General features: G+C 57.5%; 55 protein-coding genes (2 of these 55 only partly in view). 12 read left to right on the forward strand and 43 right to left on the reverse strand.

What is annotated here, in order from left to right; all coding sequences use genetic code 11:
- The 6 genes from ACFPPD_RS03145 to leuC all read right to left on the reverse strand — a co-directional run.
- Window positions 1-814, reverse strand: the 5' portion of a protein-coding gene (locus tag ACFPPD_RS03145; protein WP_209743032.1) for a dynamin family protein. 2,891 nt of this gene lie to the left of the window's left edge; only the first 814 of its 3,705 coding nucleotides appear in the window; it begins with the start codon at window positions 812-814; its stop codon lies off the left edge, out of view.
- Window positions 811-1,479: an endonuclease III gene (gene nth, locus ACFPPD_RS03150; RefSeq protein WP_209743034.1), complete on the reverse strand. Its 669-nt coding sequence runs from the start codon at window positions 1,477-1,479 to the stop codon at window positions 811-813. Before nth ends, ACFPPD_RS03145 begins: the two co-directional genes overlap by 4 nt.
- Window positions 1,480-1,618: 139 nt before the next feature.
- Window positions 1,619-4,345, reverse strand: coding sequence for an S-layer homology domain-containing protein (locus ACFPPD_RS03155; RefSeq protein ID WP_209743037.1), 2,727 nt, complete (start codon window positions 4,343-4,345; stop codon window positions 1,619-1,621).
- A gap of 68 nt (window positions 4,346-4,413) precedes the next feature.
- Window positions 4,414-5,946 (reverse strand): N-acetylmuramoyl-L-alanine amidase, encoded by a 1,533-nt coding sequence (locus ACFPPD_RS03160; RefSeq protein WP_209743039.1) that lies wholly within the window; start codon window positions 5,944-5,946, stop codon window positions 4,414-4,416.
- Window positions 5,947-6,132: 186 nt separating this feature from the next.
- On the reverse strand, window positions 6,133-6,735 hold the full coding sequence (gene leuD / locus ACFPPD_RS03165; protein ID WP_209743041.1) for a 3-isopropylmalate dehydratase small subunit: 603 nt from the start codon (window positions 6,733-6,735) through the stop codon (window positions 6,133-6,135).
- 18 nt (window positions 6,736-6,753) lie between these two features.
- Complete coding sequence (gene leuC / locus ACFPPD_RS03170) at window positions 6,754-8,175, reverse strand: 3-isopropylmalate dehydratase large subunit (RefSeq protein WP_209743043.1); 1,422 nt, start codon at window positions 8,173-8,175, stop codon at window positions 6,754-6,756.
- 127 nt (window positions 8,176-8,302) lie between these two features.
- On the opposite strand from leuC, the gene ACFPPD_RS03175 reads away from it, so the two are divergent.
- The 4 genes from ACFPPD_RS03175 (at window position 8,303) to ACFPPD_RS03190 (ending at window position 12,941) form a co-directional block, all read left to right on the forward strand.
- Complete coding sequence (locus ACFPPD_RS03175; RefSeq protein WP_209743045.1) at window positions 8,303-9,205, forward strand: LysR family transcriptional regulator; 903 nt, start codon at window positions 8,303-8,305, stop codon at window positions 9,203-9,205.
- A 94-nt stretch (window positions 9,206-9,299) separates the two neighbouring features.
- Window positions 9,300-10,727, forward strand: a complete 1,428-nt coding sequence (locus ACFPPD_RS03180) for a spore germination protein (RefSeq protein ID WP_209743047.1) — start codon at window positions 9,300-9,302, stop codon at window positions 10,725-10,727.
- A gap of 4 nt (window positions 10,728-10,731) precedes the next feature.
- Entirely contained in the window at window positions 10,732-11,829 is a 1,098-nt protein-coding gene (locus ACFPPD_RS03185; protein WP_209743049.1) for a GerAB/ArcD/ProY family transporter, read from the forward strand.
- A complete protein-coding gene (locus tag ACFPPD_RS03190) occupies window positions 11,826-12,941 on the forward strand; it encodes a Ger(x)C family spore germination protein (protein ID WP_209743051.1) in 1,116 nt (371 codons plus the stop codon). The genes ACFPPD_RS03185 and ACFPPD_RS03190 overlap by 4 nt, the downstream gene beginning before the upstream one ends.
- Window positions 12,942-12,971: 30 nt before the next feature.
- Here ACFPPD_RS03190 and ACFPPD_RS03195 read toward each other — a convergent pair whose 3' ends face one another.
- Window positions 12,972-13,772 (reverse strand): carbon-nitrogen family hydrolase, encoded by an 801-nt coding sequence (locus tag ACFPPD_RS03195; RefSeq protein WP_209743053.1) that lies wholly within the window; start codon window positions 13,770-13,772, stop codon window positions 12,972-12,974.
- Window positions 13,773-13,982: 210 nt separating this feature from the next.
- On the opposite strand from ACFPPD_RS03195, the gene ACFPPD_RS03200 reads away from it, so the two are divergent.
- From ACFPPD_RS03200 to mtnB, 7 genes are all read left to right on the forward strand, one after another.
- Window positions 13,983-15,161 carry a pyridoxal phosphate-dependent aminotransferase gene (locus ACFPPD_RS03200; protein ID WP_209743055.1) on the forward strand — a complete coding sequence of 393 codons (1,179 nt, stop codon included), beginning with the start codon at window positions 13,983-13,985 and terminating at the stop codon, window positions 15,159-15,161.
- 788 nt (window positions 15,162-15,949) lie between these two features.
- A complete protein-coding gene (gene proB / locus ACFPPD_RS03205; RefSeq protein ID WP_209743057.1) occupies window positions 15,950-17,077 on the forward strand; it encodes a glutamate 5-kinase in 1,128 nt (375 codons plus the stop codon).
- Window positions 17,070-18,317 carry a glutamate-5-semialdehyde dehydrogenase gene (locus ACFPPD_RS03210; protein ID WP_209743059.1) on the forward strand — a complete coding sequence of 416 codons (1,248 nt, stop codon included), beginning with the start codon at window positions 17,070-17,072 and terminating at the stop codon, window positions 18,315-18,317. The genes proB and ACFPPD_RS03210 overlap by 8 nt, the downstream gene beginning before the upstream one ends.
- Before the next feature lie 13 nt (window positions 18,318-18,330).
- Window positions 18,331-19,200, forward strand: a complete 870-nt coding sequence (gene proC / locus ACFPPD_RS03215) for a pyrroline-5-carboxylate reductase (protein WP_209743061.1) — start codon at window positions 18,331-18,333, stop codon at window positions 19,198-19,200.
- 24 nt (window positions 19,201-19,224) lie between these two features.
- Complete coding sequence (locus ACFPPD_RS03220) at window positions 19,225-20,448, forward strand: 2,3-diketo-5-methylthiopentyl-1-phosphate enolase (RefSeq protein WP_209743063.1); 1,224 nt, start codon at window positions 19,225-19,227, stop codon at window positions 20,446-20,448.
- Complete coding sequence (locus tag ACFPPD_RS03225; RefSeq protein WP_378081226.1) at window positions 20,445-21,134, forward strand: 2-hydroxy-3-keto-5-methylthiopentenyl-1-phosphate phosphatase; 690 nt, start codon at window positions 20,445-20,447, stop codon at window positions 21,132-21,134. The genes ACFPPD_RS03220 and ACFPPD_RS03225 overlap by 4 nt, the downstream gene beginning before the upstream one ends.
- On the forward strand, window positions 21,131-21,781 hold the full coding sequence (gene mtnB, locus ACFPPD_RS03230) for a methylthioribulose 1-phosphate dehydratase (RefSeq protein ID WP_209743065.1): 651 nt from the start codon (window positions 21,131-21,133) through the stop codon (window positions 21,779-21,781). The genes ACFPPD_RS03225 and mtnB overlap by 4 nt, the downstream gene beginning before the upstream one ends.
- Before the next feature lie 133 nt (window positions 21,782-21,914).
- Here mtnB and ACFPPD_RS03235 read toward each other — a convergent pair whose 3' ends face one another.
- The 25 genes from ACFPPD_RS03235 to ACFPPD_RS03355 all read right to left on the reverse strand — a co-directional run bounded on the left by ACFPPD_RS03235 (window position 21,915) and on the right by ACFPPD_RS03355 (window position 48,363).
- Window positions 21,915-22,691, reverse strand: coding sequence for a DnaD domain protein (locus tag ACFPPD_RS03235; RefSeq protein WP_378081228.1), 777 nt, complete (start codon window positions 22,689-22,691; stop codon window positions 21,915-21,917).
- A 54-nt stretch (window positions 22,692-22,745) separates the two neighbouring features.
- Entirely contained in the window at window positions 22,746-24,038 is a 1,293-nt protein-coding gene (asnS, locus tag ACFPPD_RS03240; RefSeq protein WP_209743067.1) for an asparagine--tRNA ligase, read from the reverse strand.
- 37 nt (window positions 24,039-24,075) lie between these two features.
- Entirely contained in the window at window positions 24,076-25,290 is a 1,215-nt protein-coding gene (locus ACFPPD_RS03245) for an acetate kinase (protein WP_209743068.1), read from the reverse strand.
- Window positions 25,287-26,159 carry a 3-hydroxyacyl-CoA dehydrogenase family protein gene (locus ACFPPD_RS03250; protein ID WP_209743071.1) on the reverse strand — a complete coding sequence of 291 codons (873 nt, stop codon included), beginning with the start codon at window positions 26,157-26,159 and terminating at the stop codon, window positions 25,287-25,289. Before ACFPPD_RS03250 ends, ACFPPD_RS03245 begins: the two co-directional genes overlap by 4 nt.
- Window positions 26,160-26,241: 82 nt before the next feature.
- Complete coding sequence (locus ACFPPD_RS03255) at window positions 26,242-27,423, reverse strand: hypothetical protein (protein ID WP_209743073.1); 1,182 nt, start codon at window positions 27,421-27,423, stop codon at window positions 26,242-26,244.
- Window positions 27,413-27,979: an RNA polymerase sigma factor gene (locus ACFPPD_RS03260; RefSeq protein WP_378081231.1), complete on the reverse strand. Its 567-nt coding sequence runs from the start codon at window positions 27,977-27,979 to the stop codon at window positions 27,413-27,415. Before ACFPPD_RS03260 ends, ACFPPD_RS03255 begins: the two co-directional genes overlap by 11 nt.
- An 835-nt stretch (window positions 27,980-28,814) precedes the next feature.
- On the reverse strand, window positions 28,815-30,371 hold the full coding sequence (locus tag ACFPPD_RS03265) for an alkaline phosphatase family protein (RefSeq protein WP_378081232.1): 1,557 nt from the start codon (window positions 30,369-30,371) through the stop codon (window positions 28,815-28,817).
- Between the two features lie 188 nt (window positions 30,372-30,559).
- Window positions 30,560-32,056, reverse strand: coding sequence for an AAA family ATPase (locus ACFPPD_RS03270; protein ID WP_209743080.1), 1,497 nt, complete (start codon window positions 32,054-32,056; stop codon window positions 30,560-30,562).
- Window positions 32,049-32,585 (reverse strand): hypothetical protein, encoded by a 537-nt coding sequence (locus ACFPPD_RS03275; protein ID WP_209743082.1) that lies wholly within the window; start codon window positions 32,583-32,585, stop codon window positions 32,049-32,051. Before ACFPPD_RS03275 ends, ACFPPD_RS03270 begins: the two co-directional genes overlap by 8 nt.
- A 583-nt stretch (window positions 32,586-33,168) precedes the next feature.
- Entirely contained in the window at window positions 33,169-33,696 is a 528-nt protein-coding gene (locus tag ACFPPD_RS03280) for a cell wall elongation regulator TseB-like domain-containing protein (protein WP_209743084.1), read from the reverse strand.
- Window positions 33,693-34,997, reverse strand: coding sequence for an amidohydrolase (locus tag ACFPPD_RS03285; RefSeq protein WP_209743086.1), 1,305 nt, complete (start codon window positions 34,995-34,997; stop codon window positions 33,693-33,695). Before ACFPPD_RS03285 ends, ACFPPD_RS03280 begins: the two co-directional genes overlap by 4 nt.
- On the reverse strand, window positions 34,997-35,650 hold the full coding sequence (locus ACFPPD_RS03290; protein ID WP_209743088.1) for a redox-sensing transcriptional repressor Rex: 654 nt from the start codon (window positions 35,648-35,650) through the stop codon (window positions 34,997-34,999). Before ACFPPD_RS03290 ends, ACFPPD_RS03285 begins: the two co-directional genes overlap by 1 nt.
- Window positions 35,651-38,533: an ATP-dependent DNA helicase DinG gene (gene dinG, locus ACFPPD_RS03295; protein WP_209743090.1), complete on the reverse strand. Its 2,883-nt coding sequence runs from the start codon at window positions 38,531-38,533 to the stop codon at window positions 35,651-35,653. It lies immediately after the preceding gene.
- A 21-nt stretch (window positions 38,534-38,554) separates the two neighbouring features.
- Complete coding sequence (locus ACFPPD_RS03300) at window positions 38,555-39,193, reverse strand: hypothetical protein (protein WP_209743092.1); 639 nt, start codon at window positions 39,191-39,193, stop codon at window positions 38,555-38,557.
- A gap of 107 nt (window positions 39,194-39,300) precedes the next feature.
- Window positions 39,301-39,684 carry an aspartate 1-decarboxylase gene (gene panD / locus ACFPPD_RS03305; protein ID WP_209743094.1) on the reverse strand — a complete coding sequence of 128 codons (384 nt, stop codon included), beginning with the start codon at window positions 39,682-39,684 and terminating at the stop codon, window positions 39,301-39,303.
- Window positions 39,669-40,598, reverse strand: a complete 930-nt coding sequence (gene panC / locus ACFPPD_RS03310) for a pantoate--beta-alanine ligase (protein WP_209743096.1) — start codon at window positions 40,596-40,598, stop codon at window positions 39,669-39,671. The genes panD and panC overlap by 16 nt, the downstream gene beginning before the upstream one ends.
- Window positions 40,595-41,464 carry a 3-methyl-2-oxobutanoate hydroxymethyltransferase gene (gene panB / locus ACFPPD_RS03315; protein WP_209743098.1) on the reverse strand — a complete coding sequence of 290 codons (870 nt, stop codon included), beginning with the start codon at window positions 41,462-41,464 and terminating at the stop codon, window positions 40,595-40,597. Before panB ends, panC begins: the two co-directional genes overlap by 4 nt.
- Window positions 41,465-41,797: 333 nt before the next feature.
- Window positions 41,798-42,775 carry a biotin--[acetyl-CoA-carboxylase] ligase gene (locus ACFPPD_RS03320; protein ID WP_209743100.1) on the reverse strand — a complete coding sequence of 326 codons (978 nt, stop codon included), beginning with the start codon at window positions 42,773-42,775 and terminating at the stop codon, window positions 41,798-41,800.
- 11 nt (window positions 42,776-42,786) lie between these two features.
- A complete protein-coding gene (locus tag ACFPPD_RS03325) occupies window positions 42,787-44,142 on the reverse strand; it encodes a CCA tRNA nucleotidyltransferase (RefSeq protein ID WP_209743103.1) in 1,356 nt (451 codons plus the stop codon).
- 14 nt (window positions 44,143-44,156) lie between these two features.
- Window positions 44,157-45,326: an N-acetyl-alpha-D-glucosaminyl L-malate synthase BshA gene (gene bshA / locus ACFPPD_RS03330; protein ID WP_209743106.1), complete on the reverse strand. Its 1,170-nt coding sequence runs from the start codon at window positions 45,324-45,326 to the stop codon at window positions 44,157-44,159.
- 130 nt (window positions 45,327-45,456) lie between these two features.
- Entirely contained in the window at window positions 45,457-46,155 is a 699-nt protein-coding gene (gene bshB1, locus ACFPPD_RS03335; RefSeq protein ID WP_209743108.1) for a bacillithiol biosynthesis deacetylase BshB1, read from the reverse strand.
- Window positions 46,148-46,576 (reverse strand): methylglyoxal synthase, encoded by a 429-nt coding sequence (locus ACFPPD_RS03340; RefSeq protein ID WP_209743110.1) that lies wholly within the window; start codon window positions 46,574-46,576, stop codon window positions 46,148-46,150. Before ACFPPD_RS03340 ends, bshB1 begins: the two co-directional genes overlap by 8 nt.
- Window positions 46,577-46,594: 18 nt before the next feature.
- Window positions 46,595-47,398, reverse strand: coding sequence for a 4-hydroxy-tetrahydrodipicolinate reductase (gene dapB / locus ACFPPD_RS03345; protein ID WP_209743112.1), 804 nt, complete (start codon window positions 47,396-47,398; stop codon window positions 46,595-46,597).
- A gap of 2 nt (window positions 47,399-47,400) precedes the next feature.
- On the reverse strand, window positions 47,401-47,949 hold the full coding sequence (locus ACFPPD_RS03350) for a tetratricopeptide repeat protein (protein WP_209743114.1): 549 nt from the start codon (window positions 47,947-47,949) through the stop codon (window positions 47,401-47,403).
- 45 nt (window positions 47,950-47,994) lie between these two features.
- On the reverse strand, window positions 47,995-48,363 hold the full coding sequence (locus ACFPPD_RS03355) for a nucleotide pyrophosphohydrolase (protein ID WP_209743116.1): 369 nt from the start codon (window positions 48,361-48,363) through the stop codon (window positions 47,995-47,997).
- Between the two features lie 87 nt (window positions 48,364-48,450).
- On the opposite strand from ACFPPD_RS03355, the gene ACFPPD_RS03360 reads away from it, so the two are divergent.
- Window positions 48,451-49,320, forward strand: coding sequence for a YitT family protein (locus ACFPPD_RS03360; RefSeq protein WP_209743118.1), 870 nt, complete (start codon window positions 48,451-48,453; stop codon window positions 49,318-49,320).
- Window positions 49,321-49,333: 13 nt separating this feature from the next.
- Here the strand turns inward: ACFPPD_RS03360 and ACFPPD_RS03365 are convergent, their stop codons facing one another.
- From ACFPPD_RS03365 to ACFPPD_RS03415, 11 genes are all read right to left on the reverse strand, one after another.
- Window positions 49,334-50,278, reverse strand: coding sequence for a sporulation protein YpjB (locus ACFPPD_RS03365; RefSeq protein ID WP_209743120.1), 945 nt, complete (start codon window positions 50,276-50,278; stop codon window positions 49,334-49,336).
- 44 nt (window positions 50,279-50,322) lie between these two features.
- Window positions 50,323-50,994, reverse strand: coding sequence for a DUF1405 domain-containing protein (locus ACFPPD_RS03370; RefSeq protein WP_209743122.1), 672 nt, complete (start codon window positions 50,992-50,994; stop codon window positions 50,323-50,325).
- Between the two features lie 108 nt (window positions 50,995-51,102).
- Complete coding sequence (locus ACFPPD_RS03375; protein WP_209743124.1) at window positions 51,103-51,972, reverse strand: c-type cytochrome; 870 nt, start codon at window positions 51,970-51,972, stop codon at window positions 51,103-51,105.
- A gap of 20 nt (window positions 51,973-51,992) precedes the next feature.
- Complete coding sequence (gene qcrB, locus ACFPPD_RS03380) at window positions 51,993-52,664, reverse strand: menaquinol-cytochrome c reductase cytochrome b subunit (RefSeq protein ID WP_209743126.1); 672 nt, start codon at window positions 52,662-52,664, stop codon at window positions 51,993-51,995.
- A 20-nt stretch (window positions 52,665-52,684) separates the two neighbouring features.
- Entirely contained in the window at window positions 52,685-53,218 is a 534-nt protein-coding gene (locus tag ACFPPD_RS03385; protein WP_209743128.1) for a Rieske 2Fe-2S domain-containing protein, read from the reverse strand.
- A gap of 261 nt (window positions 53,219-53,479) precedes the next feature.
- Window positions 53,480-53,920, reverse strand: a complete 441-nt coding sequence (locus ACFPPD_RS03390; RefSeq protein ID WP_209743130.1) for a DUF2487 family protein — start codon at window positions 53,918-53,920, stop codon at window positions 53,480-53,482.
- A 175-nt stretch (window positions 53,921-54,095) separates the two neighbouring features.
- A complete protein-coding gene (locus ACFPPD_RS03395; protein WP_209743132.1) occupies window positions 54,096-54,278 on the reverse strand; it encodes an IDEAL domain-containing protein in 183 nt (60 codons plus the stop codon).
- Between the two features lie 98 nt (window positions 54,279-54,376).
- Entirely contained in the window at window positions 54,377-55,594 is a 1,218-nt protein-coding gene (locus ACFPPD_RS03400; RefSeq protein WP_209743134.1) for a hypothetical protein, read from the reverse strand.
- A 208-nt stretch (window positions 55,595-55,802) separates the two neighbouring features.
- Window positions 55,803-56,417 carry a histidine phosphatase family protein gene (locus ACFPPD_RS03405; RefSeq protein ID WP_209743136.1) on the reverse strand — a complete coding sequence of 205 codons (615 nt, stop codon included), beginning with the start codon at window positions 56,415-56,417 and terminating at the stop codon, window positions 55,803-55,805.
- A complete protein-coding gene (locus ACFPPD_RS03410; RefSeq protein ID WP_209743138.1) occupies window positions 56,414-57,016 on the reverse strand; it encodes an anti-sigma factor family protein in 603 nt (200 codons plus the stop codon). Before ACFPPD_RS03410 ends, ACFPPD_RS03405 begins: the two co-directional genes overlap by 4 nt.
- Window positions 57,013-57,462, reverse strand: the 3' portion of a protein-coding gene (locus ACFPPD_RS03415; RefSeq protein ID WP_209743671.1) for an RNA polymerase sigma factor. Its footprint extends 147 nt past the window's final position; only the last 450 of its 597 coding nucleotides appear in the window; the start codon falls outside the window, past its right edge — the gene reads right to left on this strand; the stop codon is at window positions 57,013-57,015. Before ACFPPD_RS03415 ends, ACFPPD_RS03410 begins: the two co-directional genes overlap by 4 nt.

A 57,462-nucleotide genomic window follows, 5' to 3' on the forward strand; every position in this document is an offset into this window, starting at 1 on the left:
GAAGATCCTTCATGAGGCGCAGTAACGAAGACCATTGGGACAGCGGATGATCCGGCTCCCTGAGCGATAGGAATAACGTGCCCGCGGGGGCGATATCCCAGTTGGCTAGCGCCTGATTCAAGCTTTCGCGGAACGCCGCGAACGGCAGCTGCTCTTCCCGGTGCTTATCGATCATGTTCACGATCAGGTACGTCGGCTTGCCCCAACGCGCCATGCTGCGCATAAACCGGAAGTTCACTTCCGATTGCACGTGGTTGTAGTCCGTCACGAAGAAGACGACGTCCGCCAAGTGAAGCGCGGACTCCGTCGCGGCGCGATGCGCGCCGTCCGTCGAATCGACGCCCGGCGTATCGACGATCGCCATCCGGTCTCCGAGCAGCGGTATCGGAAACGACACCCGGATCGACGTGACGCCCTCTCCGTCCGCGGCGTACCGGTGCAAATCCTCTACCGCGATGTGCCGGGCATCTCGCACGTTGCCGTCCGCGTCCCTGAATACCGTCTGCGCGGACGGCTCGCCGTTAAATACCGTCACGACGTTCGCGCTCGTCGGGATCGGGGAAGACGGCAGCAATTGCGCGCCGCATATCGCGTTAACGAGCGTAGACTTGCCGGCGGAGAAATGCCCGCAAAACGCGACCGTCAGCTTACCGCCCGCGAGCTTCGCGGACAGCTCGGCGAATTTGTCCGCCTGAACGGCGTCTCCCTGTTCCTTCGCCCGTTCGGACATGGCGTTCAAACCGGATATAGAGGAAATAAGCTCATCGGATAATGGCGCTATCGCTTCGGGAGCAAGATAGTCGGTATGGCTCACTTGGTGACGCTCCTTTTCTTCAATCCCGCCTTCAGGCGGGATTTGCCTTCCTTGCAGTGCTCGAGCACCGGACAGACGTCGCAACGCGGATTTTGCGCCTTGCAATGATACCGTCCGAAGAAGATCAGCCGATGATGCGTGATCGTCCATTCGTCCCGAGGCACTTTCTTCATCAGCTTCTTCTCCACCTCGAGCACCGAATCGTCGGGCTTGCAGACGCCGAACCGCTTCGATACTCTTTCTACGTGCGTATCGACCGCGATCGCGGGCACGTCGAAAGCGTTGGAGACGACCACGTTAGCCGTCTTTCGGCCGACGCCTGGCAATTCGGTCAGCTCTTCGTGCTTGCGGGGAATTTCCCCGCCGTGCTTGTCGATGACGAGCCTGCACAATTTCTGGATATTCGACGCCTTGTTGCGGAACAAACCGATTCTGCGAATATCGTTCTCGAGCTCTTCCAAAGGCACGTTCAAGTAATCTTGCGGTTCCCGGTATTTCTCGAATAACGTCGCCGTCACTTTGTTGACGGTCTCGTCCGTGCACTGCGCGGATAGCAGGACGGCTATCGTCAGCTCGAACGGATTGCGGTGGTTCAACTCGCATCTCGCGTCCGGGAACATCCCGGCGATCTGATCGAGCACTAGCCTTAACGTTGCGGCGTTCATTATGGTCTCCTTCGTTAACCCTTACTCTTTCTACAAGTTTACCGGAAGATCGAAGAGGCGGCAATAAGGGCGGTTAACGGGAAAAAGGCAGCCGGGCGACGTTCCGCCCGGCTGCCTCTCTTCTATCGCATGATATTCGTTACTTCGCCACTTCGACGATTTTGCCGCGAAGCAGGTAGAGCGAGATCGCGTCTTCCCTCTTGATATCGGCCATCGTCAGCACGGTCGTGCCTAGATGGATATAAGCTTGCGGATGAAGCGTGAACGCGTAATCCGGATCCGTCAGCTCGTGCAGCACGTTCAGCGTCCGGGACGAGCTCTCGTAATACCAGAATTGCTTGCGAAGCGCGGTTACGATCTGGATGACGACGCGGTCGTTCTCGTCCTTGCGGATTTCGACGCGGTCGTCCGGAGACACGGCGGCTAGCGAGCTTTGCACGACGTTGTTCTTCAAGACGAGCGGCGTCGCGCCGACCGATTTCGTGACCGTCGCGCCGGAAGGAAGCGCCAGGTCGATCGTCGCGCCCGCCGTATTCACCGAAGCGACGCGGCCGTAAGCGACCGTCACGGCTTTCACCTTGATCGGCGCGCTGCCGGAGAACGTCACGTTAAGCAGGTTCGCCGAATTCAGGCCGGCAAGCGTCGTCGCCGCGCCGTTCTCGTCCTGCAGCGTCGCGCCGGAACCGATCGTCCATTCTTCGACGGTGCCGTCGGCCTTCTTCGCCCGAAGCTTGCCCGTCGTCGCGTCCGCGGACACGTATTCGAATTGGGCGTTCTTCTGCACGAGCACCGACGACGCTTGATCCTGCATGCCGTTCAGCAGGACGGTAACGATATCGCCCGCTTTGACGTCCGCGATCGTCTCTCCGCTTACGCCGTAAATATCGACGATCGGAGCGCCGTACGAGATCGTGATCGAGCTCCCGTTGTCGAGGGTCAGCTTAAGCGTCTTCGCGGTCGCATTGTTCTCGGTAACCGTACCGGCGTACTTCGCGATGATCGAGACGTACACCGCGTTCGTGCCGCTGATGCCGACGTTGATTTTCTTGCCTTTGGAAGACAGGTACGGCAACGCTTGATCGACCGTCAGCTTCGTGCCGTTCAAGTCGAACCTCGTCGTCGCGGTGACGTCCAAATTGTACTTTTTGCCGGCGGCGTCATAGACGATGAGCGTCTTGGCATCGGCGACGTAACTCGAGATCGAAGCGCCGTTCAACGGTTGAACGGAACGTCCGGTTACCGCGATTATGGACACTTTGCCCGCGTCGTTGAATGTCAACGTCACGGCGTCGTCCTTGTTCAGATCGTCCAACGTCGCGTCGGCGTAGCCGTCGATTTTGACGACGGCGTTGTCGGTCAAGTATTCCGCGTTCAGCTTGCCCGCGATCGTATACTGAATCGTCTTCGTCGTCTTGTCGAGCGACGAGAACAGACCGGACTTCGTCGCGAATTGCGACTTCACGATAACGACGCTCGCGATCGAACCGGTCTTCACGTCGTAAGTGATCGTATCGCCCGCTTTCAAATCTTCCGGAGCGACGTTGATGCCGTCCTTCTTGATCGTCGCGTTGGCGCTAAGCGTGTAGCTTTCGGTCGTCGTGGACGCGTCGTCTTTCACTTGAAGCGCGCGGCTAACCGCGTCCCACGAGACGACGGTGCCCGTACCCGTCTTGTTCGCGACAGATTGCTTGACGGTGATCGACAGAATCTTCCGGTCCGCCGGTGCCCTGAACGCGTCCACGACTACTTTCACGGGAACGTTCGCCGGCAGCGCGTCCAGCGCGATCGCTTGGCCGGCCGCATCGGCGACGGTCGGTTTGTTGGCCGGATCGTAGAAATAGTACACGGAATCTTCGCCCTCGAGCAAAGTAATGCGATTCAATGTAGGTGATACTCGCGTTAGCGTGCCTTCGTGCGTGACGACTTTCGGCGTGTCGTTCGTTTGCTCGACGTAGCCGACACTGTCGTCCGCAGCCGTAATGACGGTCACCTCTCCATAAAGCTTCAACGCCGATACGGACGAAGGCTTGTCGGTATCGTAACGGTACAGCGGCGTCGAAGCGTTGATCGCGAAATCTTTGGACGTGCCGTTCTGGAACAGCAGCGTCAGCTTGTCGGGCGAAGCGGACATGAGCGTGCCCGTCACTTGACCGGAATAAGCGACGGCAAGCTTCGCTTCCGCGCGGCTGAACAGCGTGGAAGCGGTCGCGCGAGTGAGCGCGGCGGCAGGGTCGAATTTCGTGACGGTCGCGCCGGCCGCGTTCACCGAAGACACGCCGTTGATCAGGCCGGCGGCGACGCCGACGTTCACGTAGCCTTTCAGAAGAGCGTCGATCGAAGAATCGTCGACGAAGGAAGTCGCTTGGGAAGCGGCTGCTTTCGCTTCCGCGTCTTTGCCGATCGAACGGACGAGCAAGCGGGTGAACCATTCGCGGGTCGCCGCGCTTTTGCCCCACTCCTTGCCTTTCTCTTTGGTCGCGAGCGCGATTTCTTCATCCCGGTTCAAGAGACCTTTTTGCAACGCTAGCTGTATGTATGGCTTGTAGTCGTCTTTCACGACGAGCGCGCTCGGCAGCACGATAACGTCCGTTTTCTTGACCTCGTCCTCGATGCCCATGAACCGAATGGCTATAATAATGGCTTCTTGCCTGCTGACGGCATTGTTCGGATTGAATTGTCCGGTCGTGCTGCCTTTCAATATGCCTTGCAAAGCCAGCTTCGTAATATGCTTCTCCGCCCAATGGCCGACGACGACGTCCTTGAACGGCGAAGCCGCGTTCGCGTAAGGCGCCGCGAAGCCGAGACCCGAAGCGACGATCGTGGCGGCCAATGCTCCCGCCGCCCATTTCGATGCGCGATTGTTCATTCTGAGTGATCCCCTCTCCCTTATACAAGCATACCGGCCCCATAAGGAGCCGGATCGCTAGTCCATGATCAATAAAGTTTCAATTGCATTTTGATGCCTTGGGCGATCGCCGCCGCGACCCGATTCTGGAACTCGTCGTTCCACATCTGCGGCTCGTCGATCTTGCTCGACAGATAACCCACTTCGAGCAGGATGGCCGGCATCTTCGTTTCCCGCGTCACCGCGAGACTCTTCTGGCGCACGCCGTTGTCCTTCAGCCCCGTGGCCGGAGCGAATACGGAATGCATCAATTCGGCGAAAGCGCGGCTCTCGTCGCGGGTGTAATACGTTTCGGTTCCGTTCGTCGCGGCGGTGTAGCTATTGGCGTGAACGGAGACGAACAAATCCGCTTGATTGGAATTCGCCAGGTTATAACGGTCCGCGAGCGTCGGATACGTATCTCCCGTGCGTGTCATGACGATGTTGATCCGCTCGTCGGCCGCCAGTATCGACTGAACTTTTAGTGCAAGGGACAAGTTGAATTCTTTTTCCGTTCTCTTGCTTAAACTGGTAGCGCCGGGGTCTTTGCCTCCGTGTCCCGCGTCGAGAACGACGGTAAACTTGGATTTGTCCGGCGTCGGCTGCTTCAAGTTCACGCGAAGCTCGCCGGCCGATGGATCGTTGACGAGCTCGTAGTCCCACGTTTGCTTCAGATCCAGGACGAGGCGAGGCGCCATGAGCTTGTCCCCGAACAAGGAGTAACGGACGGCGGTCAGAGCGAGATGGTCCGCTACGTCGATCTTGCCTTGGAACCCTCCCGCGAAATCGACCGCAGGAGCGAAGTCGCCCGCGTATTGCACGTTCGGGAAATCGAACACGAGGCGCTTCGGATTGTCCAACGTCGTTACCGTAGGCGCGATTAGACCGTCGTAGTTCAAGATGATGACGTCCGGCTCGTATCTAACGGAATGAAGATTGCCGGTAATGACGGGCGGCGAGGCAGGGTCATCGCCACCGGCTTCTTCCGAAGGGTCGACGACGCCGATCAGGCCGCCGTCGGGAGGTTCGGTATCGGATCCGGCGGTTTCCCCGTTTCCGTTGTTGCCCGTGTTTCCGGTGTTGCCGGTATTGCCGTTGTTCCCGGCGTTGCCCGGGTTCTCGGCCGTGCCGCCGTTCGTATATATGAATGCCGTTTTGGCTACGTTATCCCAATAAACGTCGAATCCGAACGACTGCGTCAGGAATCGGAGAGGAATAAACGTGTAAGTAATGGAGTTTTGCGTATAAAGCTTAGGGGCGACGTCCATCTGCAGGGGCGCGTTATCGAGATAGGCGGTTTTCTTGTCGACCGTCATGATCAACGTCTGGGTGCCGCTCGTTACCGTTACCTGTTTTTTCTTATTGTCGTAGTCCACCTTGTAGCCGAGATTCTCGATCGCGACCCGGGCCGGAATCAATATCGATTGCCCTTCGAAGGTCGGCGGCATCGGCGGAAGCAAGGCTTTGCCGTCCAAGACGAGCTGGGGTACCAATTTCGTTTCCGCCTTCGCGGCGTTGGCGATTCCAGCGCTCAGGAGCAGCATGCCGGCGGTGACGAACAACAAGACGATCCACTTTCTCATGCTTCACCTCGATGTCGGATGGGATATGCGAACGTTGACGGATGATGTAGGAATGCGTCGGTTTGTCCACGAATCATTAGACGTCCGCCCGGATGAAAAGTTGCGTAAAAGAGGAAAAAAAGACCCTTTGCCCCGGAATCTGCCGAATCGGGGACAAAAGGTCTTTTTGGTTTAGCGATTTTGCGATTAAGCGTTGGCGGCCGCGGCGCGTTTCGCTTCGTATGCGCTAATGGAAGCTTCGTGTTTCAAAGTCAGGCCGATATCGTCGAGACCTTGAAGCAGGAACTGGCGGCGGTGCTCGTCGAGCTCGAACGGAATGTTCAAGCCGTCTTCGCTCGTAATGACTTTGTTCTCGAGATCGACGTTCAGCTTGTAGCCTTCTTGCGCTTCGGTGCGCTTGAACAGGTCGTCGACTTGTTCTTCGCTCAGCTTGATCGGCAGAATGCCGTTCTTGAAGCAGTTGTTGTAGAAAATGTCCGCGAACGACGGCGCGATGATGCAACGGAAGCCGTAGTCCATGATCGCCCACGGCGCATGCTCGCGGGACGAGCCGCAGCCGAAGTTGGCGCGGGAAATCAAGACGGAAGCGCCTTGGTAACGCGGCTTGTTCAAGTTGAACTCGGGAATGACGTTACCTTGTTCGTCCCATCTCCATTCGAAGAACAGGAACTGGCCGAAGCCGCTTCTCTCGATTCTTTTGAGGAATTGCTTAGGAATGATAGCGTCGGTATCTACGTTAACCCGGTCGACCGGGGCGACTAATCCGTTAAGCGTCGTAAATGCTTGCATATTGGTTGATCCTCCCTGTTACGCCGTCACTTCGGCTTTGAAATCCCACGTGCGAACGTCGACGAAACGGCCTTGGACCGCCGCCGCCGCAGCCATCTCCGGCGACACCAGATGCGTGCGTCCGCCGCGGCCTTGACGGCCTTCGAAGTTCCGGTTGGACGTCGACGCGCAACGTTGGCCCGGCTTCAGGACGTCGGGGTTCATCGCGAGGCACATGCTGCAGCCCGCTTCGCGCCATTCGAAGCCCGCTTCGACGAAAATTTTGTCCAAGCCTTCTTTTTCCGCTTGAAGCTTGACGCGGCCGGAGCCCGGCACGACGATCGCCGTCACTTTGGAGCTGACTTTGTGGCCGCGGGCCACGGAAGCGGCCGCTCTCAAGTCTTCGATCCGGCCGTTCGTGCAAGAGCCGATAAAGACGTAATCGATCTCGATATCGGTCATCGGCGTGCCCGGTTTCAGAGCCATGTATTCCAGGGCGCTCATCGCCGCTTTGCGTTCGTTCTCCGTAGGAAGCTCTTCCGGTACCGGAACGGCGGAAGTGATGCCCGTGCCCATGCCAGGGCTCGTGCCCCAAGTGACTTGCGGGATCAAGGAGTCGACGTCGAAGTCGAGAACCGCGTCGTACGTGGCGCCTTCGTCCGATACGAGCGCTTTCCATTGCGCCACGGCAGCTTCGAAAGCGGTGCCTTGCGGCGCGTATTCGCGACCGCGCAAGTATTCGAACGTCGTTTCGTCCGGAGCGATGAGGCCGGCGCGCGCGCCCGCTTCGATCGACATGTTGCACACGGTCATGCGCTCTTCCATCGTCAGGGAGCGGATCGCTTCGCCCGTGTACTCCATAACGTAGCCCGTACCGAAGTCCGTGCCGTATTGGGCGATCAGGCCGAGGATCATGTCCTTCGCCGTAATGCCCGGTTGGCGTTTGCCGTTGAAGCGGATGACCATCGTTTTGGCTTTCGATTGCTGCAAGCATTGCGTCGCGAGAACGTGCTCGACTTCGCTCGTGCCGATACCGAACGCCAGAGCGCCGAACGCGCCATGCGTGGACGTGTGGCTATCGCCGCAAACGATCGTTTTGCCCGGATGGGTCAAGCCGAGCTCCGGCCCCATCACGTGAACGACGCCTTGGTCGATCGTGTTCAGGTCATACAGCTTCACGCCGAACTCTTGGCAGTTCGTCGTCAACGTGTCGACTTGTTGCTTGGAGATCGGATCGGAGATGTTGAAGCGGTCTTTCGTCGGGACGTTGTGGTCCATCGTCGCGAAAGTCAGTTCCGGACGGCGCACTTTGCGGCCGGACAGTCGCAAGCCCTCGAACGCTTGCGGGGAAGTAACCTCGTGGACGAGGTGCAAGTCGATGTACAGAATGCTAGGTTTGCCTTGCTCGGATACGATTTCGTGGTTGTTCCAAATTTTCTCGAACATTGTCAATTTACTCATGTCTCGGTTCACCTCGATAAGGTCATCTCTAACTTGTTCCTATCATAACATTTCATCTTTCATTGTTCCAAGATATAATATCTATAAGGTTAATAGTTCCAGTCTATGAAGAGGATGTGCCCGACGCATGGAAATCCGCCAACTCATTTACGCGATACAGATCGCGGCCGAAAGGAACTTCTCCCGCGCCGCGGAGAAGCTCCACATCGCCCAACCGTCTCTGAGCCAGCAACTGTCCAAGCTCGAGAAGGAACTCGGCGTGCTCTTATTCAAGAGAAGCACGAATTCCGTCGAGCTGACTTACGCGGGTTCCGTGTTCGTGGACAAGGCGCAGCAGATCGTCGACATGGCGGACCAATTGCGCCGGGAGATGGAAGACATCGCGGACATGCGCAAGGGGCGTCTCGTCGTCGGCAGCTTGCCGATGACCGGCGCCCATATTTTGCCGCACGTCCTCCCCGCTTTCAGGGAAGCGTATCCGGACATCGAGATCGTGCTGATCGAAGAATCGACAAGGAAGCTGGAGCAACTGACGGCGAGCGGCGGCACGGACGTCAGCCTGCTGACGCTTCCGCTGATCGAACCGTCGCTGGCATACATGCCGCTGATGGACGAGGAAGTGTGCCTGGCGGTGCCTTCCGAACATCCGCTGTCAGCGGAACGCGGCATGGCCGACATCGCCGTGGAGCGACTGCGCGACGAGCCGTTCATCCTGCTGAAAAAAGGACAAGGCTTCCGCGCCATCGCGCACGACATCTGCCGAACCGCGGGCTTCGACCCCCGCGTCGTCTTCGAGAGCGGCAACATCGAGACGGTGCAATCGCTCGTCGCAGCGGGCATGGGCATCGCCTTCCTCCCCAAGATGATGACGCGCAACGATTGGCAAGGCCCCGCTCCGACCTACTTGACGCTCGAAGGCCGTCCGACGCGGACGCTCGTCATCGCCCACCGCAAGGGCCGTTACTTATCCAACGCGGCGGAAGCGTTCATCGAGACGTTCCGGAATACGCTGTTGCATATTAGCAAGTAATCGGATGGCAATTCGACTTTTCCATTTAGTGCGCATATTATGACGTGCTCCGTGTCAGCCTAGAGTTATTCGCCGAGCGAGAACGGAGGACGTCATGGCGCATCGAACAACCGCCCCCGATCGACTTCAAAGCAAGCTTAAGCATCTCTCCGAGCTTCTTCATCGTTCGGAAGATTTCACGCACCGGGAATTCACGGTTTCCGGCAGCGCTTGCAGTCTGGTATACATACAATCGTTAGTCGATAAGGAGAAAATCGAGCGCCTGATTTTAAGGCCTCTTCTGAACGAACATCCGCCGCTCGCCGAAATCATGGAGCGCATTCCCCTTCTCGGTATCAAAACGGTTGCCGTTCCGGAAGAAATCGTTCGAGAGCTGCTTCAAGGAAGCTGCGTTATGTTGATCGAACAGCAAGAGCGCGCTTATAGCTTCCAAGTGAAAGCTAGCCAAACGAGATCGGTAGCCGAGCCTTCGAACGAAGTCGTCATCCGGGGCTCGCACGAAGGCTTCGTCGAAGATCTGGATACGAACATGCTTCTCATTCGCGAACGGCATCAGAACGAAAGACTGGTGTTGCGCCAATTTTTCGTCGGCAAAACCCGTAAGCAAGTTCTTTTGCTCCATATCGAGGGCAGCGCCGAGCCCGAAGCGGTGAACGCCGTTACGCGCAAAATCGAGGGCATTGACCAAAATCGCATTCATTCTCACGGTGACCTCTTGAGCGAAATCGAAGGAGATTCGTTTTCCGTTTTCCCTCTCGCGATGAAAACCGAAAGGCCTGACCGGGTTAACTTCTACTTGAAACAAGGACGTTGCGTCGTTCTCGTCGACGGAAGCCCTTCGGCCATCGTCGTTCCCGTCAATTTCTTCGCCTTTTTCCAATCTCCGGACGATTACAACACGCGCTGGTGGTACGGCAGCCTGTACTTCGGTCTGCGTCTGTTCGGATTTATCTTCTCGATGATTCTTCCCGGCTTATACATATCGGTGATTCAATATCATTTCGAAATATTGCCCGAGGATCTGATCTTTTCATTGCAGTCTTCTATCGAGCTTATTCCGTACGGAGGCGTCGCCGAAGCCTTGTTTATGGTACTCATCCTCGAATTGCTGCGGGAAGCAAGCATCAGGCTGCCGACTCGAATCGCCCAAACGATCGGCATCGTCGGAGGTTTGGTCATCGGAACCGAAGTCGTCAACGCGCATCTCGTATCGACGACGATGATCGTCATTATCGCGCTTACCGCGATCGCATCCTATACGGCGACCAGTTACGAGATCCAAAACACTTCCCGCCTATTGACGCTTTTGTTTACGCTAAGCGCAGAGTTGTACGGGTTGCCCGGCATGATGACTGTATTGACGATCGCGCTGTTGCACTTGTGCAGGCTGCAGACGTTCGGCATGCCCTATTTATTTCCCCTTTCGCCTTCCGGCAACGAAGGATTCGTCCGAACGTTCATCATCCAGAACAGACTATTCCAATCGGTAGCGGAACGAATTCGCCAGACATTCGGGAGGTAACGCCATGCAGCATCCGCTTGCCGCCAAAATCACCCCGGTACAGGCCGCGTTTTTCCTCTTCCAGACGCAAATCGGAATCGGCGTTTTGACAATGCCTTACGATATAAACAGGCATGCGGGTACTTCCGGCTGGATTCCGATCTTGCTTGCGGGATTGCTTTCCTGCGCCTTTATCCTGATTGCCGCCAGATTGCTGGAACGATTTCCGGATTACGATCTCTTCCATCTTCCGTCCGGTAAAATCAAACGATGGACCGTCAAGCTGATGTCCGCCCTATTCGCGTTGCATAGCGGCTTTCGCACGATCATCGGCATCGTGATCAGCACGAATATCGTCATTCAGTGGATATACCCCGACGCCGAATTTTGGTGGATCGCCGCGATAGACGGAGTCGCGTTGTTCTTGATGGCCGGAGCTCCGCTATTGCCCCTTGCCCGCTTAAGCGTGCTCATGAGCCCTGAAATCCCCATTCTTCTTTGCTTAACCTTGCTGAATTTGTCTCCTTTGGATTATCGCTATTTATTACCAATCGATCCCTCATGCCAATCCGTTCTCCGGGCCTTGTTCTATTCCCAATTGTCTTTTGCGGGTATCGAGCTTCTCGTCGTTATCTCGCCCGCGATTGCCGGCGGTCCTAAATCAGCCGTCAAGCCTCTCGTCGGATTTACGTTATTTCTGACGGCCATTTACATTATAGCCTTCCTTACCTGCCTGATGTTCTTCAACACCGATGGGCTGGACGATATTCCCGAGCCCGTTTTGTATTTTTACCGGGGGATCAAACTGATCTTGATGGAAAGAATCGATTTTGTTTTCCTCGCCGTCTGGCTGATTAAATCGTACATGATCAACGCGAATTACACGTTCTCGACCTTGCTCTGCCTGAGAAAGCTTTGGCCGAACCTGAATCCGTCTTACTCGCTGCTCTCGGTTGCCTCGATCCTGATCTTATTCTCGTTGTATTGGGGGGATGATCGCGAAAAAATCGAATCGCTCGCCATTTGGGGAGGATGGGAATACGCAAGCATGCTCGGCGTCTTGTTGCTAGTCATGGTTCCGCTCGCTCTTTCATATCAAGCAAGGAGGCCAATGTCCCCGTGAAACGGTGCCGCTTTGTCCTGATTCTCCTCGTCGCGTTGTCAGCGCCGGCATGCACTTCCTCGTCGCTCAAAAATTTGCGGATCGTCTCCTTCGCCTCCTTCGATCGGATCGACAAGTCGCAACTTAAAGGTACGATAGCGATCCGGAGCCTCTACGGGGCTACGGAAAACAAGACGGAAACGAACGAATTTTACGATTCGCAAGGAAGTTCGATAGGAGAAATTTTTCAGAAAGTCGAGCAGCAGGTACCGGATCACCTTGGATTCGCCAAGCTTAACGTGCTTGTATTCGGCGACCGGACGGTCAAGCAGGTCAAGCTGGAGGACCTTCTCGAATTCGCGTATCGCGTAGCCAAAAATCCGTCCGCCTCGAAAGTCGTCATCGCCCGCGGAAACGCGACCGATTTTTATCGCGTGGCTACGCTTAGCGGAAATATGGCGGGAAGATCATTGCTTCATACGGTCCAAAGCGCCGAAAAATCGCTCGTTATTCCAAAGACGAACATCAACAACCTGTTTCCGCTCCTCCACGACGAAGGGCACGATTTGACGTTACCCTACATGGAATGGAACGCCGAAGAAAAAAAAGCGCGTATCCTTGGAACCGCGCTGTTTCACGCCAATATGTTTACCGGCCGGTTCGTGCCCGAACATCAAGCGCCGCTGTTGATGATGATGTTGAAGCAGCATTCGAAACGGTTTTATTTTACGCGCAATCTTTTCATCTCCGGCAAAATCGATTCCGTTACAGTGAACGTTCGTAAATACACGACCAGGAAGCGGTTAACCGTAGGCTCCGACGGCACGCTCAAAGTGTCCGTACGAATGAAGATGGAGGGGTCGATAGTTGCCTACAGCTCCAATAACATAAAGAATCCGACTCAATTCAAAGATTCGGTCGAACGGAAAATGACCGAGGCGCTGACCGAGGATTGCAAAGAGATCGTTAATCTTCTTCGCACTTCGAATTGCGATGCTCTCGGAATCGGACGCGATCTCATGGCCTTCCACCCGGCGTTATGGAAAAAGCTAAAGGCGCGCCCCGTTATGCAGCAAGTCGATATCACCCCCTCCGTTCAATTCCGCATCATGTCCGAAGGAATAAAAAAATGAACCGGCGCGAATGCCCGGTTCATCGATCGATTACAAATCGTATAGCGCCGGCTTACGGTCCGCGAAGACCGGGATGCGGCCGCGCACTTCTTCGACGAGCGACAGGTCGATGTCCGCGACGAGGATCGTCTCCTCCTCCGGAGCTTCGGCGATCACTTCTCCCCATGGGTCGATAACCATGGAGTGTCCGAAAAAGCTGGCGCCGCCGCTCTCCCCGACCGTGTTGATGGAGACGACGTACATTTGATTCTCGATCGCGCGCGCCTGTAACAGCGTACGCCAGTGGTGTAATCTCGGATGCGGCCATTCCGCGGGCACGAACACGATTCTCGCGCCTCCGAGCGCCAGGGAACGGGCAAGCTCCGGGAACCGGATGTCGTAGCAGATCATCGTGCCCGCCGGCACTCCGTCCAGCTCGAAGCGGCCCGTCTCGGCGCCCGCTTCCAAGTGAAGGTGCTCGTTCATAAGCTGGAACAAATGGATTTTGCTATATTCGGCAACGACCTTGCCCGAGCGGTCGAACACGTGCACCGTGTTCGTGACCGCGGAACCCCGAAGCTGCGCGATCGAGCCTGCTAGCACGTTGATCCCGTGCTTTCCGCAGAAGGCGGAAATCGTCGCTTTCGTCCGATCGCCGTCCGGATCGGCTAGCTTCTGAATATCGGTCAGCGCGTATCCCGTATTCCACATTTCCGGAAGAGCGATCAAGTCCGGCTTCGGCACGAGCGCCGCCGCTTCTTCCAGCTTTGCTTCCATCGCTGCGAAATTCGCTTCCGGATCTCCGGCGATAATATTCATTTGAACCAACGCGAGACGCAGCGGCGTTGTCATGTCGTATCACTCCTACGATTACATACCTATTTATTCTCCATCCTACTGCATCGTCCCCTCGTCGGCAACAGTCGAAGTTAGCACTCGCGAATCTCCGACTTCCCCGACCGGAAATGTTGCGCGAAGCCGCCGTCAATCGTTGCCCTCGCCGCCGCGTTATGCTACATTCATCCTATCCTATTTCAGCCATACGGAGAGTGACCGATTCGCATGTCCATACAGATAACTCCCGCCCAGCGGTTGCAAGTATTACCGGAACAATTTTTCGCGGCGCTCGTCGCTAAAGCGAACGCGCGCGCAGCGACCGGCCGCGACGTTATCAACCTCGGCCAAGGCAATCCCGATCTGCCGACGCCGTCCAACGTCGTGGATAGCCTGAAAGCTGCCGCAGACAAGCCGCAATACCACAAATATCCGCCGTTCAGGGGCTTCCCCTTTCTTAAGGAAGCCGTCGCCAAGAGATATAAGGAAGATTACGGCGTCGACCTCGATCCCGCGACGGAAGTGGCCGTCTTGTTCGGCGGAAAGGCCGGACTAATCGAGATCAGCCAATGCTTGTTGAATCCGGGCGACGTCTGCCTCGTACCCGATCCCGGCTATCCCGACTATTGGTCCGGCGTCGCTCTCGCGGGAGCGGAGATGTCGTTCATGCCGCTGCGAGCCGAGAACGCGTTCCTTCCCGATTACGAGGCATTGCCGGCCGAAGCGGTCGACAAGGCGAAGCTGATGTTCCTCAACTACCCGAACAATCCGACGTCGGCCATCGCGACGCCCGCTTTCTACGAAGAAACGGTCGCGTTCGCCCGCCGGAACCATATCGTCGTCGCCAGCGATTTCGCGTACGGCGCGATCGGCTTCGACGGGAAGCGCCCGGTCAGTTTCCTCGAGACGCCGGGAGCGAAGGAAGTCGGCGTCGAATTCTACACGCTGTCCAAGACGTACAACATGGCCGGCTGGCGCGTCGGGTTCGCGATCGGCAACGCGCAGATCGTCGAGATGATCAACCTTATTCAGGATCACATGTATTGCAGCCTGTTCGGCGGCATTCAAGAGGCGGCCGCGGAAGCGTTGTCCGGTTCCCAGCAGTCCGTTCGAGATCTGGTCGCGACTTATGAAAGCCGTAGAAACGCGCTCTACGGAGCGCTGGAGGAAATCGGCTGGAAAGCCGACAAGCCTGCCGGCTCCTTCTTCTGTTGGCTCCCGGTACCCGAAGGTTATACGTCGATGTCGTTCGCTAACCTCCTTCTCGAAGAAGCGGACGTCGTCGTCGCCCCGGGGACGGGCTTCGGCGCGAACGGCGAAGGATACGTTCGTCTCGGCCTGCTCACGACCGAAGATCGGCTTCGCGAAGTCGCGGCCAGAATCGGCCGTCTTAACCTGTTCAAGTAAACGCGGAATCGTGAGCGGGTGCCTGCAAAAGTGTTCGGGATATCGCCTACGAAAACACTATACCGACATCTTGTGAAATACTACTGTCAAAATGAACGTTATCGTTGAAGAAACGACATTCAAGTGACGGTTATAGGTCAAAAAAGCGGTTAATGTCCCCAATCGACTTACGTAAATGGCTTGAAGGAGACTAAACGGTCAAAAAAGCGTTTAACCGCATCAGTCGACTCAACCGACACGACTGCAAGGAGTTAATGCGTCTGGTGAAGTAACTAGCGGGCGAACGGGGCTCTCTGCTGGGAGTTAATTCGCCGGAGGAAGTAACTGGATCGCGAACGTTAAACGAAAAAACGCCTTCAGCGTCCGCGTCCAAAGGAGACTTTGACAACGCTAATGCTTATGTTGAACTCTCTATGAGGTTCCATTTCCGCAAGCGATCGCCATGTGAACAAGTCGTTCGTTCCTTTACAACCCTTATGCCGCGTGGTATTCTTTATTGAATAGGAAATAATATGAACGCTACGACGGGAACCGAAGCGGACCCGGACGAGATCAGAGAACGAATTCCTAGGCTGCGAGAATTCGTCTTGTCCCCCGCCTCCCCCATCCCCGAGCGGACGGCGAAGAGCCGGACAGTTCCTGCTGTTATCAGGACCATGAGCGGACGGATGCCGGCATAGCCATATGCCCGCCCCGTCAATGAAGGTGGCACCGCGGAAGATCAGACTTTCGTCCTTTACAAGGGGACGGGAGTTTTTTTTTATTGGCTTTAGAAGGGATGGATCGCAATGGGAAAACGTATCGTCGTTAAAATCGGCAGCAGCTCTCTGACGGCTGAAGAAGGCGGCTTGAATCGCAATCAGGTTCGTTTTTACGCGGACGAAATCGCGTCTTTGCACGCGGCGGGCCACCAAGTGCTGCTCGTCACCTCCGGGGCGATCGCTGCGGGCTTCAGACAGCTCGGTTACGCTTCAAGACCGAAGCTCGTGCACGAGAAGCAAGCGGCCGCGGCCGTCGGCCAGGCGCTGCTCATGCAGGCCTACCAGGAAGCGTTCAACGCGAGCGGCATCACCGCCGCTCAAATTCTGCTGACTCGACCCGATTTCAGCAACCGCGGCCGGTCGCAGAACGCGACGCGCACGATCGAGGAATTGCTGAAGCAGCGAGCCGTGCCGATCATCAACGAGAACGACACCGTCGCCGTGGACGAAATCAAATTCGGCGAGAACGACGGCTTGTCCGCTCTCGTCGCGACGCTCGTCAAGGCCGACGGCCTGTATATCCTGACGGATATGGACGGCGTATACACCGGCGATCCGCGCAAGACGCCGGACGCCGTCCGCATCGAACGCGTCGAGGTGCTTTCCGACGAGCTGTACCGGATGGCCGGCGGCGCGGGCTCTGCCGTCGGCACCGGCGGCATGCGCTCGAAGATCGAAGCCGCCCGCATCGCGATGCGCGGAGGCGTCCCCCTCTTCGTCGGCAGGGTCGCCGAGTCGGGAGACTTGGCCGCCGCCTTCTCCGGAACGGGCAAAGGCACTTACTTCGCTTCTTCTTCTTCCGCCCTGTCGGCGAAGAAGCATTGGGTCGGATTCCTCTCCGTGCCGCAAGGGCGGCTCGTCGTCGACGACGGAGCGGAAGAAGCCCTTCTGAGCCGGGGAAGAAGCTTGCTCCCCGCCGGCGTCCGTCTGGCGGAAGGCGACTTCCATCCGGGCGACGTCGTCGAAGTCGTCAACGCCGGCGGCCGCGTTCTCGGGCGCGGCGTCACCCACTTCTCCGCATGGCAAGTGACGGCGGTCGCCGGCATGTCCAGCGAAGAGACGCTCAAGCGGCTGGACGTGCCGAGAGCGGAAGTCATTCACCGCGACGAATGGGTCGCGACATCATTAGCCAAGGAGGCAAGCTCCCATGAGTGAAGTCATAAACAAAGCGACGGCGGCCCGACAAGCGGCCGGCGTTATGAACCGGTTAACGACGGCGCAGAAAAACGAGGCGCTGCTACTAGTATCCGATGCCCTTCTGACGGAACAACAAACGATTCTCGCCGCTAACGAGGAAGATCTTGCGCACGGTCGCGACAACGGGACGTCGTCTTCCCTTCTCGACCGACTGAAGCTGACGACCGCCAGATTGCAAGACATTTCCGACGCGGTCCGCCAAATCGTCGAGCTGCCCGATCCGATCGGCGATATGCTCGATTCGTTCGAACGCCCTAACGGCTTGCGCATCGAGAAACGGCGCGTGCCGCTCGGCGTCATCGGCATCGTCTACGAAGCCCGCCCTAACGTTACCGTGGACGCCGCGACGTTATGTTTGAAATCCGGCAACGCGGCCGTCCTGCGCGGCGGTTCGGCGGCGCTTTCCTCCAACCGCGCGATCATCGCCGTCGTGCGCGAGGCGCTTTCCCGCTCGGCCGTACCGGCCGACGCGGTTCAATTGATCGAAGATTCGAGCCGGGCGTCCGTCGACGAGATGCTGAAGCTTAACGGTTTGCTCGACGTCATCATCCCGCGCGGAGGCGCCTCCCTCATCCAAAACGTTGTCCAGAACGCCACCGTTCCCGTCATCGAGACCGGCGCCGGCGTATGCCATACGTTCGTCGACGAATCCGCGGATTATGGCATGGCGAAGGCGATCGCCCTGAACGCCAAAGTCCAACGACCTTCCGTCTGTAATTCGATGGAGACGCTGCTCGTTCACGACCGGTTCGCCGGCCGTCATCTCTCGGAGCTCGCGGAAGCGTTCCGCGAAGCGAACGTCGAGTTGCGTGGCTGCGAGGCGACGCTCGCCTTCGCGCCTTGGGCGACGCCGGCGACGGAGCAAGATTTCGCCACCGAATACAACGATTACATTTTGAACGTCAAAGTGGTGAAAGATGTAGACGACGCGCTCGCGCACATCGCCCGCTACGGAACGAAACACTCCGAATGCATCGTGACCGAGATTCATGAGAACGCCGACCGTTTCCTTCAGGAAGTCGACGCGGCCGCCGTCTACCATAATGCCTCCACCCGATTCACCGACGGCTTCGAATTCGGATTCGGCGCGGAGATCGGCATCAGCACGCAGAAGCTTCACGCTCGCGGGCCAATGGGCTTGCCTGCATTGACGTCGACGAAGTACCGGGTCGTCGGCAACGGACAAATCAGAGGATAGGAGCGACGAACAAATGAACGAGACCGCGAACCAAGCGAAACTATGCTTCTACGGGGCCGGATCGATGGCCGAAGCGTTGCTTCGAGGCATGACAGCCGCCAACTTGACCGCCCCTTCCAATATTACCGTCATGAATCGCCAGAACGCCGACCGCCTGCACGAATTGCAACGGACGTACGGCGTCGTCCCCGCTCCGACAGAAGCCGCGAAGCAGGACGCGCTTCGCACGGCGGACATCATCTTGCTCAGCATGAAGCCGAAGGATTCGGCGGAGGCGATCCGCGCGCTGAAGCCGTTGCTCCGCCCGGACCAGCTCCTCGTCTCGGTCATCGCTGGCTTATCGATCGACACGATTCATCAGCTGCTCGGCAACGCGCAGCCGGTCGCCCGCACGATGCCGAACACGTCGAGCACGATCGGCCTCGGCGCGACCGGCATCAGCTTCTCGGACGCGGCGAACGAGTCCCAGCGCGCTTTCGCGATTGCCATGTTCGAAGCCGTCGGCCTCGCTTCCGTCGTGGAGGAGCCGCAGATCGAAGCCGTTAACGGCGTATCGGGCAGCGGTCCCGCCTACGTCTATTACGTCATGGAAGCGATGATCCAAGCCGGCGTCGAGCTCGGCTTGACCGAAGAAGCGGCCAAGCTGCTGACGGCGCAGACGGTCAAAGGGGCCGCCGAGATGGTCATGTCTACCGGCGAGAATCCCGGCGAACTGCGCCGTAAGGTTACGTCTCCGAACGGCACGACGCAGGCCGCGATCGAGACGCTCGACCGCTACGCTTTCCAGGAAGCGATGAACAAGGCGATCCACCGCTGCGCGGAACGCGCGCGCGAGATGGGCGACGCGATCCGTTCCGAAGCGGTCGGATCACCGAGCGCTTAATCCAAGAAAGAAGGTTTCCTTTCCATGAATAATTCCTATAGCAAAGCGACCTACCGGCTATACGACGATAAAGCCGATTTCCATAAGAAAGCGACGGGCATCGCCGTCGGCTTGACCGTCGGCAGCTGGACCGACTTGCCGGAAGCGGCCAAAGCGCAAATGCAGCGGCATCTCGGCCAAGTCGTCTCCGTCTCCGCCCACGAAAGCGACGTTCCCGGCGAGCGCTTCGCCGACATTACGATCGCCTACCCGGACGCCAACTTCAGCCGCGACATTCCGGCGTTCCTCGTGACCGCGTTCGGCAAGCTGTCGATGGACGGCCGAATCAAGCTGATCGACATCGAGCCGTCGTCCGACTTCCTATCCGCTTTCCCGGGCCCGAAATTCGGGGCGCAAGGCGTTCGCGACCTGCTCGGCGTGCACGACAGGCCGCTCGTCATGAGCATCTTCAAATCCGTCATCGGACAAGACCTCGACAATCTGCGCCATCAATTCCTGCAGCAGGCGCTCGGCGGCGTCGACCTGATCAAGGACGATGAAATTCTGTTCGAGAACCCGTTATCCCCGCTCGTCAAGCGGGTTGAAGCGTGCGTCGGCGCGTTGAAGGAAGCCGAGCAAGCGACGGGCCAGAAGCTCATCTACTTCACGAACTTGACCGGACCGACGTTCTCGCTGAAAGACAACGCCAAACGCGCGATCGAAGCCGGCGCGAACGGCCTGCTCTTTAACGTGCTGGCTTACGGCTTTGACGCATTGGCCGAGCTCGCCGCCGATCCGGACGTCTCCGTGCCGATCGCCGCGCATCCGGCGATGGCCGGCGCGTTCTATCCGTCGCCGCATTACGGCATATCCGCTCCGGTACTGCTCGGCAAGCTGATGAGAATCGCGGGCGCGGACTTATCGCTCTTCCCTTCACCGTACGGCTCGGTCGTCATGCCGAAAGCCGAGAATCTCGCCGTCAAGGAAGCGTTGCTCGATCCTTCGTTGCCGCAGAAATCGGCGATGCCGGTCCCTTCCGCGGGCATCCATCCGGGGCTCGTCCCGCTCATCATGGGCGACTTCGGCCCGGAAGTCGTCGTCAACGCCGGCGGAGGCGTCCATGGCCATCCCGGCGGTCCGGCAGCGGGAGGACAAGCGTTCCGTCAAGCGGTCGACGCCGTTCTGGCCGGCCAATCGCTCGAGCAATACGCGCAAACGCACGAACCGCTTAAGCAAGCGATCGAACTCTGGGGGGTACGCACATCTTGAGCACGCCGATATCATCGTTTCCGCGCACACCCGTCTTATTCTGCGACTTCGACGGCACGATCACGTTAAGCGATAACATCGTCGCGGTCATGAAGCATTTCAACCCTCCCGGCTGGGAGGATATCGTCAAAGAGATCATTTCCGAGAAGAAATCCGTTAAACAAGGCGTCGGAGAGATGTTCGCGCTGCTCCCGTCGAGCATGCAGAACGAAGTCCGGAATTACATACTGACGACGGCCGGCATTCGCCCGGGCTTCCAAAGGCTGCTGGATTGGTGCAAGGCGCACGACGTCCCGTTCTACGTGACGAGCGGCGGCATCGACTTCTTCGTCTATCCGCTGCTCGAGCCATTCGGCATCCCAGCCGACCACGTGTACTGCAACGGCAGCGACTTCAGCGGAGATACGATCCGCATCACGTGGCCGCATGACTGCGACGCAGAATGCGATCATGGCGGCTGCGGAATGTGCAAGACGGCCGTCATTCGCCGGTTCGCGAAAGACGAGTACTACCGCATCTTGATCGGCGACAGCATCACGGACTTCCCTGGAGCCAAAATCGTCGATCTCGTCTTCTCGCGCTCTCACTTGACGGATCGCTGCGCCCAGCTCGGCTTGCCGCACGTCCCGTTCGAAACGTTCCACGATATCGTCAGCTATTTGGAACAAGGAGGTCGCCCCGAATGAGCTTCTCCCATATCGCCCTGGAGGAAAAACAACGGATATTGAGCGAATTTTCAGCCGTCAAAGCGGATTTCGCCTCCCGCCACTGGTTCCCGGGAACGAGCGGCAACCTGAGCATGCGGATCGGCCCCTTCGAGCCGAACGAGTTCTTCTTCGCCGTCACGGCGAGCGGCAAGGACAAAACGAAGTCGACGCCGGAGGACTTCCTGTTCGTCGATCAGGACGGCAAGCCTTGCGAGACGACCGCGCTGAAGCCGTCCGCGGAAACGTCCCTTCACCGGGAAATATACCGTTTGACGGGCGCTGGAGCCATTTTCCATATACATTCCGTGTTCAATAATCTCGTCTCCGAATTGTACTGGGAACGCCGTGCCGTGCCGATCGAAGGCGTCGAGCTCATTAAAGCGTTCAATATTTGGGACGAGGATGCCGTCATCGACGTGCCGATCGTGCCGAACTACGCCGACGTGCCGAAGATCGTGCCCGAGATCGAGCCCGTCCTTAACGCGCGCGTGCCCGGCCTGCTCATCCGCAAGCACGGCGTGTGCGTCTGGGGCAAGGACGCTTCCGAAGCGAAAAAACATCTCGAGGCTTTCGAATTCCTGTTCGAATACGCGTATCGCTGGCAGCTGCTGAAGCAAAGCCGATAATCAATCGCATCGCTTGGCGACCGCACAAAAAAACCACCCGTCTTTCCGCCCCCACGGCGGTCCGACGAGTGGTTTTTTTACAAATTAACGATTGGGGACTTTCAAAATATAGAGCACATGCCTATCGTGACGGTTATCGTCCGGTTCTGAATTTCTGGGCGTGAAGACGCGCTTCCTCGACGTTCGTCACGCGGTTGCGGCTCCACTCCAGCAAAATCCGGTCGATGTAGCGAAAATGCAGCTTGCCGGCGAACACCGCTTCCTTCAGCGCGAACCGGATCAATTCGTCGGCGTACTGGTCCTGGTCGAGCCAGCTCGTGATCGTCTCGTACTCCATCGGCGTCAGCGGCCGTCCGAATTCTTGCTCGAACTGGGAGAACAAGCTGCGCGGGACGCCGCCCGTATCGCCGGCTGCGTAGGTTCCCGCTTTCGCGCCCGAAGCCCGTTCTTCGCTTCTTCCGAATCCGCTGCCGCCGGAGACGCTCTCCGCGGAAGCGGCCGCGTATGCCGGACTTCCCGAGTCGGCCTGATCCGCGCGAAGCGGAAGTTCACCTTCCGCGAGCAGTTGACCGATTCTCCGGAATAAGCCAGACAAATTATATTTCTCGGATTGCACGCCGGAAGACGAGTCGAATTGCTCGTCGATGGTGACGAAGCCGAGCTTCAGCAGTTTCTGTACCGCCTGACCGACGATCGCCGGCGAGCAGCCTAATCTTTCTTGAAGCTGTTCGATCGTCGGAAACTCGTTCTGCTCAAGCTGGCGAAAAGCGATCAGCTGAAGAAGCAGCATCGCGTCCGTATCGCTCAGCTTCAGCGCGCGGTACGTGCGCAGAAGCGCGTACGGGACGCTGACGGCCCCGTCCATGTACGCTTCCGCCATTCCCCTCGCAAGCGCGTTGCGGTCGTTCATCGGCTCCTCGCCTCTCTTCGTGTTAGGATCTTCTAAGCTATCGTCCCGATTGGATTACGGATATAGCCGGTACAACGTGCGCGGGAAGGCGATCGTCTCGCGGACGTGGTCGAGGCCGCAGATCCAAGCGACGGCGCGCTCCAGTCCGAGTCCGAAGCCCGAATGCGGCACGGAACCGTATTTGCGCAAATCCATATACCAGCCGTAAGCTTCCTCGGTCAGCTCATGCTCGGCGAATCGTTCCGCGAGCAGCTCCGGATCGTCGATCCGCTGGGAACCGCCGATAATCTCGCCGTAGCCTTCCGGCGCGATCATGTCCGCGCACAGCACGACTTCCGGCCGATGCGGATCCGGCTTCATGTAGAACGCCTTAAAGCTCGCCGGGTAATGCGTGATGAATACCGGTCGGTCGAATTTCCCGGCGATCGCCGTTTCGTGAGGCGCGCCGAAATCTTCGCCCCAAGGCAGCTCCATGCCGACTTCCTTCAGCAGATCGAGCGCTTCGTCGTAAGTGATCCGCGGGAACGGCGGCATGACGCGTTCGAGAGCGGCCACGTCCCGCTCCAGCACCGCGAGCTCGGCCCGGCACTTCTCCAGCACTTGGCCGACGACGTGCGAGATGAACCGTTCCTGAACGTTCAGGTTCTCCTCATGATCGACGAATGCCATCTCCGGCTCGATCATCCAGAACTCGATCAGGTGGCGGCGCGTTTTGCTCTTCTCCGCGCGGAACGTCGGTCCGAACGAATACACTTTGCCGAGCGCCATCGCCGCCGCTTCCATGTACAACTGCCCGCTCTGGGTCAAATATGCGTCCTCGTCGAAATATTTCGTATGGAACAGATTCGTCGTTCCTTCGCACGAAGACGGGGTCAAAACCGGCGGATCGACGAGCGTGAATCCTCTTTCGTCGAAGAAGCCTTGGATCGCCGAAATGATGACGGCGCGAATGCGCAGAATGGCGCGCTGCCGCGGCGCGCGCAGCCACAGATGGCGATGGTCCATCAGGAAGTCCACGCCGTGCTCCTTGGGCGTGATCGGATAATCCTTGGCGATCTGAATCATGTCGATGCCGGTGACGTTAAGCTCGTAACCGGACGGGCTGCGAGGCTCTTCCCGGACGACTCCCGTGACGTAGAACGAGCTCTCTTGCGTCAGCTGTCCCGCTTTCTCCCATACCGATTCCTCGACTTCCGACTTCACGAGCACCCCTTGGATGAAACCCAAGCCGTCGCGAATTTGCAGGAATTGGATTTTGCCGCTCGAACGCTTGCGCGTCAGCCAGCCACCGAATGTGACCGATTGACCGACATATTCCCCGATCGTAGCCAAATCTACGCGTCCCATCTTCATTCTCCTTTGCGTGTTTTATCGTTTAATGCCATTAAATGTTCTGATTAAGCTCTTTGGCGAGCCGGTACGTATCCCTTGCGATCAATAGTTCTTCGTTCGTCGGCACGACGAGCACGCTTACGCGCGAATCATCCGTCGTAATCCGGCGAGGCTCGGGCGAACGGTCTGCGTTGCGCCCCTCGTCCAGCAGCACGCCCAGGAAAGTCAAGCCTTTGCATACTTCCGTGCGCAGCGCCGCCGAATTCTCCCCTACCCCAGCGGTGAAGACGATCGCGTCGACGCCGTCCATCGCAGCGACGTAAGCGCCGATGTACTTACGAATTCGGTACGCATACATCTCGAAAGCGAGTTTCGCGTTCGCGTGGCCTTCGTTCATCGCGTCGACGACTTCCCTCATGTCGCTGCTGACGCCGGAGATCGCAAGTAGTCCGCTGTGCTTGTTCAGCATCGAATTGACTTCGTTTAACGTCAAGTCTTCTTTATTGATCGTGAACGGCACGACGGCCGGATCGAGATCCCCGCTGCGCGTACCCATCATGAGCCCTTCGAGCGGTGTCATGCCCATGCTCGTGTCGTATGACTCGCCGTGCAGAATCGCGGCGCAGCTCGCGCCGTTGCCGATATGGCACGTGACGAGCTTCAGTTCCTCGACCGGACGGCCGAGGAATTCGGCCGCCTTCTTGCTTACATAGTCGTGCGAAGTGCCGTGAAAGCCGTAACGGCGAATTTGATGCTTGCGGTACAGCACGGTCGGAATCGCGTACAGGAACGAACTCGGCGGCATCGTCTGGTGGAACGCCGTGTCGAACACGACCGCTTGCGGCACTTCCGGCAAGTTCTCTTCGACCGCCGCGATGCCCATCATATGCGCGGGATTATGAAGCGGAGCAAGATCGAACAGCTTGCGGATTTCGAGTTTCGCTTGCGCATCGACGAGCACGGAGCGGCTGAACGTCTCGCCCCCGTGAACGACCCGGTGGCCGACCGCTTGAATGTCGGCGATGTTGCGAAGCACGCCGAACTTCCGGTGCGTCAGCATGTCGAGCACTTTCTTGATCGCGGTCGTGTGATCGAGAATCTCGCTGACTTCCCGGACTTCGGGCTGATGGTTCACTTCGTGCGTCAAGATCGACGAGTCCATGCCGATACGCTCGACGCGGCCTTTCGCCAGCACGAACTCGGTCTCCATATCGTACAATTGGTATTTGACCGAGGAGCTGCCCGCGTTGATGACGAGTATGTTCAAGGCAACCGTTCACCGTCCTTGCCGTACTTGAAAAATCCGACGCCCGTCTTGATGCCGAGTTGTCCGGCCCGAACTTTTTTCTTCAGCAGGAACGACGGCCTGTATTTCAATTCGCCGAATTCGCGGAACATCCGCTCCAGCGCAGCCAGCACCGAATCGAGCCCGAATCGGTCGGCCATTTCCAGCGGCCCGTATTCGAATTGATAACCGATACTCATGGCGGAGTCGATATCCTCCGGGGATGCGACGCCTTCTTCCAGCAAGTGCAACGCTTCGTTAATAAGAAGGCAGACGAGCCGGGTCGTTACGAACCCCGGCGATTCGTACACCATAACGCCTTTCTTCGTGAGCACGTCCTCGATGAACGTTTTCGTTCGGCCGAACGTGTCGTCAGACGTATGCAAGCCGCGAATGATCTCCACGACGTCGATCCGGAACGCCGGATAGACGAAATGCATGCCGATGACCCGCTCGGGGCGGCTGCTCGCGCCTGCGAGCTCCGTCAAGCTGAGCGTCGACGTATTGCTCGCCAGCACGGCGTCCGCCGCGACGATATCGTCCAATTGGCGGAACACGTCCTTCTTCTCGTCGAGATCTTCGCTGATCGTCTCTATGATCAGTTCGCAGTCCGCGAGATGTTGCAAGGACGTTTCCGTATGTATCCGGTTTAAGGTAAGTTTTTTCTCCGCGGCGGTGATCGCCCAACGTTCCATTTGACGGTCGAGACTGGCCTCGATCATGATGACCGCCTGCCGGAGCTTCTCGGGCGTCTTCTCCACGAGATGAACGTCCAGTCCTTTGACCGCGAGCATTTCGGCAATGCTCCGCCCCATCGTTCCCGCGCCCACGACGCCGACGACTTTAAACATAGATTAGCCTCCATAAAGCAATAAGATGAGAGTGCCCGCGCGCGAATCGCGTCCGGGTACTTTCATCTTATCATAAACCGTTCTAACTTGCCGAAGCCGCGAACCACTTGCCGAACATTTGCTTCCAATTGTCCACGTATTTCGCTTGGGTCGCCCATTGCACCATGACGACAGACTCGTTCGGCCGCAACTCGAACTCGACCGGTTGACGATCCGCTTGAGGCAACAAATACGGAATGACTTGAATGCGTTCCGCGGATACGACGACGGCCATATCGCCGTCCTGCGAGGTATAAGCATCGATAGCGCTCCGGTCTAACTTGAGAACGTCTTCCCAGCTGATCGCGAGAGGAAGATCCTTGACGACGTCCGCGGTCAGATCCGCGTCGATCGTCGTCCAATCGGACGTCGCCGATCCGCCGTCGCCGGACGGCTTCTTGGCGACCCACTTCGCGTCTTCCCGCGCGATCGCCCATTCGTCGGCGTCTTGTCCGGCGGCAGCGTCGCCGAGAGCCGCGGCGAACGTGTACCTTGTATTAACGAGCGTCTCGGGATCCGCTGCCCTGACTTTCGGGTCGAGCTCGGTCACTTGATTGACTAAGGCTCGCGTACGTCCGTCCCCATCGGTCTGAAGAATCGATACGAACCGGTTTCCCGCGTAGAGAAGCTTCTCCGTTCTGCCGGCAACGGCGCCGTCCGTCGCCGTGGCATCGGCAGCTGGCTTCTCCGCCGAGGATTCGCCGGACTTCAGCGCGATGAGCGACTGACCCGCGTTCGCGGCGGAAGCGTTCCGGTATTCGATTTTCCAGAAGTTCGATTTGTACGGCATCCAGATGCCGTCGCCGCTTCTGACGTACGTCAGCTTGTCGTTCTCCGGAGCGACGATGATCGTGCGGTACGTGCTAGCCGAATCGGGAGAGTCTCCATCTTGCCTAAGCCCGATGACGACCGCGGAATGCGGAGTCGGATCTACGGGGCCGACCCCGCTTGCCGCGGAAGAGGAAACAGGCTGTTCCGTCGTCTTGGACAGATTGTCCCGCTGCCCGGTTCCCGCGCTTAAGCTCCATACCCCCGCGCCGATGCCGAGAACGAGCAGCAACGAGAAGCTCAAAGCAGGCCAGCGCAACAGCCAAGGACGAGAGGGTCCCCGAGCTCGTCCGGGACGTTCGAGACTGTCGTTGATCCTGCGCTTCAGCGACTCGTCGAAGCCGTTCCGGTTCAACGGACCGCGCGCAAGCTGCTCGAACAAATCCTTATCCTCCATGGCTGTTCGCCTCCTTCATCTTCGATAGCTTTTGCCGGGCGTGGAACATGCGGGACTTGATCGTTCCTTCGGTGACGTCCAGCACTTGCGCGATTTCCTTCAGGGACAACTGATGATGCGCGTATAAGATAATGACTTCGCGATATTTCTTCGGCAATTCCAGCACCATGCGCCACATGTCGTTCACGGTCGATTTGGCCAGCACGTCGTGCTCGACGGATTCCCGCTCTCCTCGTTCTTCCATCGTATCCGACAATGTAACTTTGCGGAAGAAAGCCGACCGCTGGAAGTCGATCGCCGTGTTGCGGGTAATCGTCAGCAACCAGGTTTTGACCGATGCGTCCCTGCGGAAGGCATGCATGTTGCGGAACACTTTAATGAACACCTCCTGGGAGATGTCGTCCGCCATGTCCCACTTGCGCGTTATGCTGTACGCGTAGTTCCACACGTCTTTGCCGTATGCGTTCATGAGCTCGTTGAGCAACCCGCGATCGTCGTCGCTCTCGACCATATATTTGAGAAAATCGAAATTCCGTTGCGAGTCCAACCTTGCCACCTCTATTCAATAAGAACGATTCCGAAAGGCATCAGGTTCAATGCTAGCACATTTATTATCGTTTTTCTTCGTCTTTAGGCAAAAATAAGCTCCGCCGGGGCTTCCGGCGGAGCGATACGCGCGATTAGCTTCCAGAGTTCCCTGTCTAGTAAAAGCGTCCCTTGGACAAGGATAAAGAGAAGCAGCAATATCGTAATCAACCAGAAATGCTTTCGTTTCATCTTACGGCGCGGACGCTGCGAGGACCATCTCTTAGCCGTTGAATAACCGGAACCGCTGCCAGAAGCAGAAAATCGTCTGCGAGTTCCCCATTTTCTATGCATGCCCGTTCCTCCCATCGCAAGACCCAAGCGGGGTCGTCCTCGGGGTTCCATGGTTCAAGCTAATGCGGAGGCGAGGGAAAAAGCACAGCAAGCTGCCATAACTAAGACTTAGGCGTTGAAGCCTGCCCTAAGGTGCATCGGGCCGATCCGCAAAATGTGTAACGCCCTTATATTAATCCGGGCTGGTCAGATAACGATCTCCATCGATATGCTTGTGCGGTCCGTGTATAATGTTCAATCCGATAGCATCGATTTCAGCCAATCGAACGACTGTCGGCCGTTAGCTTCATGTTTACCCGGGAACAGATCATAAGAAAATTGATACTCGCGCGCGAATACGATTGTCCAATGAAGCGGTAACGTAGGAGAGGAGAGAACCTACCGAAAACCCTGCGATGCCGATTCTTTCCAAATTCACCTCTGTACGGGGCTCGGTGCGTTCGGACATAGATAAGAAGATCGCGCCCCTCATCACGCCTTAACGGCTAGAGAATTGGCGATCTTCTTTATCATCAGAGAAGCCCGAGCACATATTTTTTCAGATCCACCAGACGATGAAGCTTCGGTTTCGCGTCGGTTCCGCTGATGATTAAGGGGACTAAAGATTCCGTACGGTGAAGAGAACCGTGCCCACCGCCTCCTTTATGAGTCGGCGAGCTATGAGCTACCAGTTCATAACCCGGTTCTGCAGTGATCAAAACATACGATCCGGGATGCGAATTCATAGCGGAGAACAATCGCTGCAGAGCATCGGGATACCGGCCGAATTCCAGCCGATTGTTTCCTGCTGTCTTAATATCCAGCACATCCGGATTTCCCTGCCATGACCATGTTTGCCCGTAAGGATCTACCCTAACCCCCTTCTTTCTGAATCGGAATTCACCGGAAGTTCCGCTATGCGCGACGCAGATCCACCCGTTTTCCTTCCAGGCGATCAGACTGATCCGGGATTCGGCGCGAAGTCGATCGTTTAACTCCTTGAGGGATGGTTTGGCTTTAAGGGCATACACGTACGCCGACGTTTCATTAACCGCCAACGCGATTTCCGTCTGATCGGTTACAGGCATTCCGGCTTGTAGAACGTCATAGCCCTTCAACAATTCCGGCAGATCGATAATGGGTTGATGGTTTGCCGGGTGAATTTGGGACATGCCGCTGTCTCCTACAATGATGATCATCGCCTTCTTCATCGCTTCATCCATCGAGCCGAACGATTGCAGCATCGATTGAAGTTGCCCGTCCAGCTTGCGTACGCCATCTAAATCGGAAGGACCTTTCTTGTGCAGACGCTGATCCATATCGGGCAAATACACGTAGAGAAAGTCAGGCAGACGGCGGTTCGCAATCAAATGCTTCACTGTCTCTACGGCATAATCATTGTTAAATCCCAATTTATTAGTAATACCGTCAGGCATGTTCTTCGTTTCTTCAAGCGGGTTGGCGAAAGACCCGAAAGTCAGAAGCTCGGGTCCTTTCACTTTGAATTCCTTCTGCAGCTTCAGCGGTAGATGGATTGCTGTCGGCAAACGCAGTGTATGCTCGGTTGTCCCCCGATAGATCAGCCCATTGACCGAGCCCGAGGTCAAGCCTCGACCTGCGAGATCTTCATAAATGGTAGAAACGCGGGAATTCAGATGTCGACCGTTCAGGTTAACAAACAAATCAGTTAACACCTGATCGCCCCCTGTTCGGAGGGCCTCCATCGGTCCGGTTCCGTAGTTCACAACTCTTCGTTCATCAGTCGAATACCAAGCCAATCCCGGCACGCGATGTTCATCCGGATAAGTCCCTGTCACAACGGTGCTGTCAATGGTCACGGACATCGTCGGGAAAGAACTCACGACATCCGTGTAATATTGTCCGTTTTCAATCAAATATCGGAAACTGGGTAGCAGGTTCAGCTTGATTCCCTCATCAATCGCCTGAACCATTAAGGAATCGGCCACTATAAATATGACTTTCTTCGAATTGATTCCCCGTTCAGACTTGGCATGCAATAGATCGTTCTCGTCGGGTCCATTCTTCTTACCGGTGCAGCCTCCAGTGAATGCGAGGATGACTAAAATCATTATGATTCGCGCCCAATTCCTCATACCGACGTCACTCCAAAATCAATTGCAAGATTTATCTTGTTTTTTCCAATTTGAGTCCAAATCATACATCCAATAAGGTTCAATGCTAGCGCATTATTATCGATTTTCTTCGTCTTTAAGCAAAAGAAGCTCCGCCGGAGCTTCCGGCGGAGCGATAGGCGCGATTAAGCGGCTTGTTGGATTTGATCTCTCAGTTGTTCGCCCGACAACGTTTCTTCGCGAATAAGAATGGACAGAAGCCGTTCGAACGTCGGCTTGTGCTTGCCCAGCAATTCCCTCGTCCGAATCGTGAGGCCGTCAAGGATTTTGGCGTTCTCGCCCGACCATTGCTCTTGCGTGATCGCTTCCGGATGAACGATGCCGAGATCCGACATGCCGGATTCGATCATCGTGCGGACGATGCTCGTCGCCTGGTCGAAGTCCCCGCGGGAACCCGTGCTGCGGCCGCCGTAGAAAATCTCTTCGGCGACGGCGCCGCCGAGCGCTATCATGATTTGCTGCTCGAGCACGTCGAGCGAATACAAATAGCTGTCTTGCCGCGGATGGTGGCGGACGTAACCGAGCGCTTGTCCCCGCGGCGTCAACGACACTTGCGCGACGCTCTCGGGACGGACGCTTTCGGCGACGATCGCATGGCCGAGCTCGTGGATCGCGACGCGCTCGCGTTCTTCGCGCGTCGTCTCGCGGTCCATCCGTTCGCCCATCATGACTTTGTCGATCGCCTGCGACAGATGGACGTTGTTTAACGTCTCCGACTTTTCCCTCATCGCGTAGATCGCCGCTTCGTTCATGACGCTCTCAAGCTGCGCCCCGGAGAAACCGAACGTCTCTTCCGCGACTTTCGCGAGAGAAGCTTCCTCCGATAACGGCTTATTGCGCGCATGCAACTTCAGAATATGCTCGCGCGCGGATTTGTCAGGAAGATCGACCTGGATGTGACGGTCGAACCGGCCCGGGCGAAGTAGCGCCGGGTCGAGCAGTTCCTTGCGGTTCGTCGCGGCGATCAGAAGAATACGAACGCTCTCGTCGCCCTGCACGCCGTCCATCTCGGTCAGCAATTGATTTAACGTCTGGTCGTATTCGCGGTGCTGTCCGCCGTCCCTTTTGCCGCCTATGCCGTCGATTTCGTCGATGAAGATGATGGCGTTGTCCCGCTTCAGCTTCGTCGCCTGCTGGCGCGCTTCCTTGAACAGGTCGCGGATGCGCCCCGCGCCGACGCCGACGTACATCTCGACGAATTCGCTGCCCGAGGCGGCCACGAACGCCGAATTCGTGTATTGCGCCGCCGCCTTGGCGAGCAAAGTCTTGCCGGTTCCCGGAGGGCCCGTGAGCAAGATGCCCTTCAACGGACGAATGCCGAGCTTCTCGATCTTATCGCGGTACACGAGGAAGTCGAGCGCCTCCGTCAGTTCCCTCTTCGGTTGCTCTTGGCCTCCGATATCCTCGAACGTCAGAAATTCAGGCTTGCGCGTCGCCGCCCGTTTGCCTGCCGTTCCCATCGCAAGGCCGCCTCGCCCTCTCGTGAACAAGAAAATCGCCCCGAACATGAGCAGTCCCATGACGATAATAGCCGGCGGCAATCCGACGTACAATAGAAACACGAGAACGACGATCGCCGCGCCGATGCCGATTTCTTTGCCGTAATCGTTTAATTTACGCATTAGACCACGCTCCTAACGTTGCGGGTTCGCGAGGCAGCACGACGAATTTCGCCGCATTGCCGTCGCGCAACGAAATATAGACGTTGTCTTCGTCCATGTCCGTCGTCGCCGTCACGCCCGGGAAATGGGCGGACAAGCCGTCCATCGCGTCACGGATGCCGGAATACTTGCGCGTCTCCATCGCTTCGGCGACGTCGAACAACGCGTAACTCCATGCTTTTTCCAACCGTTCGTTGCTGCTGGCGTCCGCCGTAAGCTCGAACTGCTTGCTTCCGATTTCTCCGGAGCCTTCTTGTTTGATCTTACGGTACACTTCGGCGATATTCGCGTCAGGCGCAAGTTTCACGTCTATTTTCACTGATCCGGCGCCCATCTCGACTGTGGCGTTCTCGACGCCGGCGATCGCGTTCGCGACCCGGTCGAGCGGCTGCTCGACGCCGTAATGGCGGTAACCGAACCAACCGCCGAACAGCACGGCTGCCGTCAGCGCGGCCGTTATCGCAATCGGTAATATTCTGATCTTGTTCATATGTCGATTCCCTCCTAATAAGTAGGTATACAAACGAAAGTTAATGTCATTAATATCAATAAAGGTCAAACCGATGGCGGACGAGGCGACGTCCGTGCGAGTTCTGAAGTCTGCGAGAATGTTCCATGCGCATCCGTACGTTTCGTACATCCATGAGTATATCAGTTTTGGTCAGCATAATCGTTATTAAAACGTTGGAAAGCGAACCAGCAACCCGCGAACCGCGTATCTACACCTTGCTTATCATACTCTGTCTGCAATAGGGTCTCACCTGACTGCAGTCACCTCAACCTCCGCTCCCCCGCCTGAAATTCGGTTACTCCTGACTACAGCTTCCAAACAAACTGTAAAAAGTGCAGGTTATTCGGCGCTGAAACGAAAAACGACCAAACAACCTGCAATTCTAAAGTTTGATGGGCCTAAATATGTCGATCCTCTCAAAAAAAAGAAAACAACCTGCATTTTTGCAGGTTGTCCTCAGGAATTTGAAGAATCGTGCGATACAAACTGCACTTTTACAGGTTGTGGGCAAGGCTCAGCGTGCGAAACGGTAAGGCCATCGAATCGGTTAAGCGGCAAAGCGCTAGCTCGACAACACGTAAGTCTTCAGCATCGTGCCATCCTTAAACGAGTAAAAGCCGAGCGATTGATGGAGATGATCGTCGTTGTTCCAGTAACGGATTTCCCAAGCCGGCTGCCCCTTGAACCAACCCGGAATCATCCGGATCGGCGCCGAGGCGCCTTCGTGCTCGCTCTCGAACTTCGCCAGCATCTGCTTTTTCGTCAAGTTGTCCGTCGTTTTCTCCTTCACGACGCCATCCGACTTCTCGAACACGACCCAGGATTCGCCGTCCGCGTCTTTGCCGGAGACGATCCACACCGTCTCGTCCCACGTATGGGACGCGGCGTCGGTCACTTCCTTCAACCCCGCTTGCTGCTTGGCGATCCGAACGGCGCGATTTTCGACGCTTCGGTAATCCTTATCCGAAGACCGGACATACAAATAGAAGCAGACGAGCACGAACACGACGAACCCCGCGACGAGAATGCCCCACTTAGCCAGCGAAAGCGAAGGCCCTTTGCGATGCCCTTCCGTACGGCTTAAATTCATCCGCGCAGCCTCCGGAAGCAAGCTTCGGCTTCGGCTTTGATTTTCTCTTCATCGAGCGTCAGAAGCTTGCCGTCTTTCAGCAATTGCTTGCCGTCGACCCATACGTGGGCGACGTCGGAACCTCTAGCCGCGTAGGCGAGATGGGATACGTAATCGGTGCGCGGCACGAAATGCGGCCGATCGACGTTCAAGGCGATGAAATCCGCCTTCAAGCCGGCTTTCAATTGGCCCGTCACGCCTTCCAAGCCGATCGAGCGCGCGCCGTAGAGCGTGCCCATGCGAAGCGCTTCCGCCGCCGGAACGACGGTCGGATCGCCGGATACGCCTTTATGAAGCAACGCCGCCATCGAGATTTCCTGGAACAGATCCAAGTTATTGTTGCTGGCCGCGCTGTCCGTTCCAAGCGACACGGTCACGCCCGCCTTGAGCAAGTCGGGCACGCGCGCGACGCCGCTCGCGAGCTTCAGGTTGCTGACCGGGTTATGCGATACGGCGACGCCTCGTTCGGCGAGCAACGCGATCTCGTCGTCGTTCAAATGAACGGCGTGAGCGACGAGCGTCGGACGCCCGAACATGCCGAGGCGGTCGAGATGTTCGACCGGGCGGTAGCCGTAATCGCGCACGTTCTGTTCCACTTCCGCGATCGTCTCCGACATGTGGGTATGCATCGGCAAGTCGAGATCGTGGGCCGCTTCGACGAATTTCAAGATGTAGTCGGGAGGGCACGTGTAAGGGGCATGCGGAGAAATCATGACGCTGACGCGCCCGTTCGCCGCGCCGTGCCAATCTTTCGCGAATTGGATGGCGTCCGCCAGCTTCGCTTTCTGAACGTCTTCCGGGCACAGTCCGATAACGCCGCGCGTCAAGCTCGCCCTCATGCCGGAGCGCTCGACGACTTCTGCGACCCGATGCATATGGTCGTACATGTCGACGAACGTCGTCGTGCCGGATTTGATCATCTCGGCGGCCGCGAGAGCCGAGCCCCAATACACGTCGTCTCCGGTATATCTCGCTTCCGTCGGCCACATATGGTTTTGCAGCCAATCCTGCAATGCCAGATCGTCTGCCAATCCGCGCAGCAGCGACATCGCCGCGTGCCCATGCGTGTTCACGAGTCCCGGCATGAACAGATAACCTTTGCCGTCCAGCTTGGCGGACGCGAGCGATTTCTCTTCCTCGGGCGCTTCTCCTTCGCCCAGAGCCGCGATCCGTTCATCTTCCACCGCCATCCAGCCTTGGAATTTCGGTTGGTCGTCGTCCATCGTGACGAAATAGCCATTCTCGATCAGTAACCGCGTCATTAAAGTCCGTCTCCTTCTTTCGATCCGTTGATCGAGTCCATATAATAAGCGAGGCTGAGCAGCTCCGCGGTAAAATCCGCATGGTGAATTCTGACGCCGGGCGCGGCCTTCAAGACGACCGGCGCGAAGTTCAGAATGCCCCGAATGCCGGAAGCGACGAACTGATCCGCCACGTTCTGCGCCTCGGTAGCCGGCACCGTAATGATGCCGACCGAAATATCCAGCCGCTCGACGGACTTGGCGAGCTCCTTCATCGGCTGAACGGTCAGCCGGTTGATCATCGTGCCCTTCTTGCTTTCGTCCGCGTCGAATACGGCGACGATTTTCATGTTGTCTTTAATATACGTATTATAATTGCATAGCGCGCGCCCCAGATTGCCCGTCCCGACGAGTGCGACGTTCAACGTCTTGTCCAGCTTCAAGATCTGGCGGATTTTCTCGATCAAATAATCGACGTTATAGCCGACCCCTTTACGCCCGAACTCGCCGAAGTACGCGAGGTCTTTGCGAATTTGCGCCGGATTCAGGTCCAGCTTCTCTCCGAGCTCTTGGGAGGAAACCGTATGAATGTTGCTTAAGCTGAGTTCATTCAGAAATCGTAAGTAAATCGGCAGCCTCCGGACGACCGCCTCGGAAATTTTGATCGGTTTCATTCAAGTCCCCTCCTTTCTTTCATCGTGATCGGGAAACAGCCACTCGCGAGCCCTGCCCGCCATCGCGGCCGTCGGTAAATGCTCCATTTTCGGTCCCGGCAACGAGTACAGGAAATGCTTCCCGTAATACGTGTCGATTACCCTCGTATCGTACAGCAGCACGATGCCCCGATCGGTCGCCGTTCGCACGAGCCGGCCGAAGCCTTGCTTGAAGCGGATGACCGCCTGGGGGAGCGACAGCTTCATGAACGGATTTTTGTTCTCCGCTTGCAGCTTTTCCGCTTTCGCTTCCGCGACAGGATGATTCGGCGGCTGAAAAGGCAGTCTGACGATCGCGAGACAAGTGAGAGCGTCCCCCGGTAAGTCGATGCCTTCCCAGAAGCTGCTCGTGCCAAGAAGCACGGAAGCCGGTTGCTTGATGAATTGCTGGGTCAACCGGCTGCGGCTGCCCCCGTCGAGACCTTGGCCAAGCACTTGAATGCCGGCCGGCTCGAGCTTTTCTTTCAACGGTCCGTAGACCGTTTTCAGCATCCGGTGCGACGTGAACAGAACGAGCATGCGGCCTCCCGCCGTCCGCGCCATTTCCTCCAAGGACGACGTAAGAGCGGCGACGAACGCGGCTTCTCCGTCCCTCCCTTTGATGCCCGGAAAATCGCGGGGAATAAGGACGAGCGCTTGTTCCCTGTATTTGAACGGGGAAGGCAACATCGCCGTTTTCAACTTCCCGGCTTTATCCGCCTCGATTAATCCGAGCTGCTCGGTCACGTAACCGAACGACTTGTCGATCGTTAACGTCGCGGACGTCATGACGACGCTCGCTTTTTTGTCGAACACGCCTTCCTTCAGCAATTCGCTGACGTCGGAAGGAACGCCGTATATCCATACGGATCTTCCCCGGTACTGGGAATGCCCTTCGATCCAATAGACGTATTCCGGTCTGCCGAGCGTGACGAACGACTGCGTGTCCGCCCTCGTGTTCGACAAATCCTTCAGCACGCCGCCCATGTCGGTCAGAAGCCCTTGCAGGCTTAGTTCGTCCGCTTCCTCCCTCATGTCGACGACGATCTTCTCCATCGGCCGAATGAAATCCGACAGCAGCTGAATGACGTTATTGCCGTCTACGGTTAACGCTTCCCATTGCGGGGGCAGTTGATCCGGCTTCAGCCTGTACGTCATGTTGCCCGTTTCGTCGGCCGCGGCGTTGGAGGCGAGCATGCCGAAGGAGGCGTCCATCCAGCGTTCCCACGCTTCCCGGATCTCGGTCAGCTTGGGCGCAAGCTCTTCGAGCTTCTCCGCCCAAGCGGTCGCGTGCGTCGATCCCATTGCCGATGCGGCAGAGATGAGCTGCGGGAGTAAACCCGTCTTGGTGTCCTTCCACACGCGCAGAAGCGGCAGCATCAACGTCGCGTGGCCGGTTTTCTGCCCGAGATGCTGGCTCGCCACTTCTTCCAAATGATGGGCTTCGTCGATGACGAGCCGATCGTACGCCGGAAGCAATCGGTGCTCGGCGCGCAAATCGGTAAACAGCAACGCATGGTTCGTAATGACAAGATCGGCCTTTCCTGCTTCTTGCCTCGCGCGATGGTAGAAGCAACGCTTGAACCAAGGGCATGCCCGGTTCAAGCAAGAGGCGGTGTCGCTCGCGACCGCGTCCCATTCCTCCTTGTTGCGGCCGCCGACGTTCAGCTCTTCGGATTCGCCTCTCGTCGTCTCTCCGAGCCAGACGGTCATGCCGCCGCGGACGATCGATTCTTCCCGTCCGAAAGCATGCTCCGGCACGTGCTGCCGGTTCTCGAACTTGCGCAGGCACAGGTAGTTGCTGCGTCCTTTGAACACGGATGCCCGGAACGGCATCGGCAACGCTTGCTGCAACAGCGGCAAATCTCTTTCGCGCAGCTGCTCCTGCAATTGGATCGTATGGGTGCTGACGACGACTTTTTTCTCTTCTTTCAGTCCATAATAAAGAGACGGCAGCAAATACCCGAGAGACTTGCCCGTACCGGTTCCCGCTTCCACGAGCAGATGCGAGTCGGCTTGAAGGGCGTCGAATACTTCCTTGAACATGATGTCTTGGCCTTCCCTTGCTTCGTACGAGGGGAACAGCGCCTTCAGGTTGCCCTGGACGGCGGCCAAATACTGTTCGAAATCCATTTCTTTTAACGAATCCGGAACGCCGTTCGAATCGTCTTGGCGATTCGAGTTGTCTTCGCCCCAATCGCCGACGTTCATCGCGAATTGACGGAAGTGGTGTAGCCCTTCTTCGGGAATGAACGGCTGCGTATCCCGCCATGCGGAGACGTGGGCGATCAACCACCCGAGGTCGCTGTTGTCCGGACTAAACAGGGCGCCGAGCCTCTGAAGGGTGAACAGCGGAAGTTGCCGCAGCTTGTTCAAACAAAACATGAACAATTCCGCCGTCGCGAGCGCGTCGCTGTCCGCTTGGTGCGGACGGTCGTGCGCGATGCCGAACGCTTGAGTCAGCGAAGACAGCGAGAACGAAGGCTGCGTCGGGAAGACGAGCCTTGCAAGCTCGACCGTATCGAGCATTCTGCCGCCGAATGGCAAATAACCGCTCCTTTCGAGGGCGGCTTGCAGGAATTGCGCATCGAAATTGGCGTTGTGAGCGACAAGTACGGCATCCTGCAAAAAAGGGACGAGCTCGGCGATCATGTCTTCGGTTTCGGGGGCTTCGGCCACGTCCGAATCGGAAATGCCCGTCAACCGGGCGACCTCAGCCGGAATCGGCTTGGACGGCCGAACGAAGCTCGCATACGTGGAACAAACGGTACCCGCATCGTCGATGACCGCGAGTCCCGTTTGTATTATTTCATCTTTATCGGACGACATGCCCGTCGTTTCGAAATCGAGCACGGCAAATTTCATTCCAGACTTCCTTTCGAGCCGTCAGGCTTGAACTAACGTTTGAAGCTCCGCGCTTCCGAATTGCAGTTGAATTTGTCCTTTTCCCCGTAGCACGGATTCGAGGTTCGTCTTCGGGTCGGCGAAAGCCGGATCGGCCTCCAACGCTTTGCGGAAATAGAGCTGGGCTTGTTCCAGATGCGCGTTAATCGCTTGAATGCAGCCAAGCGCGTTGTAGGCGATCGCCCGCAGCCTGCTCTCTTCCGATATGGCGGCGACGAGCTGGAAGTGCCGCTGCGCCTCGCTCCAATGCTTCAGGTGCATCCGGGACATCGCCAGGAACATTCGGGCGCAGACGAGGTCGGGATAAAGCGCTACCGCCTGCTCCAGTTGGTCCGAGGCATGCTCGAACATATGGAGCTTAAAGTACCCTTGGCCCTTTACGTAAGGTTCGAGAAGCTTATGCGGCTCGGGCTGGGGTTCCGATTGCTGTTGTCGCAGCTCGCGGAAGAATCCCATTTTGTCTTCGAATTGAAGCCATGATTCAATAATATCATCACTTAGCGATTTCAGCATGTCCCATTGCCGCTGCAGCTCGTTTTTTTCTTCGCCGGTGGCTTGAGGATAACGGATAATTAGATCGTCGAGCACTTCGTTCATCGTCGCGAACCATTGCCGAATCATGAGCGTACCCCTCCTCTGCGCGATTGACGGGCAATCGCTTCGACAGCATCAGCTTCGCAGTGAAACCGTACTGTCATTCTGCGTTTCGGGGAGGTGTTTCATACGCGTTACATAACGGTCGAATGCGGCTCTTCCGCCAACAATTCGACAACCTTGTTGCCTTCGCCCATAATGGCGACCCGCGGATGATGGCGGCGGGCTTCCTCGTCCGTCATGAAGCCGTAGCTGATGACGATGACGGTGTCTCCCGGCTGAACGAGCCGCGCGGCGGCTCCGTTCAAGCAGACGACGCCGGAACCCCGCGGTCCCGGAATGGCGTAAGTCTCGAAGCGAGCGCCGTTGTTGTTATTGACGATTTGGACTTTCTCGTCGGGAAGAATATCGACCAGCTCGAGCAAATCTTGGTCGATCGTCACGCTGCCGACATAGTTCAAATTCGCTTCCGTTACCGTGGCGCGGTGTATTTTGGCTTTCATCATTTGGCGGAACATAGAATCGCACCTGCTTTCGCTGGATTAAGCAATTTATTGTCGATCAGGCGGGTTTGGCCGAACCGAACCGCGACGGCGACGAGAACGTCGGCGTCAAGCCCGGCGAGCGGCTTGCCCTCTTCGGGGCGCGTCAGCTCCGGATACGTCAACAAGTCCACGTAATCGATATCGGCGATATCCGATGAGGCGATCTCGCGGCTAAGCCGGGAGATCAATTCCGATGCCGTGGCGCCTTCCTCGATCCATTCCTCGGTCCGGGACAACGCACGGGACAAGACGGACGCTTCCGAGCGCGCCTTGGCGTCCAAATACACGTTCCGCGAGCTTAGCGCGAGACCGTCTTCTTCGCGAAGGATCGGACAAGGAACGACTTCGACGGGGATATTCAAATCCTGCACCATGCGTGCGATGACCGCCACTTGCTGCGCGTCCTTCATGCCGAAGTACGCCCGATCGGGCTGCACGATATTGAACAGCTTCGCGACGACCGTCGCGACCCCGTCGAAGTGCCCCGGACGGCTCGCTCCGCATAAGGAATCGCTCACTTCGTTCACCGTCACCGTCGTGACGCGTTTGGCCGGATACATCTCCGCCGCCGAGGGCAAGAATACGATCGAAGCGCCCGACGCCGCTGCCACTTTCAAGTCCCTCGCTTCGTCGCGAGGATACTTGTCCAAATCTTCGTTCGGTCCGAATTGGATCGGATTCACGAAAATGCTAAGCAAGGTCAAGCCGTTATCGGCGGCCGACTTGCGGATCAAGCTCGCGTGCCCTTCGTGCAAATAACCCATCGTCGGAACGAATCCGACCCCGCTATCCGCTCCGGCGCGCCTGAAAGCGGCGATCGCCGCCCTCAGCTCGGCGATCGTGCGGATGATTTGCGGTTCGTTATGTCGAGGAGCGGACTCCGTCATGATTTATCGCCTCCGTATAACTTCCCGCCCAGGCTTGGCGTCGACGTTGCCGACGGATCGAGCAGGAAGGAATGCTTCTCCTCGGGAAATTGCTTCGCCCTGACTTCGTCGACGTATTCGGTCAGCGCGGCGCGGATCGTATCTCCGATGTTCGCGTAGCTTTTGACCATTTTCTTGTCTCGAACGTTGGAGCCGTAACGCAGCACGTCGTGGTACACGAGCACTTGGCCGTCGCAGCCGCGTCCCGCGCCGATGCCGATCGTCGGAATGCCGATCGAATGCGAGACGGCCGCCGCCAGCTCCTCGGTCACGAGCTCGAGCACGATGCCGAAGGCGCCCGCCTCTTCAAGCGCCTTGGCGTCCTTCAACATCTTTTCCGCTTCGTCGCTGCTCTTGCCTTGCACTTTGTACCCGCCGATTTGATGAACCGACTGGGGCGTCAATCCGATATGGCCGAGCACGGGGATGCCCGCGGACGTGAGCAGCCGAATTTCGTCCGCCAGCTCCGCGCCGCCTTCGAGCTTCACCGCGTGGGAGCCGCCTTCTTGCATGATCCTCGCCGCGTTACGGAAAGTCGCTTCGGGTCCGAGCCGGTAAGTCGCGAACGGCATATCCGTCACGACCATCGTGCCGGGCGCGCCCCGAACGACGGCGCGCGTATGGTAAATCATGTCTTCGAGCCTGACCGGAACGGTCGTATCGTAACCAAGCACGACATTGCCCAGCGAATCGCCGACGAGAATAACGTCGACGCCAGCCTCTTCCGACAGCATGGCGGAAGGATAGTCGTATGCCGTCAACATCGTGATCGGCTTCTTCTGGGCTTTCATCGCTTTCAATTTCGGGACGGTCAATGCTTGTTTCATGGGATTGCCTCCTAAGAATGTATTGGCGCGAAATCGAGAATCCGCTCCGCAACGTCCACGGACAACAAAAAAACCCGTTTCGCCCATGAGCAAAAAAGGTTCCCATTCAACATAGAACGATTTCACGTCCTTCTGTCTCGGTCCTTTCGGCTCAGAGCAGAATCCGCCGCGAATCAGACGGTATTCGGTTACTGTTGCGTGATTCGTCGCGATTCATACTGGAATATCGCGCCGCAAGTGCAGTTCGCTCTATGGCGATACCACCTTGCACAGCGATTATAACAGAAATCGGGAATGTCGTCTATGAACCGATGACCTACGTGAACCGACGATCTACGTATTTCCGTTCCCGATTTCCGCCGAATACACGGTACGGTAACTGCCGTCCGCCTGTTCCACCCTCAACCCGCCCATGGCATCCAGCTCGCGGGGAATACCTTCGATCGCGCCTTGCGGCGTATGCAGCACCGTCGTACGGCCGAGCGTGACGGCGTGCGCTTCCCATAGGGAGCGAATCGGCTCGAAGCCTTGTTCCAAATACAAGTCGTACAAGCCCTCGAACTCGGACAAGATCGACGCGATCAGCTCTCCCCGGTCGACTTCCGATCCGGAAGCCATTTTCAAGGAAACGGCTTTGGCGAGCAAATCGTCCGGATAATCCTCGGGATCGAGATTGGCGCTGATGCCCATGCCGACGACGACGTATCGAAGCCTTTCGTCCTCGGCGGCGGATTCGAGCAGGATGCCGCTGATTTTCTTTCCTCCGACGAGCAAATCGTTCGGCCATTTAATGCCGATCTCGACCTTCACCAAGCGGGAGATCGCGCGACTAAGCGCGACGGCCGCGAGCAGCGTCAGCTGGGGCGTGAGAGGCAACGGTACGGGCGGACGAAGCAGCAAGCTCATCCAGACTCCCTTGCCGGACGGAGAAACCCAATGCCTGCCCATTCGCCCGCGTCCGCTCGTCTGCTGCTCGGCGATGACGAGCGTGCCTTCCTCCGCGCCGTCTTCCGCCATATTGCGGAGCTCGTCCTGCGTCGAGGGCACGACGTCCAGCAACTTCAATTGCTTGCCGAATCGCTTCGTGTTCAGCTTCGGAAGAAGCTCGCGGACCGTCAGCCTCGAAGGCTTGCCGGTCAACCGGTATCCGAGCCGGGGCACCGCTTCGATCTCGTAACCGTCCGCTTCCAGCTTGCGTACCTGCTTCCAGATGGCGGTCCGGCTCACGTTCAGCTTCCGGCTGATTTCTTCCCCGGACACGTACCGTCCTTCTTCCGCTTCCAACAATCCGATCAAGCTAACGTTACCCATCCTTCATCCTCCTAAGCGCGACCGTCCGCTCTTTCCGTCCATTGCTTCGCCGCGGCGAGCAGCTCCGTCTTCGAATTCGCGATTTCATCGAACGCGACCGCTTCGAGCAATGCCCGGAGAAGCTCCGCGACCCAAGGCCCCGCCGGCCGGCCTAACGCCTTCGCCAGCTCGTCACCCCTAACGTCCAATGCGGACGCGGCCGTCGCCGGAATGGCTCGCATCCACCCCCTGCACAGCTCCGCGAGCTCGCCGTCCGCCGGTTCCGTCGCCGCCAGCCAATCTTCGGCGGAGCCCGCCCCGAAATCCAGCACGCCGAACAGCCACTGCTCGTAACGCTCGTCTTCCGCGCAGCCCGACATGCGTTCGTGCAAGCCGACGGCCGATCGTACCCTGTCCGTTCTTTTGCCGCCGAGGCGCAAGACGCGGAACAACTCGGCGGCGTCCGCGGACGATACGCCGATTCCGCACAGCAACGCCGTCCAACGGACGTCGACGTCTCCGCAGAGCGGCAGCGGCGGCAGCGAGACGCCTGAACCCGTCGCTTCTCCGGATCCCCAAGCGTCCCATTCCCAGCCCGCCCCGTTTAACCGATATCTCTCGGCGGCGTGCAGAACGCTTGCGGGCAACGGTTCTTTGACGTAACCGAGCAGCCCGCTCTTGAATAAGTAGTGGCAGCCTTGCTCCGGCCCGTTGCCCGCCATCGTTTTATCCCACTCCGCGCACACTCTCTCAACGGCTACTTGGCTCAGCTTCGCTCTGTGGCAAACGATCGCCTCCCATACGTCCGGAAGCAGCTCGAAGCCGAATTCGGCGGCGAAACGGACCGCCCGCAACATGCGAAGCGCGTCTTCCCCGAACCTCTCCGACGCGTCGCCGACGCACTGCACGACGCCCGCGCGCAAGGCGTCGCGTCCCCCGAACGGATCGACGACCCGGCCGTCCGAGCCGAACGCCATCGCGTTAAACGTGAAGTCCCGTCTGGCCAAATCCTCGCGAAGTTCGCCGACGAACGCCACTTCGTCCGGACGACGGCCGTCGGAATAACCGCCTTCGCGGCGGAACGTCGTCACTTCGAACGGAACGCCGTTCTCCATGACCGTCACCGTTCCGTGCTTGATGCCTGTCGGCAACGTGCGGGCGAACGCCCGCGTCACTTCTTCCGGTTTCGCCGACGTGGCGATGTCGATATCGTGCAGCTTGCGTCCCATCAGGCGATCCCTGACGCAGCCGCCGACCAAATACGCTTGATAGCCTTGCGCCTCCAGCTTACGAACGACGTCAAGCCCAGCGTCCCACAAAGGGTCTAAGGCCGCTTCCCTATCGTTTCCGTTGCCGAAGCCGTCGCCCAAATCGAATTCGAAATTCATGCCGATCCCCTCGCTCATTCGCTGCAACAGACCGGAGTACGCGCGTTCGCCGGCATGCCGAGCACGCGGTAGTAAATATCCTCGTACTGCGCCGTAATCGATTCGTTGCAAAAATCGTGATGAGCCCGCTGCAGGCAAGCTTCCCTGACGTCCGCGTACAGCTTCTCGTCGCTCAGCAGCCGGATCGCGTTGGCCGCCATGTCGTCGGTATCCCCGATCGGCGAAAGGAAGCCGGATTTGCCGTGCTGGATCAGCTCCGGAATGCCGCCGGCCACCGATGCGATCGTCGGAACGCCGCAAGCCATCGCTTCCAGCGCCACGAGTCCGAAGCTTTCTTTCTCCGAAGGGAGCAGCAACAAGTCCGCCGTCGATATCACTTGCGCGACGTCGTCTTGCTTGCCTAGGAAGTGAACGCGGTGAGTCAAGCCCATCGCTTGGATTTTCGTTTGGATTTTCGGCAAATCGGGACCTTCTCCTACGAGAACGAGCTTCGTAGGCATTCTCGCATTCACCTTGGCGAACACGTCGACGACGTCCTGCGTCCGCTTGACGGGGCGGAAATTCGAGATATGCATGAGAATCTTCTCGTGAGGTTCCGCGTAGTCGCTTCTCAGATCGGAGCATTCCCGCGGATAATAGATTCGCTTGTCGACGAAGTTGTACGTCAGATCGATCGTTTCCTCGTGAATGTCGAGCAGCTCCCGCGTTTCGCGGATCAAGTCTCGGCTGACGGCCGTTACCGCATCGCTCTCGCGAATGCCGAGGCGAATGATGTCCTTCAGCGACTCGTCCTGAGCGAGCACCGTAATGTCCGTCCCGTGAAGCGTAGTGACGACCTTCAGGCCGTCGCCGACCATCTGCTTGGCCAGGATGGCGCATATCGCGTGCGGAACCGCGTAATGGACGTGCAACAAGTCCAGCTTCTGCAGCCTGGCGACTTGGTTCATTTTGCTGGCGAGGGACAAATCGTAAGGAGGGTACCGGAACACGTAATAATCCGAAACTTCGACCTCATGATAATAAATATTGCGATGAAACTTCCCTAATCGGAACGGCATGCTGTGCGTGATGAAATGGATCTCGTGCCCTTTCTCCGCCAGCAGCTTACCCAGCTCCGTTGCGACGACGCCGGATCCGCCGAGCGACGGATAACAGGTGATACCTATTTTTAACGGACGGTTCACGTCGATTCCTCCTTACAAAAGGTAGTTCAAAAAGTTCGTTTTTGATCACGAAGTATATCGGGAGGTCTGTGCTGAAAATCGAACTCTTGAACGCTCGATCGTTTTTAGTATATTCCCCGAACGTTCGACATTAGAAGCGTTCGATCGCGATCGGGCCTTTGGCGATGAACCCTTCCGCGTACTTCCACTTCTTCTGCTGCGCGAGCAGCCTGTCCCGCGCCTCGATATTGTCCAAATACGCGCCGGTGAGCGGCGTGTCGACCCAGTCCGCTTCGTTGCCTGAGGGCATGAATTGCGAACGATAGGCTCTCAGCGCGTCCATCTTGACGGCGTGGAAATCCCCGACGTCGACGAGCACCTGCGGCGCATGCGTATCGTTAATGAAATAAAAGAACAATTGCTCGACCGTCCATGCGGGAATGTCGGGCATGTATTTTCTCAGCTTCGCGTTAAAGGTCGCTTCCTCCGCCATTCGGCTGCACGTCACGTGATCCGGATGGCGGTCGATATGGTAGGGCGCGAACACGAACCGCGGACGATGCCTGCGGATCGCGGCGACCATCAGGTCGGTTTGCTGCGCGACGGCGGACAGGCGGCGGTCCGGCAAGCCGAGGTTGTCGCGCAAGGCAAGGCCGAGAATGGCCGACGCTTCGGCCGCTTCCCGTTGCCTCGTCTCGACGTTGCCGTTCGAAGACATCTCCGCGTACGTCAAGTCGATGATGCCGACTTTGGCTCCCGATCTTGCATGCTTGGCGATCGTGCCGCCCATGCCGATCTCCGCGTCGTCCGGATGCGCGGCGAAGACGAGCAGATCGAGCGGCTCACTCATTCGTGTCGAGCCCCGGTTTATACTTATGTACGAGCTCGCGCCAAGCGAAATCGCCTCTTTCGAGCGCCTTGATCAACAATTCGGCGGTTGCCACGTTCGTCGCGACCGGAATGCCCTGCACGTCGCACAGGCGAAGAAGAGCGATGATGTCCGGCTCGTGCGGCTGCGCCATGAGAGGATCGCGGAAGAAGAGAATCAAATCCATCGTGTTCTCCGCGACGCGGGCGCCGATCTGCTGGTCCCCTCCGAGAGGACCGGACATGAAGCGATGAACGGATAATTCCGTGTTTTCCATTATGCGAGTGCCCGTCGTTCCCGTTCCGTACAGTCGATGATGCTTCAGTACGTGTTCGTAAGCGATGGCGAAATTGACCATTTCGTCCTTCTTCCGGTCGTGCGCGATAAGTGCGATATCGATCATGGGTGCAACTCTCCTCCGTTAGTCTAGGAAATGCTCGAAACCGTATACCATGCCGGTTGCGTTCATGACCTTCTTGATAGCCGTGTTCACGCCGGGCATGTATCCGGCGCGGTCGTAAGAATCGTGGCGAATCTTGAGCGTCTGCCCGAACGCGCCGAACACGACCTCTTGCTGGGCGAATACGCCCGGAAGCCTTACGCTATGTATGCGGAACCCGTCATAATACCCGCCGCGCGCGCCCTCGATCACTTCTTCCTCGTTCGGGTTGCCTTGGCGCATCTCTTGGCGCGCCTGGGAGATCCATTCCGCGGTTTTGATCGACGTGCCGGAAGGCGCGTCCAGCTTCTGATCGCCGTGGTATTCGATGATTTCGACGTGGGGAAAATATTTGGCGGCCATCGCCGAGAATTTCATCATCAGAATCGCGCCGATCGAGAAGTTCGGCGCGATCAAGCCGCCGATGCCCTGTTCGCGGCACTGCTTGTCCAACGCGGCGATCTGTTCCGGCGTGAATCCCGTCGTGCCCATGATCGGCCTAACGCCGTAGGCCAGCGCCGCTTCCGTGTTGGGCATCGCGGACTTCGGATTCGTAAAGTCGACGAGCACGTCCGGACGGGTCGCGGCCAGCGCGTCCGCCAAGACGCGGGAGACGATGACGCCGGTGTCGGGTTTCCCGACGAGCGTCCCGGCGTCAACGGGCTCCGCCGTCGACGCGACAGCGGCGACGAGCCGAAACTCGGGATCCTCCAACACCATTCTAACGACTTCGCGGCCCATTCTCCCCGTTGCGCCCGCCACGGCGACTTTAATGACTTGCGACATGTTCACCAGTTCCTTTGCGAATTGTAGTGTGAGTATTGTTGTTTGATCGCCCGTCGCCTTTCCGCGCGCACTTCGCTCAGAAGACGTTTCGTTTCCTCGTTCTGCGGATCGAGCTGAAGGGCATCGCGCAAGCTATCCAGGGAGAGCTTGTAATTGCGCTGCATCCGGTATAGAATACCGAGCATCAGCCTTGCCTCGGCGGACAAAGGATCCAACTGGGTCGCATCCTTCAGCAGCTTCGCGCTCTCGTCGATATTCGGCGCCGGTTGTGCCAGCAATATCCGGGCTTCGTAAATGCGTTGCTTGGATAAAAGCGTTCGCAAGTGCAGCTGATACGACGGATTGTCCGGTTGCAGCTCGGCGGCGCGCCGCGCGTAGGCGAGCGCCTGGGGCAATCTCCCGTTTCTCGCGCAGGTGATCGAACCGCTATGCAAATAAGTAGCGTTGTCCGGCTCCAGCGCGATCGCTTGGGAGAAACCGTTCATCGCCGACTCGAAATCTCCCCGGAAGATGGCATCGTATGCCTGCCGGAGGCACGTTTCCCCGTCCATGCCGACCATCCTCCCTTCTTTCGGGGATAGTTCAGCATATGTCGGTCAGGCGTTATCGGTGTTCTTCCTAGTCCACCTGTTCGCGTCCCGGGTATTGAATTTATCCATCACCTTGAGGTGCGCTTCCGTCAGATCGATGCCGAGAGAATTGGCGAAGCAAGCGACGATGAATAGAATATCGCCGAGCTCCAGCTCGATGGAATTATCGGCTTCCTCTTTCTTTTTCGGCTTCTCGCCGTAGGCGTGGTTCACTTCCCGCGCCAGCTCGCCGACTTCCTCGGACATCCGGGCAAGCATCGATAACGGGGAAAAGTAGCCTTCTTCGAATTGCGAAATATAGGCGTCGACGTCGCGCTGAATATCCGCGAGCGTACGCTCCGCCAATGCCTTGCCGGCAATGCGCGATTGTCCCATCGTCCGTATCCTTTCGTGAAGGTTTATATTCTATGTTAGCGTAAGACGTAATCGAAAACAAATGCATTTTTGGAGGAATCTTCTCGCATGAACCATTCCCGCATATGGAACGAAGTCAAGACGTGGTGCCTGCTCGCGGCGGGCACGGCGCTTTACGCTTTCGGCCTGCAATACTTTATTATTCCTAACATGCTCATGGAGGGCGGAGTGACCGGCGTCGCCGTACTGTTGAACTACGCGCTCGACTTGCCCGTATGGCTGACCTCCTTGGTCATCAACTTGCCTTTGTTCGCGCTCGGTTGGCGGCAGCTCGGCAAGAACGCTATGGTGTACACGCTGGCCGGCACGTTGATGCTGTCGCTCTTTCTCTGGATCGCCGAACGGCTCGTCGACAACGGATGGATGGCGCCGTTCCGTACCGATCAAGATTTCATTCTCGTCGTCCTGTACGCGGGAGTGACGCTCGGCATCGGGCTCGGACTCGTCTTCCGCGCCGGCGGGACGACCGGGGGCGTCGATATTATCGCCCGTATACTGCACAGGCTTCGGGGCTGGAGCATGGGGCAGATCATTTTGACGCTGGACGTGCTGATCCTCGGCCTTTCGTTGCTGTTCATCCCGAAGGAGAAAGTGCTGTATACGCTCGTCAGCGTGTTCATCGCCTCCAAAATCATCGATTACATCCAAGAGGGCGCATACGCGGCCAAAGCGTTCACGATTCTATGCCAAGAGCCCGAGAAACTCGCCAAACACATCACGAACGAGCTCGATCGCGGCGTCACGCTCATGCCCGCCGTCGGCGCATACTCCGGCGACAATAAAATGGTCGTCTATTGCGTCGTCAGCAGGTTCGAAATCGGCAAATTAAAAAGCCTCGTCCGTCAACATGACCGGAGGGCTTTTATCGTCATCAGCGAAGTACATGACGTGCTCGGGGAGGGCTTCCGGGAAGAATAAGCCCGTTTCCCGTCTATTTCTTTGTTTTCCATTGATCGATCCACTTCTTCGCGGCGTCTTCTTTGCCCTCGTCCATGCCGCGGGAAACCGAATGCTCCGCGAACCGATCCTCCTTGTATCGTCTCCATCCGACCCAAGATAGCACCGTCACGATAAACGAGCCGATCGTCGCCGACCATCCCCACGACGGCGGCACTGTACCGAGCGGCGGCACGAACGCCGCCGGCGCTTCCTCCGGGAACAAGCCGTCCAGCGCGTCCCGCAATTGGATCGCGATGCCCCGCAGCAATTCCGTCTGCGTCGATTCCGCGCCGATCAATCGCGAAGCGTATCGGAACGCGGAATCCGCCCGCTCGATGGCTGAAGGCTCCGCTTGCAAGGAGGCTGCCGTCCTTACGACCGAGTAGTGGGAAGACAACTGACCGAATGCCGTTTTCGCCGACTCGCTCGCAGACGACGATCCGGACGCGGCCGATTTGCTCGGCAAAGCGGCTTCGAGCTTATTGATATCGTCATTGAAAACTTTGCGGTAAGTGACCCAGATCGGACGATCCGGATGGGCGAGCGCGTCCGCCGCGAGACGAAGCCGCGCCGCGCCTTCCTTCCATTTCCGTTCGTCGGGTCCGACCGTCGCGACCGCCCTCTTCATGTCCGTCATGCTATTGGCGAGCGCCTGAATGCCTTCCGCCGTGGCGATGCCCTCCATGGGCAATCTGCGGAGCTGCTCTTCCAACGCGTTGAGCTTGTCCCTCGTCAAGTCCCAATTCCCCTCGTTGACCGCCCTGTACAACGATTCCGCCCCCGCGAGAAATCGATCGTAGGAAGACTGAACGGCAATGCTCGGCTTCGCCGATACGGGTGCCGTCTGCGCCAGCCAGAGCGCGGCGAATAACAACGCCAGCGGCGCGGCGACGAGCATCCGTCTCCTTCTTTGCATGAACCACCCGAAAGCAAACACGGACATCCCCTCCTATCCGTAAGGATATGAAGGGATGTCCGCGTTTAGAACGACTTGTCCGCCCGATGGGCCGCCCCCCTGCCCGAAGAAGGCACGAAGCGTGCCAAAGCCGCCGACATGACGCTTAGCGCCGTCAGCAGGAACGTGAAAGCGGCAACGTAATCAACATCGTCGTCGAGCTCGGACGGCAAATACGGATAGACGCCGTAGGAGTAATCAACCGTATCGTTCAGGAACGTCCAAGCGGCCGCGGCCGCGAGCGAATAGCCGCCGAACGAGAAAAACCTCGCGTACAGCAGCGCCGTAACCGCCATCGCCGAATGCCCGATGACAAGCATCCAATGTTCCCACTGCAAGACGTCGCCTTGAGCTTGTCCGGCGAAAATGATCGCCGTCGCCCAAATGCCGTATTTCACTGAAGTGACGACGCCGAGCGCCTCGACGATTCCCCGTACGGCATTCACCCGGCGCCGCTTGGACGGGCTGGGAGTAACCCATAGCCAAAGCACGGCCGCCGCGAAGAACAACGACGCCGTCGGACTATCTGGAACGAAAGGAAGCTGCCAAGCCGGATTGTCGTTCCAGACGCTTTGCAACTGGTCTTTGTACCAATAGTAGCCGTACAGCGTGCCGGGAACGTAGACGAGCATTAGTATCCACAGCGTAGCGGGATGGAGCAAGATGCTACGGGACAGCATCCATTTCAACCAAGCCATAACTCTCTTCCTTTCGGGCATGTCCGGTTGAACCGGACCTCGCCGCTATTTCTCAAAAAAAACCTGACCGGTACGGTCAGGTTTTTCGATAGCGAGCCGGCTAGCGGTTTACTGCGCCGCTTTTTGCTTGGACAGCCAAGTCGCGATTTGATCGATTTGTTCCGTGGACAAGTCCGCTTTAAAAGCTGGCATGCCGGAGCCTTTGCCGTTCGTGATCGTCTCGACAAGCTCTTCCTTGCTCAGCACGTCGCCGATGCCGCGCAGCGTAGGAGCACCGCCGCCTTCGAGCTCCGCGCCGTGGCAGGCGATACATTGGGCTTGCGTCATCGTTTCGGTGAAAGCGGGATCGTCGGCTTCAACCATCGCCGCGATCTTCTCTTTGCCCGGAATCGGACGCGGCAAGCCTTTTTCCACCGCTTCTTCGGCTTTGATCTCCCGAACGATATGCTCCGGAGTCACTCCGTTGACTTCCAGCTCGTGCTGGTAGTGATCCCAAGAAACCCAAGTCAAGTAAGCTGCCGCCGCGACCGATACGAGCATCAGGGATGATGCGATCGGACGTCGATAGAAGCGGCGCTCCTTGCCCGTATCCAGGAACGGAGCGAGTAACAGGGCGATGAACGGAATACCGGATAAGCCCAGAATGCCGAGAACGATATAATCGCCCGAGGCGTACGGATATTTCAGCAGCTGGTACATGAACAAGAAGTACCAGTCCGGCATCGGAATGAACGAGCTGTTCAGCGGGTCCGCCGGATAGCCGAGCGGAGCCGGTTCCGCGATAATCAACGTCAGGAATCCGACGAGCACGACGACGCCGGCCATCCATTCCTTCAGCAAGAAGTTCGGAATAAAAGCCTCAGACTTGCCGGGAAACGCGGTATAGTCAGGCGGCACCACGTTCGAGTAATCCCTTTTTCGTATGCGAGAATCGCCTACGAAGACGACTTTTTCGTTTGGATCATGTTTATGTGCCATCGCTAGTCACTCCCCCTCTCTTACAGCGGCCCGGAAATGCCCTGTTTACGAATCATAAAGAAGTGTCCGGCTAACAATCCGAGCAGCAGGGCCGGCAGGAAGAACACGTGGATCGCGAAGAACCGCGTCAGCGTTTGCGCGCCGACGATCGTGCCGCCGTTCATTAACTCCTTGATGTATTCGCCCAAGAAAGGTACAGATCCCGCGATTTCCAGACCGACCTTCGTCGCGTAATACGCTTTGTTGTCCCACGGAAGCAGGTAACCCGTGAATCCGAGACCCAACATGACGAAGAAAATCAACATGCCGACAACCCAGTTCATTTCCCGAGGCGCCTTATAGGAACCCGTGAAAAATACGCGAAGGGTATGTAGGAACATCATTACGATAACGAGACTCGCGCCCCAGTGGTGCATCCCCCGCACGATCGCGCCAAACGCGATTTGGTGCTGCAGGTAATCGACGCTGTAATAAGCGTTGATGATATCCGGGACGTAATACATCGTCAGAAACATCCCCGAGAGGATCTGAATGACGGTAATGAAGAACGTCAGTCCGCCGAAGCAATACACGAAAGCGGAGAAGTGATGCGCCGGGTTGACGTGCTCGGGCACCTCGTGATCGGCGATATCTCTCCACATCGGCGTAATGTCCAGACGTTCGTCGATCCAGTTGTACATGTTTTTGAACATTGGGACGAAACGCCCTCCTTCTAAACGCGACTATTCGGTACAAGCGGGCCTAGGTACACCCATCCGTTCTCCGTCTTGACCTGGTATTCGTCTAGCGATTTCGGCGCAACCTTGAGGGTTTTGCCGTTTTTGTCGTACTGCGCGCCGTGGCACGGGCAGTGGTACTTGTTCGGCGCTTCTTCGCCGCTCCAACCGATCGTGCAGCCCAAGTGCTTGCACACGGGAGACAACGCGAAAATTGTGCCGTCTTCGCCCTTAGTAATCCAAGCTTGCATCTTAGGATCGCTTTCATACCAACCGTCGACTTGGTGAACCTTGAAGTCGACTTGCTGAGGCTCGTTCGTCACTTTGCTCTCTTCGATGGCTTTAACGAAGCTACCTTTTTGCTTTTTAACCAATATTGGATCTACGGCAAAGCGAAGCATCGGCAAAATGGCCCCGCCGGCCATGAAGGCTGTTGCGCCGCCAAGCGTGTAAGACAAAAACTGACGTCTCGACATTTCTTTCCGCTTGACCGGTTTGTGCGTGGTTTCTTGCTGCGTATTGTGGTCCATTCATTCTACCCCCTTTGCCACACCAATCTTGCGTCCGGTACGGACTTTTACAATCTGTTCACAAGGACATAACTATAATAGCCCACGCGTTATGGAGCGTCAAGAATGGCTCCGGGAGTTCCATCGCCTGTCGGGTTCGACGCCGTTAAAATGTTCTCAAATTGTCACATTTCACCGCGGGCCGTGTCTGCCTAGTGTTTACGCGATATCGATCGCTTATTCGTGCCTCTTTCCGATATCGCGCTGCGCGGAGCCGCCGCCTTAAACCGCGGATGGAGGCGCCGACGACGGCTTTCGCCACAAATCGGCAACCGATTTGCCGATACCGGCCGCTTCCGGTTGCTCGTCGTCGCTTTCCGGTTGCACGACGAGGTCCGCTTCGAGCGGCTCGTCCAATCGCAACGGATGGCCGCTCACGACGACGACGTAACGGAAGCCGGCGCTTCTGCAATTTCGGATCAGCCTGTTGATGGCGGCGGCACGGCCGTTGTCTAAGCCATTATAATGGTAGGCCGGCATAGTAACGGTCCTCCCGCGGAACGCTTGCTCGAGAGGAACGAGCCATTCGCCCGTCCTGGCGATTTTCTCCGTCGCGTCCCAAGGCGATTCCTCTCCGGTCAATCCGGATAACGGGAGGAAGCAAGTATCGAGATAAGGCTGCAGATCCGGCCAGCTTTCCTCGCCGATTTCGCTGAATTTCATGCGTAAAGTCCTCTCCTGCTCGTCAATATGCGTATGGCTACTATCGTACTACAAATCAATCGCCAAGCAAACACGGCTTCGGCTGATTCGGACGCGCGAAAAAAACCCGGCCGCGATGGCCGGGTTATCGCATGGGGAGATCGGTAAACCCGAGCCGATCCGGTGGTACGCATCCTTATCGCTGAATCGTTTTCAGTTCGTCGGTCAGGCGGCGGAACGACTCGGCGTCTCCTTGCGCAAGCGCATCGTCGATGGCGTTATAAATTTTCTCCGTCCGGTAATTGCGCAGCGCTTCGTCCAGGACCATTTCCGCCGCCAATCCCAGCATCGTCTCATAGGCGACTTTCATGTTGTCCATTCGTTGCACCTCCGAATTTCGGCTCCCACTACAAGCATATTCATCGCGGTCCGCCCCGCTCAAGACAAACGCCCCTATTCCGATCAATGTATCCTCGCCTATCGTTCCGAAGACGCGGGAGGGATGCCGGAGATGAGCGATTTGCCTTGGGAAGTCAGCTTCACGACCGCTTCGCCCTTGTCGGTCTCGCCCCATCGTAAGGCGCCGAGGTGCATGAGCATGCGCAGAACCCTATTTTCGAGAACGTCCCTCTGGGTGTCGTAATAGTAGGAACGCGCGAGCGGCTGGAGAATGCGGCAGACGGAATCGACCGTCGTCCACTCCGGCGTCAGCCGCATGATCCACTGCGCGAGCGTCGTTAAATTCGGCACGGGAGCCTTGTATTGCCGAAGCCAACAGCGGTATAGCTTCGTTTGGTCCGTCTTGGCGAATCCGTCCGCCGCGTTGCGCCCTTGCTCCGTCAATTCGAGACGATCCGCCAGCTCCGCGACGAAGCCTTCCGAATAGACGTAATCGTACAGCAAAGAGAATCGGTCCGGATAGTCCCTGAACTTGCGCCCATACCCGAAACGCCAGCCTCCTCGGGAAGGGATCGTCTCCGATACCGACATCCGCTCGAGCGCGAGCGACAGCTGCCTCTTGTACATCACTCCGTCCGACGTCAGCGGCACATCGTTATCGCGGACGTATTTCAGGAAAGCGCCCGCGTCTTCCGCGAGCAAGCTCGCTTCGTCGCGGTATGCCGGCGGTTCGGAAACGAAGTCGAGCGAATGACGGAATCTCTTCTCGAGGGCGTCTCCGAGACGCGTCTTCACGTCTTCCGGCACTTGGAACAAATATCTCGTATGCTGGGAAAAGCCGTTGAACAGCCAGCCGTTCCTCTTGAACCGGGAGATCGACTGGCGAGCCGTCTCGTCCGGTCCGGGCGGCGACTTGACCGCATCCGTCTTCTTCTTCCGTTCCTTGCCCTTCGCGGCCAGCGGCTTCGTCACGGCCGAAGCTGCCGTATCCCCGGTATTCCCGGCGACGACAAGGCCGGTCGAAGCGCCCGACGACTCCCCGCCGATCGCCCTCGCTTTCAGCTCTTCCAAGCTGTATGCGGACCTGCTCTCGAACAGAAGAGAGTTCAGGAACCTCAAGTCATTGCCCGTTACCTCGCCCACTCTCGATTCGAGAACGTCTCTGCGCTGCACCGTCGATAAGATCGACTGGATCAATTCGTTCTTGGAATGGCTGCTGCATTCGCAGCCGTATGCCTCGGCGATCGCCGACAATTCGGCGATATCCGAATAACTGAGCATGTCGGCCAAATTCATCGGCTTTCCCCGCTTCTTGGAGGTATATCTAACAGTATTGTCGCGAGGAAATAGACTTAAACGTTGGCCCGAGCAAAAACGCCTACTGCGCCCGCTGGACGCTGAAGCAGCTTTGCGTAGACGATTCGGCAATGGATAAGCGTGAAACGTATACATGCTGAATCGTGGGCGCAAAAAAGATCCGGCCGTCGGCCGGATCTTTTGAAACCTATCGTTTAACCGACGGTGCGGCGAGATGAAGCGTGCAATTGTGAAGATGAGGCTTCCAGTTGTTCTTGAGGTCTTCGGCTTGCCTCTCCAGTATCGTCAAGCTCATATTGTGCAAATGCGAGTCCGTCAAGTCATCGCATAGCGATTGCAGCATTCTAGCGAGGAAGCTGCCATGGGTGACGATCAACCACGATTGACCGGGATGCCGCCGCGAGAATTCGTCCACGAAGTCGTGTCCCCTTGCCCGAATGACCTCGTCGCTCTCCTGATCCGGCACGTTCGCGCGCCAATCTACTCCCCATTCGGCCAACCGTTCTTCCGGCGTCATGCCTTCCGCTTTGCCGAAAGACCGTTCTCTTAGCCTCGCATCCGTCACGAGAGGAATGTCGAGCCGTTCGGCCAATATCTCGGCCGTACGGCGCGCCCTCTTCAAGTCGCTGCAATAGATGCCGTCCCAATGCCCGCCTTCGGCGGAAAGCCGTTCGGCCAGCTTGCGCGCTTGCTCCGCGCCTTCCTCGGAGAGCGGAATGTCGGTTACGCCTTGGATCTTGCCCAGCCGGTTCCATTCCGTGATGCCATGGCGTATCCATCCCATTCTCGTCGCCATCGTCATGTACGCACCCGCGAGAACCAATTCAGGATCAGGAGCGTCATGATCATGCCGACGATGGAAAGGGCAATCCAATATTCCGGGGCGGCGGGCGATACGTTCAGCATGATCGGATCGCTAAGGCTGGCCATCGGAACGTCGAAATGGACGTTGTCGCCCGCTTGATGGCTGGTGGAGAATAGGCTCGCGGAATCCAGTAAGTCGGAGCTCGCCCGGCCCCCGTCTGTCACCCGATCGTATATCGTATACAGGAAGCCGCCTACGAACAAGGCGAACATCGCCGCCAAAACGCCGGCGATCTTCTTCCGGAACGCGAAAGTAAACGAATAGGAATGCCGCACGGTCGGCATGAACCAGCTTTGCTCCGCGTATATCCGGTTCATGACGTTCTGGTTCACCCATGCCGAGGAGACGGTTTCCTCTTCATCGGCGTCGCTTAAAGGCAATTCCTGAATGAGCAGCGCGCTCTCTTCCCACATCCGGAATTCTTCCGCGCATTCCGGGCATCCGGCGACGTGCAGATCGACCGCCAACCTCTCTTCCGAGTGTTCCGGAAGGTCGCGGTAGATGCCGAACCATTCGCCCGCTTCTTCGCATTTCATCGCAGCTTCATCTCCTCGTACTCCTTCATGATGGACGGTTCAGCAAAGTACGATTCCATTTGCGTCTTCACGCTGGCTCTTGCCCTGAACAGCAACGATTTGACCGAGCTTACCGTCTGACCGAGGATGTTGGCGATTTCCTGGTAGTCCATCCCGTCGTATTCGCGGAGGATAAGCGCGGACCGCTGCTTCTCGGGCAAGCTGTTGATCGCTTCCCTGACCATTGTGACTTTCTCGCTCTGCAGCAGCCGTTGTTCGGGCGCCTCTTCGTGAGGCGCGGCCGGTATGTATGTGGAGTCGTCCAGCGATTGGTGCGCGTTCTTCTGCTTGCGCAACTCGCTGAGAACCGTATTGCGTGCGATCGTATATAGCCACGTCGAGAACGATGCGTCGACTTCCCGGAAGGAATGCAAGCTTCGGTAAGCTTTGTAGAACGTTTCCGAGCT

Origin of the sequence: Cohnella suwonensis, assembly GCF_042655365.1 — a bacterium.
GTDB lineage: Bacteria > Bacillota > Bacilli > Paenibacillales > Paenibacillaceae > Cohnella > Cohnella suwonensis.

Coding starts and splice junctions, on each gene's coding strand:
- ACFPPD_RS03370 (WP_209743122.1), bottom strand. CDS start 50,994: ATGGCTTGGTTGAAATGGATGCTGTCCCGTAGCATCTTGCTCCATCCC.
- dinG (WP_209743090.1), bottom strand. CDS start 38,533: ATGAAATTTGCCGTGCTCGATTTCGAAACGACGGGCATGTCGTCCGAT.
- asnS (WP_209743067.1), bottom strand. CDS start 24,038: ATGGGACGCGTAGATTTGGCTACGATCGGGGAATATGTCGGTCAATCG.
- ACFPPD_RS03285 (WP_209743086.1), bottom strand. CDS start 34,997: ATGACGCGGTTACTGATCGAGAATGGCTATTTCGTCACGATGGACGAC.
- ACFPPD_RS03350 (WP_209743114.1), bottom strand. CDS start 47,949: ATGGACGGGGAAACGTGCCTCCGGCAGGCATACGATGCCATCTTCCGG.
- ACFPPD_RS03375 (WP_209743124.1), bottom strand. CDS start 51,972: ATGGCACATAAACATGATCCAAACGAAAAAGTCGTCTTCGTAGGCGAT.
- bshB1 (WP_209743108.1), bottom strand. CDS start 46,155: ATGAGTGAGCCGCTCGATCTGCTCGTCTTCGCCGCGCATCCGGACGAC.
- ACFPPD_RS03320 (WP_209743100.1), bottom strand. CDS start 42,775: ATGGGTAACGTTAGCTTGATCGGATTGTTGGAAGCGGAAGAAGGACGG.
- ACFPPD_RS03195 (WP_209743053.1), bottom strand. CDS start 13,772: ATGACAACGCCGCTGCGTCTCGCGTTGGTTCAAATGAATATTATCGCC.
- ACFPPD_RS03185 (WP_209743049.1), top strand. CDS start 10,732: ATGCAGCATCCGCTTGCCGCCAAAATCACCCCGGTACAGGCCGCGTTT.
- panB (WP_209743098.1), bottom strand. CDS start 41,464: ATGAAACAAGCATTGACCGTCCCGAAATTGAAAGCGATGAAAGCCCAG.
- proB (WP_209743057.1), top strand. CDS start 15,950: ATGGGAAAACGTATCGTCGTTAAAATCGGCAGCAGCTCTCTGACGGCT.
- ACFPPD_RS03265 (WP_378081232.1), bottom strand. CDS start 30,371: ATGATTTTAGTCATCCTCGCATTCACTGGAGGCTGCACCGGTAAGAAG.
- proC (WP_209743061.1), top strand. CDS start 18,331: ATGAACGAGACCGCGAACCAAGCGAAACTATGCTTCTACGGGGCCGGA.
- ACFPPD_RS03405 (WP_209743136.1), bottom strand. CDS start 56,417: ATGACGATGGCGACGAGAATGGGATGGATACGCCATGGCATCACGGAA.
- ACFPPD_RS03210 (WP_209743059.1), top strand. CDS start 17,070: ATGAGTGAAGTCATAAACAAAGCGACGGCGGCCCGACAAGCGGCCGGC.
- ACFPPD_RS03255 (WP_209743073.1), bottom strand. CDS start 27,423: ATGGAGGATAAGGATTTGTTCGAGCAGCTTGCGCGCGGTCCGTTGAAC.
- ACFPPD_RS03400 (WP_209743134.1), bottom strand. CDS start 55,594: ATGAATTTGGCCGACATGCTCAGTTATTCGGATATCGCCGAATTGTCG.
- ACFPPD_RS03325 (WP_209743103.1), bottom strand. CDS start 44,142: ATGAATTTCGAATTCGATTTGGGCGACGGCTTCGGCAACGGAAACGAT.
- ACFPPD_RS03250 (WP_209743071.1), bottom strand. CDS start 26,159: ATGTTTAAAGTCGTCGGCGTCGTGGGCGCGGGAACGATGGGGCGGAGC.
- ACFPPD_RS03180 (WP_209743047.1), top strand. CDS start 9,300: ATGGCGCATCGAACAACCGCCCCCGATCGACTTCAAAGCAAGCTTAAG.
- ACFPPD_RS03200 (WP_209743055.1), top strand. CDS start 13,983: ATGTCCATACAGATAACTCCCGCCCAGCGGTTGCAAGTATTACCGGAA.
- ACFPPD_RS03235 (WP_378081228.1), bottom strand. CDS start 22,691: ATGAACGACCGCAACGCGCTTGCGAGGGGAATGGCGGAAGCGTACATG.
- qcrB (WP_209743126.1), bottom strand. CDS start 52,664: ATGTTCAAAAACATGTACAACTGGATCGACGAACGTCTGGACATTACG.
- ACFPPD_RS03280 (WP_209743084.1), bottom strand. CDS start 33,696: ATGAATTTAAGCCGTACGGAAGGGCATCGCAAAGGGCCTTCGCTTTCG.
- dapB (WP_209743112.1), bottom strand. CDS start 47,398: ATGTCGCAAGTCATTAAAGTCGCCGTGGCGGGCGCAACGGGGAGAATG.
- panD (WP_209743094.1), bottom strand. CDS start 39,684: ATGTTCCGCCAAATGATGAAAGCCAAAATACACCGCGCCACGGTAACG.
- ACFPPD_RS03300 (WP_209743092.1), bottom strand. CDS start 39,193: ATGATTCGGCAATGGTTCGCGACGATGAACGAAGTGCTCGACGATCTA.
- ACFPPD_RS03340 (WP_209743110.1), bottom strand. CDS start 46,576: ATGATCGATATCGCACTTATCGCGCACGACCGGAAGAAGGACGAAATG.
- ACFPPD_RS03220 (WP_209743063.1), top strand. CDS start 19,225: ATGAATAATTCCTATAGCAAAGCGACCTACCGGCTATACGACGATAAA.
- ACFPPD_RS03385 (WP_209743128.1), bottom strand. CDS start 53,218: ATGGACCACAATACGCAGCAAGAAACCACGCACAAACCGGTCAAGCGG.
- ACFPPD_RS03410 (WP_209743138.1), bottom strand. CDS start 57,016: ATGAAATGCGAAGAAGCGGGCGAATGGTTCGGCATCTACCGCGACCTT.
- ACFPPD_RS03360 (WP_209743118.1), top strand. CDS start 48,451: ATGAACCATTCCCGCATATGGAACGAAGTCAAGACGTGGTGCCTGCTC.
- ACFPPD_RS03155 (WP_209743037.1), bottom strand. CDS start 4,345: ATGAACAATCGCGCATCGAAATGGGCGGCGGGAGCATTGGCCGCCACG.
- leuD (WP_209743041.1), bottom strand. CDS start 6,735: ATGCAAGCATTTACGACGCTTAACGGATTAGTCGCCCCGGTCGACCGG.
- ACFPPD_RS03290 (WP_209743088.1), bottom strand. CDS start 35,650: ATGAAACCGATCAAAATTTCCGAGGCGGTCGTCCGGAGGCTGCCGATT.
- ACFPPD_RS03175 (WP_209743045.1), top strand. CDS start 8,303: ATGGAAATCCGCCAACTCATTTACGCGATACAGATCGCGGCCGAAAGG.
- mtnB (WP_209743065.1), top strand. CDS start 21,131: ATGAGCTTCTCCCATATCGCCCTGGAGGAAAAACAACGGATATTGAGC.
- ACFPPD_RS03160 (WP_209743039.1), bottom strand. CDS start 5,946: ATGAGAAAGTGGATCGTCTTGTTGTTCGTCACCGCCGGCATGCTGCTC.
- ACFPPD_RS03270 (WP_209743080.1), bottom strand. CDS start 32,056: ATGCGTAAATTAAACGATTACGGCAAAGAAATCGGCATCGGCGCGGCG.
- ACFPPD_RS03395 (WP_209743132.1), bottom strand. CDS start 54,278: ATGGACAACATGAAAGTCGCCTATGAGACGATGCTGGGATTGGCGGCG.
- ACFPPD_RS03355 (WP_209743116.1), bottom strand. CDS start 48,363: ATGGGACAATCGCGCATTGCCGGCAAGGCATTGGCGGAGCGTACGCTC.
- ACFPPD_RS03275 (WP_209743082.1), bottom strand. CDS start 32,585: ATGAACAAGATCAGAATATTACCGATTGCGATAACGGCCGCGCTGACG.
- nth (WP_209743034.1), bottom strand. CDS start 1,479: ATGAACGCCGCAACGTTAAGGCTAGTGCTCGATCAGATCGCCGGGATG.
- ACFPPD_RS03390 (WP_209743130.1), bottom strand. CDS start 53,920: ATGAAATTCAGCGAAATCGGCGAGGAAAGCTGGCCGGATCTGCAGCCT.
- panC (WP_209743096.1), bottom strand. CDS start 40,598: ATGACGGAGTCCGCTCCTCGACATAACGAACCGCAAATCATCCGCACG.
- leuC (WP_209743043.1), bottom strand. CDS start 8,175: ATGAGTAAATTGACAATGTTCGAGAAAATTTGGAACAACCACGAAATC.